This is a genomic window from Streptomyces longhuiensis (assembly GCF_020616555.1).
GTDB lineage: Bacteria > Actinomycetota > Actinomycetes > Streptomycetales > Streptomycetaceae > Streptomyces > Streptomyces longhuiensis.
Map to the genome: position 1 here is coordinate 109691 of NZ_CP085174.1, position 56164 is coordinate 165854.

Here is a 56164-nt window from a genome sequence, read left to right on the forward strand (position 1 = left end):
CTGGCTGTACGGCTCCTAAGAACTGGATGGACGTTGCTGAGAACTGGGTGCCAGATCGTCAGATCGTGATGCGAGATACTGTTTCTGCAGGTCAGGATGCAGATTGCGGCGGCGTCCTCTTTAGCAGTAGGACACGCTGTCTGCTCCGGACTCAGCGCTTTCGCATCGTGCCTTGATTTCTGGCGCGCGATACTGCCGGCAGGTGCTACTGGGCCGCGTAGCTGCCTTGGCCCGTCTCCGCTGGTCGCCAAGGTCCCTCACAACCACGTCGTGCTCAGCCCACGAAAGCACGCCAGCATGCTCCTGCAGTCGACCAAGTAGCCGCCATGTATGTCTCCATCAGCCCGCTCTAGCACCTGCCACGCTTACGGAAGCGCCGGTCCGGGATGTAGTCGCTCGACTACATATCCGCCCCCGCAGGGGCACCGCAAGGCCCGCAGGGGCCGAGGATGCCCCGGCCAGTAGGCGTGCAGAGCCGAACCGTGGCGGCCAGGCCAGATGGGGTCAACTGCACCCGGGAACGCGACCTCGTAGGCACCGGGCAGCACATCGGTGGCAATCACGCTGCGGTTGGCGGGCTCGTGATCGGTCTCCAGGCGCGGCGGGCATCCCTCAAGGCGAGGTAAGCAGTCAGTGCCGCAGCTCCAAGGGGCAGCAGCGGATAGAGAACTGCCGTCCCCCACGACGTAAAACTCGTGTCGATCACCTCAAGGCCCCACGGCGCCCTGGCAGCGGACACCACCTCTCCCGACCTGCCGTCGTAGGACACCTTCACAATGTCCGTGCTCTTGGCACCCACAGGTCGGACAGAGCACTCGACGTAGCCTCCCCCTCGGCCCCCGCCTTCGAAATGGCACTGTGAAAGGCGGACCCGGACTTCGTCACCCGCCAGTCCCAGCCGGACGACACCCAGAGCCACAGACCAGGCGGTTGCCCCCAAAAGCAGCAAGGCGATCACGCTCCAGGCCGCAGCTGCTACACCCCACCCCTTGCGCGTCATCCAGTCAGCATCGCGCATAACCCTTACGAGTTGCGGTAGTTGACCTGATACCAGGCCGCGGCGATCAGTATCCGGGCCAGGTGCTCCTCTTCGGCGTAGGCCCGGTCCATGGTCAGCTCGCGGTTGTCGAGCTGCAGGCCAAGGACCGTTTCCTCCAGGCGCGAGGCGAGTTCCTCGCACACTTCCCGCATCTGCTGGCCCGCGCCGGAGTTGGAGGTGCCGGTGAGCAGGATGCCGGTGCGCGCGACGTCATCGACGGGCTCGGCAGTGGTGAACGCCAGGCGCAGCCGGTAGTCGATCGCGGTGCCGACGTTCCCGGCCTCGGTGCCGACACGGGGCCCGGCAGCAGGATCTGGTCGCTCTGGTCCCGGGCGCGGAAGCTCTTGCGCAATGGGTGGGCACCGGCCGACAGTTCACGGTCCAGGAACCGGCGCAGCGGGGTGCGCGGACAGTGAATTCCGGAGGTCAGGCTCATGAGGTCACCGCCTTGGGCAACGAACGCCGCCGGGGCGCGATGGAGTTGTCACAAGTCGGACGCTAGGCATCGGGACTGACAATCCGTCACCCGCATGGAGTAGCTGCGGGGATGGGCGGGCGCGGGATTCACCCGCACGAGGGGCGGCGTGGCGTTCATCGCGACGCGGGACTCGGCGGTGGGGCGGGGCGGGACCCAGCAGTGTCATGCGGACCCTCACACCCTCACAGGACGGCGCGTCTGCCTGGGGAAACGGGGTGTGAGCCTCACAGCCCTCACAGGCCGGGGCGCGAGCGGGGCGGGGTTACGTGTCCTTGAAGCGGTCGTCGGTGGCCATCGGCTGCTCGATCTCCCGGGCCGTCCTCATCAGTTCGAGGGCCTCGCGGCGCAGGTCGCTGGAGCGCTCCCGCAGCTGCCGGACGCGCCGGCGTTGCTGCTGCCCTCCGAGCAGCCGTCTGGCCGGAACACGGCGGGCCGCACCGGATGCGAGCCAGCGGTTCGTGCGAGTACTGCCGCCGCAGTCCGCCGACTCACTACGGTCAGCACATGACCAGTGAAGGTGTAGTCGTGGACGAAGTAGTCCGTGCGGCATGGGACTCGTACCGGATCTTAGAAAAGCGCACGTCCAGGAAGGAACGTCAGCAGGCGCAGCAGCGTGTCCAGGCCGCGATGGACACCTACGGCCGGGAGGAAGTGTCCCGGGGCGCGGTCTTCCTGGTGGGAGTGCTGACCGCGCACATCATCGGCCAGCAGGACGGCGCAGAGGAGGACCGCCTCGATCCGCTCAGCGATCTGATTCCGGCCGTGATCCGCAAGCTCCCCGGCTTCGAACTGGCCGACCCCGCCCAGGTACCGATGGTCACCGGCGTCCTCATGGCCGCGGCCATGAGCATGGACACGGTGGCCTGGCGCGACCAGTTCGGGACGATCCCGCCGCCGGAGGCCCTGGTACACAACTTCGTGCTCTGGCTGCTCGCCGACCTCTTCGACAGCCTGGTCGAACAGCCCGGCGCCACCGACCAGCTCATGCGGGAGACCTTCAACTCCATGGCTGCCGACGCCGGTTGATAGGACCCGGCGGAGCGCCTTGCCACACTCAAACTCGCCCAGGCGGCCGTGAGGCCCGACGCCCACGACGGCTTCTAGGAGAAGTGCGATGTCCAAGAAGACTGGCACCGAGAACCCGTACGGCTACGACCCGGAGACCAGCACCATCCGGGTCGGGAAGCACGACCTGGAGCGGCTGCTGCTGACGTTCCGCTCGCTGGTCCGCAAGCAGGAGCCTGGCGACTGGGACCACATGAGGGACTACGACCTGTCCTTCGAACGACTGGCAGATGCCGTCGACGCTGCTGATCAGGCCCGGCAGGGTTGTTCCCGCTGGGAGGGCCCTGACCTCCGGCTGCGCTGCACCACCACTGAGCCCGTCTACAACTGGCCGGACGGCGCTCCCTACGACGGCGGGACGCCGGTTACATGGAACGTTCCGGGCTACGGCTCCCATGCCACCGCCGATGACTCCAGAAGCCTGCCTAAATCGCTGTGCGGCTTCACCTGGTCGACGGAGGAAGGCCGACGCGTGAGCGGCTTGCCGGACTGCCGCGAATGCCTCCGCGAGGTCCAGCTCGGTGCCGAACGGCCCCGCGGCAGCTGGTAAGCCGCTTGTCAGTCATTGTCGCCCGGGTGGCAACCGGTGGATACGGCGGTGGCTACGATGCGGAACGCCCCGACCCCGGCAGTTGCGATGCCGGGGTCGGGGCGTTGTTGTCGCGGCTGGCTATCCGAGCCAGGTGATGGTCAGGACGGACAGGCGGCGCAGCGGCCGGTTGATCCAGTAGGTGAGGGACAGCTGGCCGACGGAGGCGTAGCGCACGTCCTCGCCGTCAGCGTCGGCGTTCCACTGGCGGAAGCCCCAGGGGTCGGCCGCGGCGGCGTCCAGGACGTCCCAGACGGTGTCTTCGGCGTGCTCGGGCAGGGTGTCGAGAACCTTGGCGGCCGGGGCGGAGAAGCGGACCGCGTACGGCTGCTGTCCGGTCACCGTCGCCTTCCCCTCAGCTCCGCCATGTCGATGAACTCGCTGTCGTCGTAGCCGGAGGCGACGAACGCGTCGACCGCCGGGGCGGCCGCGATGCGGCCCTGCCAGTCCTGGACGACCTCATACAGCGCGGCGAGGGAGAAGGTGCGGCGCGACTCCTCCAGCGCACTCGCCCACTCCTGCTCGAAGGCCGGCACCCAGGTGTCGGCGCGCCGGTCGGCGCGCAGCTGGGCGAGGAGTTCGGCCGGCGCCCCGGGGGCGAGGGCGTAGGTGGTGACGGGTGCGTGGTCGGGCTGCGCGCTCATCTGGTCCTCCCGGCGGGTCGTCACTTCACGGTACGCGCGCCAGGCGGTGGTGGATGCGGGCATGGGCAGATCCCTTCTGCCGGGTCAGGGAACGGGCGAGAGCTCGGGCGTCTGGCTGGATGACTGCTTGAGGAACTGGCCGTACGCGGTCTCCGCGAACCATCAGGCCGCGGAGGTGGGGGTGTGCCGCCGTATCGGCCTCCACGGGCGCGGCTCCACGAGCGTCTCCAGCTCTCCGTTGTCGTGCTGGAGGTACACGCCGACCCCGTAGAACCCGAAATCCAGCAGCGTCTCGGGATTCAGCAGGCGGTTCAGGGGCCTGGTGATGATCACCCGACGGGCGCAGAACGGTGCGAACTGCGCTGCCGCGTCCAGCTCCATCTTGGAGGGGCTCGTGGCCCGCACCGTGGCCACCGTCACCCGGCCGGGCCAGGTGACATGCCGGGTGACGTTCTGGCCGTCGATCGTGCAGATCCCGGCCGGGGCCCGCGTCACGTACGCGCGCTGGTGGTCGGTGAGGTCCGCGACGGGGAGGGGGAGGCCGTGCGGGAGCGCCATCAGGACGTCCAGGCCGCCGAAGCCGTGGCCGGTGGCGACGCCCAGGCCGGCGGCACGACGGCGCTCGTGCTCGGCATCATCGATGTCGATCTGCAGCTCGGCCTTCCCGAACCCGGCGGAAGCGGGAACGGTGACTATCACCCCTAGCTCCGCTGCTGGAGCAGGGCGCGGGCGATGGCTTGGGCATGCTCGCGCAGCGGGTGGTCCTGCTTGTCCCAGTTGGCCGCCACGTAGTTGAGGAGTTCGGCCGTAACCCGCTCTGAGTCGCTCGGGTCGCTGGCGAGCAGCCGGTCGGGGACGAAGGCGACGTCGATGGCCGGGGTGGACAGGTCTTCCTGGGCGATCACGCCGCCGTCGCGAGGTCAGCGTGTAGTTGATGCCGTCCTCGGTGGTGAACCACACCGTGTCGCCGCCAGCGTCGGCGTCCGCAGTGGCGAAGTGCGGGCTGCGGCGCAGCGCGACGGCGATGCGGACCAGGTCGTGGTCGGCGTCGAACAGCGGGCTCTTGCTGTGGTCGATGGGCGTGAGCCGAAGAACGGAAGTTGTCGCCAGGGGAGCCAGAAGAACCGGTGTACAGGACCGGTCGAAGCGGCCTGGTTGTCGCCAGCGAAGCACGCGGCTTGTCTCACATGCTCACTCGGCAGCCCTTCTGTCACCACAAGCGAAGATCGACAGCCTCTGGCTCCCCGAGGCGGTTCCATGCGGCGACACTTCACCACAACCGCGTCCTGTTCCTGCGCGTCCTATTACTGAGCGCCGACAGGAGTCGGCTACCCCGGGGGATCAGGACGCGAGTCATGCAGAAGTACGCGATCGGCCAGCACATCCCACCGTTCTTTTGGCTCCCGCGTGGTGCGAGGCGACAGCCACCCACGTCCGTCCGGCGACTGGTGGGGTTCTGGCTGTTCGTGCTTGCCTTCGGGGCCGGGCTCACCGCGCTCGACTGGGACGATGATTTCGGCGGCAGCCACCTCATGGCGCTGCTGCTCCTCTTTCATATCGTCGACGACATCAGCGACGGGGTACGGCACCGCTGGCCGGCCGCACTGGCCGCGGTAGCAGTCTTGTGGGGCGCCACCCGGCTCACCAGCGCCGTCCTGCCCGGCTCCCTCGACGACGCTTGGGCGCAGAGTGCCGCCGCCGCTGTCGGTGTCACGCTCGGGCTGGCAGTGAGCGCCGCGATCACACGGCTTCCGGAGCGCCGACTACATCGGCCCGCTGGGGGACACGACTCCGGGGTCGGCGGACAAGACTCTCGGTAAAGGACATGGCCGCCGACCCCGGTGACAACACACCTGCCTTTGTGACACCTATCGCGCTTCAGCTCAGGGCGGTAATTTAGCGGGCACGCTTTTCGCTCCAGGTTAGTAGTCCAGATCCAAATAGTCGATGTCGTTGATTTCCACGTCCGACAGTCCCATAGCGCGCCCGCCGCCGTCCTGGAAATACACTTTCTTAAATCCTTCGGCGATGATTCCGCGCATCTGCTGGTCGCTGGCCCCTGCTTCGCGGGCGTCGAACAGGCGCTGCGCGTACGCCGGGGGAAGGTGCACGGTGAGTCGCCGGAACCGGCCGTCGTCGGTCGTGCCGACGGGCGCGGTGTACCCGAACCGGGCCCTCGTCTCCACCGTGACCCCGCCAGTAGCGGCGGCCTGCTTGCGCCGGCGCTTGCGCACCTGCGGCTGCCAGCGTGACCGTACGGCCTCGTCGATCTTCGCAGCGATGTCCTTCGGCGGGTGCTTGCGTTCGCCCTTGCGGTAGCGCTCCACCGACCGCTGGCTCACCCCGAGTTCCGCTGCGACGGCTCTCGTCGTCTTGAGCTGCTTCATCAGGAAGTTGATGCGGCCCTGGAGGGTCTTGGGCGGCTCCTTGGTGAACGCTTCCCGGTCGGCGCGCGTGATCGCGTCCTCGATCTCCCCCACGGCTCTACTCCCCTTCGTCCAGGACGGCGTCGCCGCCCTTGATGTGGCGGGCTGGGTTGAAGCCCTTCTCCATCAGGTCGACCGCCCACAGCATCGACTGGACGCCTTCCAGCTTCGCCAGGCCCGGTGTGGGCCCGAGGCGGAAGGCGCCGGGCTGTGGCTTGCCGGACGCGGCGTACGGGAGGAAGTCGAGCGGGCTCTCCCCCGGCGAGGGGTACACGACGCAGTCGGACAGCACGGCGAGTGGGAACAGCCCGGTCATCTTCGCCATGTTGTTGAGCTTGCGGTGCATGTTGACCCGGGCCTTGGAGATGACGGCGGCGCGGATGTCGGGGCGCCAGGTCGGGCGCTGAAGGGCCGGCCACCGCCCGCCCTCCTTGTAGTGGCGACCCTGCGGGCGCTCACGGAGCTTGCCGACGCCGCCCTTAACCGTCGCCTTGATCGCGGAGAGCACGGCGGCCAGGGCAGGGTCGACCTGCTTGTGCTGCTCCATCGCGGCGAGGAACTGGCGGTCGTCCAGGTCCCGGGTGACGCCGAGGTCGGCGAGGGTGTCGACGTATGCCGTCTTGAGGCGGTCGTGCCACGGGTCCAGGTACGCGCCGGTCTCGCGGCGCAGGTACGCCTCGATCGGGTGGACGTCGTGCCCGAGCTCCTGGGCGTAGGCGAGGGTGTGCGTCTGGTACCAGGCAGGTCCCGTCGGCCGGGTGCCTTCCGGGGTGAACGGGCTGGGCAGACGCGGGTCCAACTCGATGTGGGACAGGTCGACCAGCCAGCTCCCGGGGATCTTCGGGTTGAACTTCGGGGCGTTGAAGTGATCAGGCGCGCTCAGGCCGACGACCAGGCGGGCCGCCGCGGCGAGGAACGCCGTGTTGAGGTCCAGGCCGACCGCGAAGGGCAGCGTGCACTCCTCATCGCTGAGCGAGTCCACCGACCGCACCCACTGGTACGCCTCTTCATTGAGGAACCCGCCGGTCCAGCCGGAGTTCACGACGACAGGGTGCTCCGGGGTGGCCTCCGGCGGCGCCGGGTCCATCGGCTCTGTCCCCAGCGAGCCCGCGTTGTAGCCGGATACCCAGTTCCCGGTCTGCGGGTCCTGCACAGCCTTTGTCGGCGGGCGCAGCGCGGTCATTAGCTCCAGGCCGGAGACGGCGGTGGAGCCGCGCGGGGTGATGACCCGCTGGGCGTAGACGCCGAGGACGCGGGCGACGTCGGCCGGCTCCATCTCGCAGACGCCGGGCCAGGACCGCTCATCGAGGGCGTCCCACGACAGGACCGCGAGTTGCACGCACTGCCGCTCGCGCCCCTGGGCCTTGCGGTAAATGCGGGCCCACGGGCCGAACCCGCGCTGCGTGAGCTGCCACTTCGCCTTCGCCACCTGCTTGACCACCGGGTGGTCCTCCGGGAGGCGGAGGGAGCGGCGCTGCTCGTGGCCCTCCAGGCGCTCCGGCAGTCCGAGCTTCACGGCGGCCGCGGCGGTGAGCACGATCAGTGGGTCGCTGTCCTTGCCGTACCGGTTGAGCTTCGCGGCACCAAGGCCGGACTCGCGCAGCGTCCACTCCACCAGCTCCGGGATGGTGGTCGCCGGGCAGTCGAGCACGATGCCGTCCACGCCGTACGCGGATCCGTCGCCGTCCAGTACGGCGAGCGGGCCATGCAGGAACCGCGGGTCACTCGCGGGCTTGGCCGCCTTCTTCGTCGCCGGGCGGCGCGACTTCTCGGCCGGACGGGCGGGACGCTCGGGCGCGGCCTGGACGACCGGGGCCTGAACCGGTACTGCGGTCTTCGGCTCGGTGGCCTCGGGCGCGGCCGGGCCGGTGAACGCCTGCGGCACCTGCGGGGCGGGGACTGGGGTGAAGGGTGCGGCATGGGCGGGGAACTTCGCCGCCCATCCGTTCAGTAGTCGCTGGTACGCCTCTAGGCGCGGCGACTTCGGCTCCGAGCGGCCGTTCTCGTAGTTCTTCACCGTCTGCGTCGTGGTCTTCAGCGCGGTCGCGAGGCGGGCCTGGGTGATGCCGGCGGCCTCTCGCAGCCGGGCGCGCTCCGCCGGGGGCGGGAGCTGCGGCTCCTCTTCCAGCAGTGCGTCGATGTTCGCGAACAGCTCTTCCTCGGATGCCATGTGTCTCTACCTCCACCCCGAACACTAGCAGCCTTTACCCTTGCTTTTAACCCATTTCTTTAACCCGATCGGATTGATTCGTTGGTGGAGGGTGGACATGCGTGCTCTACCGGTGGATGTCCTGTGCCACTGAACCTTGACCGCGTGCCATCGAAGTTTGAGCGCCCCCGGAAAGCAGGTCAGCGCTGCCTCATCAACAGATGCATCAGCGTCACCACACCGACGCCCACCATGAGGGCAGTGCCGAACGAGGGGTGCTCGAAGGCGACGTACACGGTGCCGCATCCGACGAGTGCGAGTAGTACCGTCCGCTGATCCAGCTGTCCGTTCATCAGTGGCCCTCCTATGTCTGTGCTGCGCGCCGCGGCACCTGCCAGCACAGGTCGGAACCCACCCCGGGGCGATGAAGAAGCCGCTGCCCCAACTGATCGCGCACCATGGTTCACCGAAGCCAAGGGGGTGCCTCAGCTTCCCCACGCCCCCTCGGAGCGTGCCGAGCCTTGACCATGAGGCGATCTGCGCTGGTCGGGATCGCCAGACAGGCAGTGCGCAGGGTCGCCCAAGACGGCTTCGGGCCGACTAGGCGGCCGCCTCCACGTGGAGTGACCTGGCCTCCGACGCGGCCTCCCTCGCCAAGCTGTTCGGCGCCCCCCCCCGTGCCGGAGCCCACCCGGAAGCGCACCGACGAGGACCGGCTGGACGAAGAAGCGCCGCAGCGGGCGCGATCACCGGCTGGGAAGATGCTGACGGCGCTGCAGAATTCACCGAAGGGACGTCAAACGGAACGGGCAGCCGCGCGACCACGACTCGATTCGACAGCCCCTAATCAGCCGAGGGGCGAAATCGCTTGCTGCACAAGGCTATTGATGGGATCCCGGTGCTCGCTGCCCAAAGAGGCCCTGGAGACGGCTAAGAGGTACCCGTGCGGCTGACGCGGTCTGGCGACGCCTCGGGATCCTCTCTAGGTGTGCTGCCCGGGCACGGCCGCGTGGTGTGTGGCCGAGCCGTGGTCGCCGATGGAGAACGTGGACGAGTCGACCCTGTTGATGTGGACGCCCGGCTTCGGCTCGGGCCGGGTGAGGAAGTCCCGCAGGGCACGTCCGGCCGGTGCCAGATGCGGGACGATGCTGAGCAGGAGGGCCGTGCCGAGGACCACGGCGATGATTCGTCCGAGGTCGCCGAGGAGCGCGGCCAGTGGGGGCGCGGAGAACAGCAGAAAAGTCAGGGCGAAGAGAGTCGGGACATGCTCCTGGTCGGCTTGGCGTCGGGCGGCCGCACGCTCGTGGAACTCGACATCGCCTTCATCGTTGTGGGCGACGACCCGCCAGTTGCCGAGGTCACGCACTGACACGGAGAGCCGGAGCGAGACGGCTTGTCCGCGCTCGAGGTGCCCGATGGCGAACACGGCCTCGCCCGGGCCTTGTTCACGGTCCTGGCACCTGACCACGCCCATCTCGCGCTCGGGTCCCGAGGTGATAGCGGCTTCGACGAGCTGCCCGACGGGGAAGTCGAAGCGCAGATACTGGTCCTTGACCACGCGGTTGCCGGTGTTCTCCACGCGGAAGTCAACCGAGCTCAGGCCCGCGATCGGGTGGCCGTTGAAGTTCAACTGCAGCTGTCGGCGCAGGTTTTCGTCCGTGGACAGCATGGCGTTGTGGATCTCGGCGTCCCACGAGAGCCGCTTGGTCGGCTCGCGCCGCAGCTTGAACCGCTCGACGGCGATCGTGCCGAGGACACCGCCGATGATGCCGACGAAGGCGACGACGAGGTTCTGCTGAAACTCGCTCAGCTCGACGGCTGCCGCCACGACCACGATGGACACCGGCTCCATGGACATGTGGAAATCCCCCGTCTCTCCTGTCCCGCACGCGGACGATGGTCACTTTAACCAGCGCACCGTTGCCCCGTCTGCCGGTGGCCAACGGTGGCCTGTGGCTGCGCGTAACACGGTGAGATCCTCGCTCGCTCTCACCCTGAAGAGACTGTGCGTGACCCGGCAGACCATGCTGCCGGCGGTGGCGGTGGCGGTGGCGGTGGCTGCGGTTGCGCGGCTCATGCGCTGGGCGCCGGTGGGGGTGCTGCTGCGGGAGTAGTCGAGTACCGCGCCGCAGGCCATCAAGGGCGGGTCATCGGGATCGGCTGGGGCGCCAGGCCAGTCGGGCAAAGCCTGGGCGTGCTCAATGCACAGGAACAGCAGCCAGGCCGGCGCTCCGCTCGGCTGTGTAGCCGGGCCTTGGCACACGAGGGTCGATGTCGATTTGCAGGTCAACGGGGTGCGCAGCGAGGTGAGGTTCCGGGCTCCGCAGAGATGGGTGATCGTCGGCACGAGGCCTCCTTGGGCGTCTAGGGCCTGTATCAGCGCTCAGGCGGAAGCATGTCGCGTCGTGCCGTTGCCACGCCCGTTGAGCGGGATCAGCGTCTCCAGAGGGGCGCCCTTGACCCACGCCCCCAGCAGGTCCCGGTGTACAGCAACGATGTTCTGCCGCAGTGCCAGGCCCTGCGCGTCCCTGGTGAACGCGCGGCAGGTGGTGACAAACAGGGCCACATCCGCGCCGTGTTCGGGGCGGGCGGTGCCGACGAACTTCTGCATGTCGTGCGAGGACACGCTGCGCTGCGGCGCGTACTTCTTGCACTGGATCACCAGTTTGCGGCCATCGGCGAGGTAGCCGACGACATCGGCGCCCAGGTCACCGCTCTTCCCGCTGACAACGACTCCTGAGCATCCGTCCCGCCGGCACAGATCGGCGACGTAGCGCTCGAAGTCCTGCCACGAGAGTGCGTCGACCTCCGTCATCGACAACTCCCGTGCCTTCGCCTCCTCCTGCGCGCGCCACTGCTGGTCCTCGCCGACCGCACGGCGATGCGCCTGCCACAGTCCCCAGCCGGCGCCGCCCACCACAGCCACTGCCAGCCCCAGCAGGAGGACAGGCCACACACTCGCCCAGTTCCCGGCCACCCACACCGCGACCACCACCGCGGCCGCCATGCCCCACAGCTGAATCTGCCTACGTGTCCGCTTCCGTAAGCGTCGGCGCCGTCGTCGTGCTGCCATCACTCCCCCATCTCCCCGCTCCTGTGATCCGCAGTGTGAAAGCCCTGCGCAGGCCCGGCAAGAGGGCCTACCCTGCCGCGCCAACTGGGTCGCAGTAGTCACCGCCGGTCGAACGGGATCGGGTACGAGACCGTCGGCCGCGGCGCCGGCTTCGGGTTCTCCCAGCCCGGAAAGCGCACCGGATACACCGCCGTCGACATCGGCCGCGGCCTGCTCCCGCTACCGCTGTCCTGAGCCGCCGTGCCAGACCCGCTGCCGCTGTAGCCCGCGACCGCGAGTCCCAGCAGAGCCAGAATCGCCAGATCACGCCGCGCCCTTGGCGCCCACCGGAAGTACCGCCGCACCTTCCTGCCGCCGCGCACGTGCTCTTCCACCCAGGGCATCTCCGCCTCCTTGAGCCATCAGCCGTGTCAGTTGTCTGCTTCTGACGAGGTCACCACCCAGCACTGACAAAGAGTCAGGAAGTCAGTCGCGGCAGCGACACAATCCAGACGCAAGCTGGCCCTTTGCGCTCCCACGCGACATCCGCGGCCTGCCGATCCCTCTGTCGGGCCGAGCGGTTCAAGCCGTTTCTCGAGGTGATGCCGAAGGTGGTGATGCCGGTCAGAGGTAGTGCTGCACCCAGTAGGCGAGCAGGCCGGTGACGGCGGTTCCAGCCCCGTAGGCCAGTCCCCGCACGAGGTGGGCCAGCACGACGCGGATAGCGCGGCGCCGGGCCGCGGGGCTGGTGACGGTTCGGAGGGGGCGATCGACTCGGACATGAGGGCTCCTCAGGCTGGTTCGGCTCTAGTTGAAGGCTGTGCTGAAGGGACTCACATCTCGATCAGACGGGGGTTGTCGATGAAGGTGCGCAGGACCTGGGGCCAGGGGTAGTTGGTGGCCAGGTCTGCGGCGATCTGTTCGCGGGGGCGTTCGCTGTCCTGGATGAGATGGGGCAGATGGCGGCGGCTTCGGTAGCCGAGTAGTCGTGAGTACCAGCGCCACACTCTGGCCTTTTGGAGGCTGGTGTTGTTGATGGCGTAGTGGGTGGCCAGCAGGTGTGCGGCGAGCGGGTCGTCGGCGCCGGCGGCGAACCCCCACCAGAAGACGGCACTGTGGCGTCGGCCGAGGAGGTAGAGCATGCAGGCGAAGGTGCGGGCGCCGTCGCTTTCGTAGAGTTCGAAGTGTTCCTCGTCCGCGGTGCACAGCACGGTTTCGCAGACCTTCAGCAGGTAGGCGCGGGTCACTCGGGGATCTGAGAGAGGGTTGCGGCGTACGACCGGGGTGGGGCGCCGTCGTCGGGTGCGCCTGCTGCGGGGGCGGACCATGTCGTGTCGGGCGGTGGATGGCTCACGGGCCCGGTCGCCGTCGGCGGGAGCGGCGGCGCGACGCACGCGCGGGGGCAGGGCGGCCTGGTCGGCGATGCCGTGGGCCAGGCGTCGCATGAAGTCGTCGGTGTCGTGGGTGAACACCATGTCGTCGACGGCGCGGGCCTCGGCGCGCAGCATCTCTTCGACGTCTGTCTCGTCGCGCGCATCTGCTGTGGGACCGGGCGCGTCCAGGGGGTGGTGGCTGGTCATCGGTCTCCTTCTTTCCTGGTCGGCCGGAGCAGGCGGCGCAGGTGCTGGCGCCCTTTGCTGAGGTTGGTGCGCACTGCGGAAGGGGTGCTGCCGGTGCGCTCGGCGATCTCCGAGGGCGTCAGGTCCTCGAGGTAGTGCAGCCGGATGCAGCGCGCCTGGGTCGGGGCGGTGCGCTCGAGGGTGGCCATGGCCTGGTCGAGTTCCTCGTAGCCGCGCAGTTTGAGGAGCTCGTCGACGGTGCCGCCGTCCGAGATGAAGGGCTGCACGTCGTCGGCGAGGATCTCCCGGCCGGCGTGACGGGCCTGGTGGCGGTAGTGGTCGACCCAGTAGTCGTGCACGATCTTGCGGACCAGACCCAGCGCGTCGGCGCTCGCCTCGATGTAGGCCCACCTCTGGTAGATGCGTATGGCGGCGGTCATGAGGATCTCGTCGGCATCGAAGAGGTTGCGGGTGCGCGCCACGAGGTAGCGCAGCAGGGTGTCCTTGTGCTGCCGGAAGAACCGGTCGAAGGAGGCGTCGTGCGTGGGCTGCGCGACGGGTCCCTCCTGGTCGTACGCGTCCGCTTCGCTCACCATTCCCCCTCGGCCCGAAGGGATCCGGCGCCGACGCAGTGGTGCGCGCGGCGGCAGGCCGGCAGGCGGGCGGGGCCGCCGCACCGGAGGGCATGGCGCGTCGTTGCGCCGATGCCGGTCGCTGCACGGTAGGAGCGCGGGGTGCGGTAGTCGTCCCGGCGCCCGAGGCGGTTCGGCCTCACGGGGGTCTCCTTGGGTGAAGCGCAGGGTCCGCTCATTACGGATGCGCCTGCGAACGCGTCTTCGCGTTGTGCCAATAGAACCGATCGCGAGGAGCCCAGAGTTAACCGATTGGCGAAGCAAAATTCGGAAGGTGATCATCAACTCAGTTACACAGTGTGTGACCTGCGGCTCACGCTCCGCGCAAATTCCTGGTGTGAGACATGCCACGCCGAGGACACGCCAACTCCCTTTGTTCCGCCGCCGATTCGCCACCCCGCGCCGGGGCACAACCCCCCTGACAAGCCACGGCAGGCAGTTCAGCCAGCCGCGGCGGCGAAATCAGCCACCGCGCACCACGCCTGATGCATGTATCTGAGGCGTGCATGCGCCCGCACCTGCTGAGCCGAGCCTTCACCAGACATGTTGCGCTCAGTAATGACAGAATTTGATCGAAAACATTCGCGATCCTGAAGTCTGCATCCCGTGCCGGGGGGTTTGCTGATTCAACGACGGGGCGTGGGCGGCGCCGACCGCAGCTCCGGTGCCCCACGCCGGATCAGCACCCCGGCCACCGTGCGAAGAGCCTCGTTGTCAGTGCCGCCGGTTACGGTCAGCACCATGACTTCGTCCTCCCGTAAGGCCTCACCCCGGTGGCTGCTGGAGGCCACCTGCCGTGCCACACACGACAACGGATCCGCCTGGCACGCACAGCTCGAACTCCTGCGCTTCGTCGGCTTCTTCGACCCGTCCCGAGACGTGTAGGTGGTGCGCATCGGCGCCCTCAACGCCGACGCACTGACCGCGCTGAACACCCTGTACGAGGCCGCGTCCCGCTACCGCACCCAGATCAGCTTCACTCCCGTCGCAGCCCCTCCCGGCTGGCAGGCTCCCACCTTCGAAGACGGCGAACTGGCCCAACTCGTAGCAGCTGCCACCGACCAGGGGCGCCGCCTGGGCCAGTTGCCCGCCGCCTGATCCGGTCATGCCGCAGAGGTCCAAGGTCGAGCTGTACGCGGCTATCCGACGGGATCAGCGGGCTGGCACCATCGTCGAGACGGGTAGACAAGCACGGGCACCTCTGATGCTCTTGACCGCTCCGGCGTCCGGAGGGTCCCGGAACGAGCCAGACGGCCAGAGTCCGGGGGCGAGGGGCTCCGGCGAGGCAGCCGTGCGATAGGAGGTGCGGCACCGCCAGAACGCCATCCAGTTGGTCCTTGCGTCACCCGGCTACAGGGGCCGACGCTTCCGCGTTCGGGTCCGCGATGGATTTGGCCAGCGCGTTGATCCTCTGCTGGAGTTGCTTGATGCTTTCGCGGACGTCATCGTCGATCACCGTTGCCAGTTGCTGGGGGTCGATTGATTCGATGCCCTTCGCGGTGGACTTCAGTGCCTTGAGGTACTGGGTGCGCTGTTCAATTGTCTGGAGGTCCCGATCGGACTCCACCGTCTCCTCGATGGCTTCCCGTACGGTTTCGTATGCATCGGTGACGCTCTCAGGGGTCGCCTCTGAGTCTTCGACGGCTGCCAGGCACGCGGAAACTTTCTGGCGGGCCTGGCTGGTGAGCTCGATGATCTGGCCGGCGGGGGTCTTGGCTTTCCCATCTGTGGCGACTTGCCGTACGAACTCGATGCGTTCTGCCTTGCGTGTCTGGGCCGCGGCTTCTTTGCGGATCGCCGGGTCAGACATCGCCTGCGCAACCACTGTGGCTCTGAGTTCCGGGCGTCCCATCAAGGCATCGCGAGCGGCTTCGGCTGTCTTGGGGTCGCCCAGGATCGCGGTGCGCATCGCGGCCGGATTCTTAGCCACCTTCATGGCTTCGGTATAGCTGGTGCCTGCGGCTTTGGCTTCCTCCGCGATGTGCTCGCGCCGGTCGGTGCTCTGTTCGTAGACGGTGAAGTAGTCGCCCCAAAGGTGCGCGTCGGGCAGGTCAATCTCTTGGCCCGGGGTCAGCTTGTCGAAACTGGGGACTTTGCTGTCTGCCGCTGCACGTTCCCATGCACGGTAAAAGCGCATCACCCGCGCAGCAGAGGTGCCGGCCATCTCGGCGAACCTGCTGGCGGATACCTTCTCGACATCCCCATCGTCGACACCCCACGTCTCGCTCGGTCGGCGCTCGACTGTGCCGGGCTGGACGTTGCGGGCGACCAAGAGCCCGAAGACCCATCCACCGCTTCGGTCATAGGCGCCGAAGACCCGGGCATCGCGGGCGACGGGGTCGCGTTCGGGGTCGGGCCCGAGGAGCCGGGTGACCTCCGCGCGCATGGTGTCCATCTGCTCTCGGATGCGTGGCACGCCTTCGTGTGGATGCCGCAACTGAAGCAGTATGCGGACGTTCTCCACGCTGGCGCCAAGCCCGAAGGGGGGGTTCGCTTCGATGAACTCGGAGAAGCTGTTGAACGGTTTCTCCTGGTTGACGCCGGAGGGGACCTTCTTCCAGGTTCCTTCCGCCATGACGGCTGCCAGCAGCTCCAGGAAGCCGATCGGCGTGCCACCGTTGCGTTCCAGGGAGTCTCGGAGCTGGTAGACCTGATGCTGCTCCTCAGTGAGATAGCTGTTTGATTCGACTCGGACGGTCATGGAGCTCTCCTACTTGAGGGCCAGTGCAGCGCGGAACCTCCTGCTGGCCTTCTCTACGGTATTGGCGTTCGCTGCCGTGCAGTCGGCAGCCTCGTTCACGCGTGCCGTCGCTTTCATCGCAGCGTCCCGGTAGCCGGCGTCTCCCGGCTTCACACCGCCGCGGTACAGATACTGCCTGATCGTCTCTGAAGTTTTGGAGTTGAAATCGGCGATCTGCTGACGTTCGGTCTTCGGGGCCTCTGTGGGCGGCTCCGGTTCCGGTTCGGTGCGCGGCTGGGGGACCGGGGTCGGCTGCTTGAGCATCATCCCGGCCATCGCGATGATTTGCTTCAGCTTGGTGACGTCTTCTGCAGCGTCGACAGCTCGCTTCAGCGTCTCGACCATCAGCGTCTCGTCCGCGTCCATGTCGAGTTCGTTGCTTGAGGCCCTGGTGGTCGTGGCGACCGCGGAGTCGATGTAGGAGAACTCTTCCTGGACGGCGTCTCCGGGCTCTTCGCGCTCCTCTTGTTCCCGTTCCTCCAGGACCTTCAGTCCCCGGTCGTTCTCCTCGCGCAGGAGGTCGAGGAAGCCCTGCATCTTCGGGTCGTCCGGGGCCACGATCAGGCAGGTCTGTTCACGGGCCGGTGTGCCGTCCCATACGCGCAGGCCGCGGCCGATCAACTGCATCAGGTGGCCGCCGTCGCGGTAGTGGGTCAGGATGCCGACGACGGTGATGGTCTTGCAGTCGTAGCCGATGAACGCCATGCGCACGGTCACTAGCAGGTCCATCGGCTTGACCTTGAAGTCCTGCAGGACCTGTGAGGCGCCGGTGTCGGATGACACGGCGAGCGCCACGCGCAGGTCGGGGTAGCGCTGTTGGAGGTACTTGTAGACCTTCTTGGCGTCCTGCTGCTGCATGCAGGAGATCAGGCCGCGGTAGGAGGCGTGAAACTTCTGTTTGTCCCAGATGGCCCTCACGACGTCGTCGACGAGGGGCTGCCAGGTCTTCTCGTCCCTGAGCACGGGTACGAGTTCGCTGCCGTCGTCGGACAGGTTGTACTCGAGGACGCTGTCCCCGCGGCCGGCATCGTCGGCGAGCGTGCGCTTGGAGACGCGTGCATTGGTGAGGCGCATCTCGAACTTGCGCAGGTAGCCCTCCGCGATGCCGTTGGAGTACTTGGCTTCCGCGTGGTGGACCAGGACCTCACGCTTGGGGTCGGTCGGGTGGGGCTCGTAGTCAGCCAGCACCAGCCGCTGGTTGTCTGCGCGGTTCGGCGTTCCGGTCAGAAGCAGGGTGTGCCGGGCGTACTCGTGCATCTGCTTGATCAATGCGCCAGCGCGGGTACCGCCCTCGCCGGCGTCGGGGTCGGTCGTGTCGCCGCAGAACTGCGCCTCGTCAGCCACGAGCAGGAACCGGCCCCGATGCTTGGCCGCCCATTCCAGAAAGACCGACTCGTTGGTGACCAGCGCGCTGTAGGTGGAGATGAAGCCGCTTCCCGGTTCGGTGACTGGCGTGAGCGGCTTTTCTTTGATTTTGTGCCGAATCATCCCGATGCGCTTGGTGCTGTCGAACCGCAGGCAGTCCCCCTTCGTCACAGAACCTTGGCTGTCCCGCTGCATCCAGTCGGTCTCGCACTGCGCGGCAAGGGCGACCCGAGGGGCGAAGACTGCCACGTGGTCGATCAGGCCGGCCCTGAAGAGCCTGGTGGCTGTTGCCTGGTAGGTGAGCGTCTTTCCCGACCCGGGAGAGGCGAGGACGGCCGTCAGGCGCTCACCCGCATGGATACGGTCAAAGACTTGGTCGATGACCTCCCGCTGGAAGGGCCGCGGCGAGAATTCGTCGGTGTACTGCACCCCACGTCCCTTTCCTTTGTTGCACCGCGCACACAGTGCTTGCCCGTTCTCGATCACTGTCCGGCCGCCCTGCACCCAGGGCACCATGTGGTCGGCCTCCCAGCCGTCCAGCAGCGGTGCACTGCACGTCTCGCACCGTCCTTCGGCGAGGTCGTACAGGATGTTGCGCTGGTTCTGGGTGAAGAACCGCTGAGGATCCCGATCCGCCACTACAGCTCCCTAAGTCCCCCGATATGCACCTCAGTTGCCGGTTCGCAGGCTACAGGCGGGGTCTGACAACGAGCCGTGTACTGAACGGGATTGACCGATCATCACTTCTTTCTGATCGGCTGACGGGCCGAAGGACAGGTCGGCAGGCGCACAACGCACTGAGCGCCTGGAGAAGCCGTCGACGGTCCGCGAGATCCTAGGGGCGCGCCGGCCCCCGGCTGGGTCCTGCAGAAGCTGGGCAGCGGCCGCGGCCCCAGCCAGGGCGTCATCCACGCCGTCGACTGCGGGGAAGCACCCGCCGGGGCGCCGCCGCTCACCCTGGACCAGGCATTGGACGCGGCGGAGCACCCGGGCGTCCGGCTGTGTTCCCTGTGCGGCGCTGCCCTCGAACTCGATCCCGTGCTCCGGGGCTTCGACCACGGCGGCAACTGACGGACGTACGAGGATCCGGGCGCTGCCTCAGTTACCGGACTGGCCCAAGAAGGCATCGAACATGGCGCGGGCGCGCTCCGGCCCGTACAGGGTCATCTGCTGCTGGACGAGGGCCTCGATGCGTTCCTTGACTTTGGTGAGCTCCTCCGGCGTGTCCAGGTGTGTGGGATCGAACGGCTCCTCGACACCGACCACCGCCGGGAACGGCTGGTCTGCCGTCCCGATGTCGTAGGAGCGCACCTCTGGGACGAGCGGCAGCACGATCAGGCGGGAGCCCTCCGTCAGGTTGAGCGCGGCAGCGGAGGGCGCGTACAGGTTGCCGACCTTCTCCCGCAGGAAGAACGCGGCCATCTCCGCCGGGGAGACGATGAACCCCCACCTCTCGTACATGTGCGCCAGATCGTCGTCCCATACGTAGCCGGTCAGCAGCCGGCGGCCGCGCCGACGCTCGATGTCGGCGGCTGCACGGACCAGCTGCCGGCCGATGCCCTGCCCGCGGGAGGAGGGTGCCACAGCCATAAAGGCCAAGTGCGCGCTGACCGCGTTGACCCGGTCGAACATCTTGCGCTGCATGCCAACCTGCTGGGCATACAGGTTCTGATGCGCTTTCAGGTCGGCCAAGTCGTCGCCCGGCTTCGAACCGAGGTTGCCGCCCTGGACCAGCACGGCGCCCAGCAGTGTGCGGCGCCGCTCGAAGACCAGGAGGCGGAACGGCTCGGCGTACCGGGCCGTGTCGACCCCGCTGTCGAGGAGATGACAGGACGCCGCCAGCTGCATCCGGTCCTGTTCATCCCGGGCCACCTCCGCGAGCAGGGTCCGGACGGCGTCGCCTTCTCCGACACGAGCCGGGCGTACGCCCGACGTCTCCCCCTTGCGTGCCTTGACCCGCCCCATGTGCGTCTCCCTCGGTGTCGGTGGTGCGCAGCGTTCTGGAGAAGCAGCTCACCGTCGTTGCTCCCGTCCAGAATCTCCCCCGAGAACGTGCAGGCCGCTGGCGAGCGATAGGTCGCGCTGCGATGGCCCTGTCCCATGTGCCGCACAGACAGCCGAAGTCCTCCTGATCTGGCCGTGCTGCTCCCTGCGCGCGGAAGTCGGGGACAGACAGGATGAGATCCCGGTGCGCGATAGCAGGTCCGGTGCGGGACGTTCGATGCGGTGCGTGGTCGCCGCCAGCCTGGCCGGAGCCTCGAAGGGGCGTTCCGTACCTGCGGCCACCCTTGTTGACGTCTCGCTCAAACTAGAACACGCGTTGCGTTCGAACGTGTACCGTCTGATCACAGCTGAGCCGAACATGCCATGAACTGACGGATAAGCGTATTCGCAGGCTGGAGTGTCATGAACTGCAGCCCATGGGTGGGTCACATGCCACGGGCCTGGCGCCGGCGCTGAGGGGTCAGCGCGGACGGTGCGCCCAGCACCGCAACGTCTAATCAGGGCCTGAAGTCGAGCGCGCGGACGCAGCGGTGCGCACATTCTCCGCAGCGTGATCGGACAGTTGCAGCTGCTCGCGCGAGGCGGGCATTGGGGGGAAGAGTCTGTGTTGAAAGGTCGCGGCACTGTAGGAGTGCTGTCTGCACTCGCACTCGTATCCACGTTCCTGCTATCCGGCGGGGCCACGGCCTCCGCTGCGGGGGCGGCGTGTTCGCTTCCCGACGGGACACTCACGCGCGCAGATCTACCAGAAGGAACGTCGGTCGTTGAGTGCGATGCCGTAGGCAGGGTTGTGCGCTCTGGCGAAGTGCAACTGGAGGTACCTGAGCCGGGAAATGGTGTCACCCTCACGGCGCTGGGCGCGACAGGGAACGAGGCGAGCTTCCAGCTGTTTGTCTCCGACGACGGACGCATCCAGTACCCGGAACCTGAGGAGTTCAACACCGGGGATGCGGAGGCCAGCACCAGTGCTGTTCCGTCCGCCTGCGACGACAGTGCCTACGCGCTGCTGACCTATGAATGGTTCGGCCACCCGTATAAGTGGTACCTGGGGGATGGCGGCAACCCCGGCGGGATGAACGACGACGATACGGCATTGGCATTCGCCGACGCCATCAACAACATCACCCGCAGCACCAACGACTGCGGACTGGCCGACGAGGTCAGCGCCGAAAGGGACTACCAGGGCCTGACCACTACCGAGGCTGACATATCTCCGACCGAGGCGAAATGTTTGCCCCGTGACGGCACGAGTACCTGGGACGGGGGCGACCTCATCTCCGACTGGGTGGCAGTCACTTGTACATTCTCTGAGCCGTCCGGGTCGGCCAGGTGGCTCAGCGTCGAATCCGACGTGCGCTACAACACGACCGACTATGACTTCACCAATGAGGGCGGCAGCGCCACTTGTAGCTACAAAATCGATCTGCGAGAGACGGGAACGCACGAGGCCGGTCACGTCTTTGGGCTGGACCATCCCGGTGCCGGTCACGACAATCTCACCATGCACGCCAACTCGTTCTGGTGCAGCACGTCGAAGCGGACCCTCGGCCGTGGTGACGTTCTCGGCCTTCGCGCGCTGTACTGATCCATCACCCCCCGGCCTGCCGATTGACTTCATTCCTTGGCCTCGACCGGCGGGCCGGGTGCTTGACCGATGCAACCCGGCCGGAACGTGGCTGTGGAAACGTTCCTCGGCCCACGCGAAAGGGAAGGTGCGTGTGACTGGAAGCCCGCAGCCCGTGTTCCATCGGAGGAAGCTGACATGCGCAGCGGTGCTGGCCTTCCTGGCCCTAGCCGCGGGCTGCTCCGACGCCGATTCCGCTGATGCGCAGGGAACCTGCATGGGGATGATCAAGTTTGCTGGTCGCACCTACATGGGCACCTACAAAGACCTCCCCCTCAAAACAGGGGACCGACTCGGCTCGACGCGGCCAGAGCCGTGCAACGACACCGGAAGCAGCCGCCCCGTGTCGAAAGAACCGACCCTCAAGGTGTACCGCGTCATTGGCATTGACGCCAAGCTCGCAGTCGGCGTAGGTGACACGGTGCAGGACGTTCGCCTCTACGCCGTCCGGGATGGCAAGAAGGTGCCGCGTGACGTGGAAGTGTTCATCGAACATGCACGGCGCACGAAGGACGGTTGACGGCCAGGGTGTGAATCGGCACACCGGAGCATCCTCTCGCGGGAACAGTAAGCCCCCGGCCAGAGCTGGCCAGCGCACTGAACCCTTCTCGGTATCTCCTCGTGACGGTGTGTGATCAACTTTCATACGATGCGGCCGTGTTCGAGTTGGAGCAGGACGTCGCGAGGCGGGTCCGGCCGAGCCGCCGCAGTCCGGCTGGGGTTTGATAGCCCGTCAACAGCACCAGGGCGGCCTTGGAGGTTGCGTAGTCGAAGGCCCGCTCGAGCGCGGGGAAGTACTCCAGCATCTGGGCCCGGAGCCGATTGATCGCGCGGGTGCGGTCCGCAGACGAGTCCAGGCGGCGGGCGGTAAGGATCTTCAGGTCGACCGCGATCTCGCCGGCAGGCCGGCGAACCTGAACCTCAGTGGCGTCCAAACGCAGCTGAACACCTTCGGCCTGGGCGTAGGCGAACACATCCTCCAAAGTGCGAAGCCGCAGGCCGGGCCGGTCCGGCACGGCGAACCCCGAACGGCCAGCAGCCGCCGCACTTCGCCCACGGCCCGGGTGATGGTGGAGCGGTCCACGTCATACAACAGGGCCAGGACCGCGTGTGACAGGTCATGCCTCAAGTGGATCAGCGTCGCTACCAGTCGGTCCACGAAGACGAGTCGGTGCCGGGCACCGGCTCCGGGAGCACGCTTTCGCTCCCCGCCCCTCGCCTGGAACCGGCGGCCCTCAACTTCGACCACCCACGGCCTGGCCAACTCCACGACCAGCGACGACAGATGAGCTGTCAAGATACCGGTGAACAACGGATTCATCAGCACCGAACGGTCAACCATGCCTCTCACTCACAGAGCATGCCCACCCGCTATCACGCACCAACTCGTTAGCCCGAGGGGCCTTACGACCCGTTTACAGGCAGTGCAGGCAGGATGGTGGCCAAGTCAGGCATACGAAGGGGTGGGCACTGCTGTGCGCGTAGCCAAGCACAAGGGCAAGCGCCAGCTTGCCCTTGTCTCCGATTGGTCATCTAAGGGGCCCAAAAGACGTGTTTGTTCGTGCCCGACGTCAAGGGTGACCTCCTCTGCTTGCAGCTCCAGCAGGGAGGTGTGAGTCGTGGTCAGTACCTCCCATGGGGGGCGTGAGTCGTCGGTTCCGCCGCGGCCGAAGCAATCACCGCACATGAATCACGACCTGTCGCCTGTTCGGTCTTGGCAACGCCCCGAGCCGCCCAGGCGCCGCCCCACCATTCGGATGAGGCTGACGTTGTTGTACGGCGGCATGTTCCTGATAGCCGGAATCGTCCTGCTTACGATCATCTATCTCCTCGCTGCGGAGGCACTCCGAAACAGCGGCGCGGCTCTCAGCGTCTCCGGCGGCTACGACCTGAGGTTTTCCAGTGATGTCTGCCCGGCGATTGGCGAGGCCCAGAGTGTTAGTGAGTTCAACAGCATTCTGGCCACCTGCCTGAACGACCAGCGCGCTGCCGCACTCAACTCGCTCTTCAACCGTTCATTGATGGCCCTGATGGCCCTCACGGTGCTGGCCTTCGCGTTCGGCTACGCACTGGCTGGCCGCGTACTGGCGCCGCTCGGCCGCATCACGCGCGCAGCCCGCCAAGTGGCCGGCACCGACCTCTCGCGCCGCATCGAACTGGAGGGCCCCGAGGATGAGCTTAAGGAACTCGCCGACACCTTTGACGACATGCTCGACCGCCTGGAGCGAGCCTTCACCGCGCAGCAGCGGTTCGTCGGCAACGCCTCGCACGAGCTGCGCACGCCGCTCGCGATCAACCGCACGCTCGTAGAGGTCCACCTCTCCGACCCCGGCGCCCCCATGGAACTCCAGCAGCTCGGCAAGACGCTGCTCGCCACGAACGAGCGCAGCGAACAGCTCGTAGAGGGCCTGCTGCTACTCGCCCGCAGCGACAACCAGCTCGTGGAACGTAAGCCGGTCGACCTGGCGGAGGTCGCCTCGCAAGCCATCGACCAGGCCAGGTCAGAGGCCGAGGAGAGGGGTATCGAGATCCGCGGAGAGCGAGCTGCGGCGGTCGTCCAAGGCAGCGGCGTCCTGTTGGAGCGCATCGCCTTGAACCTCGTCCAGAACGCCATTCGGTACAACGTCCCCGAAGGCGGCTGGGTCGAGGTGACCACCGAGGCGCAGCACGGCCAGGCGGTCTTGGTCGTCTCGAACACGGGCCCAGTGGTCCCCGCCTACGAGATCGAGAATCTTTTCGAGCCCTTCCGAAGGCTGCGCACGGAGCGCACCGGCAGCGATAAGGGCGTGGGCCTCGGCCTGTCGATCGTCCGGTCTGTCGCGCGCGCACACGGCGGCACTGTCATTGCCACACCACGCGATGGCGGCGGACTGGATGTTCAAGTCAAGCTATCGATGCAGTGATCGTTCGGCAGTTGAGGCCGATCTCGCAGAGCACTGGTGATCAAACCGGGCGCCGCACCTACGGCTTCGCCAAGCAGGGAACCGGCTACGGACCGACCATGGGGGCTTCCCCACCACTCCGCCACTAAGGGGCGATGGTCAGAAGCCCCCAAGTAGCGCGAAGGTCGAGTGACACCTACGAGACCGGGATCGGCGTACCCGTCACCAGCAGCGGTTCACGTCGGAGACCGGGGCGACGTTCGGTGCGTATATCCAGCCCTTTGTTTCGGTGCCGGCGACACGTCCGTATATCCACATGTTTCCGTAGTCGTTGTAGATGTAGCACCAGTAGTAGATCTTCGTACCCGCGGTGAAGGTGCCGTGCGAGCCGCACGACTCGTAGGGCTTCGGCCTGATGGCACTGTCCCACCGCAAGGTGCCAGAGCCGCTCGAATTGTTCGGCGGCACGTAGACCGTGTCGCAGACGCCCGCGGCACTGGCACTGGCGCTGGTTGCGCCGAGCCCAACAAGAACCCCCCCTAGGAGCGCGGTAGTTGACAGTAGTGATACAACACGAGCCTTGAGCTTCATGAAGTTTCCCCTCCCAGAAAATGTCATGACTTGTGCATGACAGAAGGCAATCTGTCACTGGCAATCAGACGTTGCGGCAACTTTATGGTTTCGTTACGTTGTCGAAGCGCTGGACAGTGGCACTCCATGGGGCAGATCCACGCTGATCGTCGAGTGCGGAGAGCGCAGGGATCGCGTGGGTCGCGAAGCGGCGGCTTGGGACGGCACGCTGATCTCGGTTCGTGAGCGCGTCATAAGGTAGCGACATGAATGAGAAGCGCCGCAACGATGATGACGAGACCATGACCGGCATACCTGCCGATGACGTTGAGACGTCCGATGATGAGCCGGAGGACGAGCCAGTCGACGCATGGCTGGCAGTCGATGGCGATGCAGGCGGAGGCTGGTAGTTCAGCCTGGTTTCGAGTACGGAACCGGCTTTGGCTCAACTTCTGTGACCTTGCCCCGGAGGACTCAGAGATGTTCCACCTCAAAGCCCAGACACGTCAGGTGCGGACCGGACGGCTGCGGATCGGTCGCGGTGCTGGCGGCGTCGTTCATGGGGCTGGTGAGACCCGCTCCTGGCGGGTGCGAGGCATGCGAAAGGGGCCCGTTCATACCGGGCCCCCGGGTGGTGCTGTCAGCGGTGCGTATAGAGCCACACCTCATGTGCCGCGCTGCTGCCACGCTGCGCCTCGGCCTTGATCCGCTCCAGAATGGGCTGCGCCTGCTCCGATTTCACGCCGTGATGCGCCAGTTCGACGTAGGCCTGAATCGCGTCAAACGACGTGCGAACCTCGCGGAGGGCGTCTTCCAGGCCCGGTGAGCTCATAGCCACACTATGTGTGCCAAAACTGTGAGGTTCCCGTGAGGTGTTGCTGTCGGCTCAGCTTGGTCATGCGACCACCGTCCCGGTGGCGTCGTCGTCCAGCGGACGCGCTCGGGCAGCCGGTCCGTCCACAGCGCTGCCGCGGCCGGCTCGGTCGAGGCGGCGGCCTGCTCCCGGAGCTACTGCCGCAGCGCCACCAGCAGGTACTGCGAAGTTGGTAGTGACGGTTAGTGGTGGATGAGGCAGTCCGCGCAGCAGGGACTCGTACCGGCGCACACAGGGCGGGCCGACCGGAGCGATCTTCGGTGTGGGAACGCCTTCCCTATCCCGGTACCGGTCGGCAGACTGAGCCCGTCACAGAAGTATCCCGGGGGGACACATGGAGTTAGACGGAACTGAGCTGTCCGAAGCGATCAAGGCGGTTCGCGCCGGACTGGTGGCTGCCCAACGGGACGGGGACGGCTCTCCAGTGCGCTTTACCGTCAAGGACGTCACTCTCGATCTGGGGATCGAGCTGCGTCATGCGGCGTCAGCTGGCGGCGGGGTCAAGGCGTTCGTCGTCTCGGCCGACGCCCGCGGGGAGCGTGCCCGTACCGCGACGCACCGTATGACCGTCACGTTGGAAGTCGAGTCCTCACCGAACGGCCGCCGAACGCTCATCGGTGACGAACGGGGCCTGGACCCGGTCCCCGCTCCTCCTGCTGGCATGTAACGGCGTACCGGTGGAGCAGCGGACCGTCGAAGTCATCAATCCGCGTGTCCCGATGTTCGGGTCGGGCTGCCTGGTCGCACCCGGAGTCGTGCTGACCGCACACCATGTGGCCTGCCCGGGTGGGGACATGCTGCCTGTCACGGTCCGGGACAAGGTCGGCCGCACAGCGGAGGCCGAGGTGGTCTGGGCGGATGCTGCGCTGGACGTCGTCCTGCTGTCCACTGACCGGTCCTTGCTGGGGACGGACCTTGCCGTCGCCCGTTGGGGAGAGCTGACCTGCGATTACCCGGCCGCGCGGCCGGTGTGCACGATGACCGGCTTCCCGAGGGCCATGCGCCTGGCGCTACCCGACGACCCGGAGAAGTTCGTCCCCGATCTGAAGAGCGTCGACGGGCACGTCAAGCCCGAAACGGGCTCGCGGGGTGGGCACTACGGCTTCGAACTGAACGATGCCTCCACCGGCTCAGCCGAATTGTGGCGGGGCATGTCCGGGGCCGGCGCCTTCTGCCACGACATGCTCGTGGGCGTGGCGACCTTCGCCTCGGATCACTGGCAGGGGAGCCTGCTGTACGTGGTGCCGGCCGCCCGGCTGTTCGCCTCGCCCGGCTTCACCGACGCGGTCACCTCTGTGACAGGAATGGCGCCGCAATTGCAGCCCGCCGACCTGAGCGTGCTGTTCACCGACGTGCCCGACCCGCAACTTTCCTCCTCCTGCCTGCTCCATGCACGCTCGGCCGTCGTCCCCATGTCCGGCATGACCGGACAGCTCGACACGCTCGACGCCTGGTGCCGCACCAGCCGTTCCACGGACATCACTGCCGTCACCGGCATGGGTGGCATCGGCAAGACCCGCCTGATAACCGAGTTACTCCACCGCCTGGCCCAGCCCCGCCCGGAACAGCCCACGGCACGGGGATGGACCGGCGGTTTCCTCGCCGACACGCCGCCCCAGCAACCGCCGCCCTACGGCATGCTCGCCACCAGCAAATACCCGCTGCTGATCGCCGTCGACTACGCCGAGACCCGCCGCGCCCAGATAGACCAGGTCCTCGACATCCTCGCCGCACGCCGCGGGGGCCAACCGGTGCGCGTGCTTCTCCTGGCCCGCGGTCACGACAACTGGTGGCCCTCCCTTCGCCTCGCCCGGCAGGGCACGAGCGTGATCAGTACCGGCACCCCGGTTGCCATCGATTCTGCTGATGCGCTCAGCAACACCAGCACGGAGGCAGCTTTCGATGACGCGAAACGGGCCTTCAGCGAGCGCATCCGTGCCCTGCGAAACGCCGGTCACGAGTGGGCCACCTCTCCGTTGACCTCGGACACCGAAGCGGACGGCGCCTTCGCGGGCACCGTGAAACCGGACGATGACAGGGTCATTTCCCTGCACATGGCGGCGCTCGCCGAAGTCCTCAGCACGCTGAATGACTCCTTTGCCCGCCATGAGAACCCCATGGACGTCCTCATCGCCCACGAGATGAGCTACTGGCGCAGGATCGTGGAGGCCCGCGGGCTGTTCTTCGACGAGGACCTGATGCGCACTCTCGTCTCCGTCCAGACCGTGACCGGCGCAAGCCGACGGTCCGACGCTCGGGCCGCCGTCGCGGCCGGCTTCGACGTGCACTACAGCGGCTTCCCTAACACGGCGCCACACGACGGGGCCCGGCTTGCCGCGTACGAAGACATCCTCACCGCCGCTTACCCCTCCGGCGACGGAGCCCGCTGGGGCACGATGGGCCCCGACCTCCTCGCGGCCGCCCTGGTTGCCAAAGTCGAAGTAGCCAGCGACCAACAGTTCATCGAACAGCTCCTGCCTCACCCCAACCTCTCGCCGGAACAGCGCCATCGGGGCCTCACCGTCATCGCCCGGGCCACATCCGACCAGCCTGATCTCGCCGCCGGCGCGGCCCGCGCCGTGGCCGCCGCACCGCGGCAGCTGCTGTCCCTGGCGGCCAGGACCGTCGCCGCCGAGCTCGACCCCGAGGTTGCCCGCCCGTGGCTGCTCGGACTGCAAGATGCCATCACCGAACTGGCACAGCAGCCGGACGCCGACCAGCGGATCTCCGCCTGGGCCGCCGGCGTCGTCAGCGCTTCCCTCACACAACTGGAAACTGGGCTTGAGAACTACTTCAACTCTGTGGAAGCAATTCCACCGCCGCCCGAGTTTGGCCCCGCCCGACATGATGATGACGGCTTGGAGGAGGATGCCGACGACCCGGATGAAGCCGAAGCGGATTGGGGCACCTATGCCGAGGACGAGCAGACCGCGGAGCCAGACCCCCCGGCCCCGCTATCCCTCGCTCCCGCACCGCACCGCAGTGGCAGTGGCAGCCCAAAGACCGTCCACGTCCATGAGGTCACCAGCCCGGTCGCGCGGGCCGTCCTGACCTCTGTGGGGCTCGCCCACCTGACGCTCGTAGCCTTCGTGACCGGCAGCATCGCCTATTTTTCCGACGACTTCCCTGGAGCAACTTCCTGGCTCCTGCCCCCGATCATCGTTCTCTTCCATCTGGTGATCGGTCTGCTCTACGGCTACGGCAAAGTGCCGCTGTCCTTTGTAGCTGTGGTGCTGCCACCTGCGGTCATTGCGATGACTGTGCTGTGCGCCGTGAGCTTCAGCGCGATGCACGGCGTACACCTCAACCCCGTCGCCCTGGGTGCAGCATGGGCCAGCATCTTCTCGCCCGGTCTCATGGCCCTCACCTACGCCTTCCGGGCCTGGCTCGGCCAGGTCCGGTAGGGCGACACCAAGTAGCCGGCCCTCGCCAACCGGGTATCTCCCTCCATCTTCAGCGGCGCGTCTAGCGGCCCTTAGATGTACGAACCCAGGATCAGAGGCGAGGTCAACCCCGCTCAGCTCGCCGTTGCGCAGGATGGTTCCCTCGGACAGGTGCCGTCTCGCCGTAGGACTCGGAATGCTTGGTCAATTCCATTCATAAGCAGTCCAGTTAGACGCGGTTCAGCGTATCCGGCTTTTCAGCGTGCGGGGGCTCCGCGCTTGCCCTGAACCGGAGTCAGGTCTCCTAACTGGAAGGACCACCCGCCAGTTAGTCACCGCATGGGTGCATATGCCCCGCGCACAGCTATCGTCCTTATTGGTCCTGGTCTGCTCAAGGTGGTTCCTTCGAACCGGGACACCCCGGCGAGGCTCTCCATCGGCGCGGCCAAACCGTGCCCGTGAGCCGCGCGGCCAGTCAGTCGAGCGCGTAGACCGTTCCAAGGTCACTCATCTGACGCACAGGGATGTCATCCAGGGGCCGCACTGTGTAGGAGGTCGCGGACATGAATCGCGGGTCTATAGACAGTGCAGCCCACGCCTTTGTCGTGTCTGAAAGCTTGAGAGTCCATGAGATGCGAAAGCAGCCCTCGAGAACGACGAGATAGCAAGGGGCGAGCTCGGAGCGAACTCCGGGGCGAAGGAGTTCTGCGGCATCGTCTCGATTCGTGGAAACGACCCGGATATTCGACGGAGATACCTCTCCCCAGGTGCGGCTCCACTCGACCACCACACTACGGATCTGATCTAGCGTGGCTGGAGATATGTAGCTGTCACTGACATCGCTCATTGTTCCTCCGAGTGCTCATCGCGCGGGAACTCCTTGCCCAGCTGGTCGAGTCCGACTGGCTGCGCCTGCCCGCCTACAGGGCTGAGCCGGGTGGCGCTGCCCATCTTCTCCTCGCGCCAGCCGCGATGGACGCCTTCGGCGCCTCGGGGACGGCGGCCTCGACCTGGACCAGGTCGCATCTGCACTCTGACATCCCAACAGGTCGGCGAGCACGCCGAACTGCTCCTGGCCGCGGACTGGCTCACCGACAGCGCAGTCGACGCCGATCAAGGACGGCTTCGCGGGCAGCTCACCGAGCCCGGCACGGGCATCCCGCCCCCGCCGAGTCACTCCCTCTGCTCTGAGCTTGCCGGGTCAGGGGACGGACCCGGCGGGGAGGGAGGCGTCGGAGATCCAGGCATGAGGACAATTGCCTCGGTTCCGCCTCCTTCGGCAGGTCGCAGTGAGACAGTCCCCCCGGATCTCTGCACCACTCGCGCGACGATCGACAATCCCAACCCGCTACCGGGCAGACTCCGGGCCGTGGGCGAACGCCAGAATCGGTCGAATACATAGGGCAGATCGTCCGGCATCACCCCGGGTCCCTCGTCGCGCACTGTGAGCTGTCCGCCGGTGAGCGTTATTTTCACGGTCCCCTTTTCAGGGGAGAACTTGACAGCGTTATCCAGGAGGTTCACTACTGCGCGTTCCAAGGTTGCCGGGTCTGCGAGAACGAACCAGTCTTCCATGGCGCTCGTGAACGCGAGGTTCTTGCCGCGCAATTTGGCCCGTTCCAGAGCCCGACTCGCGACCTCGTGCATGGGTACCACGTGAAGGGAAGTCCCCCCTCCCGGTGCGTTGTCCGGGCGGGACAGCTCCTGGAGATCTCCGATAAGGCCAGCGAGTTCGCCGATCTGAGCAGTAACGGATGCAAGCAGATCAGCCCTCGCTCCCTTGGGTAGTTGTCGTCCCGACTTCTCGCTACGAATGAGGAGTTCAATGTTGGTGCGCAGCGAGGTGAGTGGTGTGCGTAGCTCGTGGCCAGCATCAGCGATCAGCTGCTGTTGGCGATCCCGGGAAGTGGCCAGGGCCTCGGTCATCGCGTTGAATGATTTTGCCAATCGCGCGATCTCATCGTCGCCGGCGGCCGGAATGCGCACCGTCAAGTCTTCGGTGCGAGCGATGTGTTCAGCGGTCGCGGTGAGCCGTTCGACTGGGCGCAGCCCCGCCCGAGCGATGCCGATGCCCGCGGTGGCCGACGCGATGACGCCGATTCCGGCCACGCCCAGAAGGAGCAGTGCGAGGCTGTTCAGCGGCGTGGTGACGGAACTCAGCGGCTGTGCGATGGATACGGCGTAGGCTCCGCCAAATGCCCGCGGGAGGTTCGGACGCGAGGTGGCAACCCGCATTTCCTGTCCGCCCTCGGACTGGGCATCGTGGAGTGACGAAGCCAAGACACCGCGAGCCACGGAGATGTCCGTGCCGACCACTTTGATAGCCGTGCTGCCCGGCGCAGAGCACACCGCCCCATCAGCAGTGATGACCTGCACCGTATAGGGCGTCGGCGTTCGATCTCGCTGGTCGGAGGCGGGCTGCTTGATCCCACAGGTGCTGAGCAGGTCCTGGACATAACCTGGTGGAGCTTCGACGCTGCGCAGATTTGAGTCAAGCTGGCTAGTCAGCTGCTCGCGGGTGACTAGCCACGCCGCAGTGGCCGCGGCACTCACTGCGATCGCCACAGCGAGAGCGGCAAGCAGGCCGAGCCGGGCGCGCAGGGTCAGTTGCCTCATGTAGGTGTTCAACGGCGATCGCCTTTCGGCAGGCTGGACATGATGCAGAGTTCCTGGGGGACGCGAGGGCCGGCGATGGTCGTCAATCTGATTGACGACAGCGGACCGCCCCAGAGTTGCGGCGCGTCACCTTCTGTCGGCTCTCCTCGCGGGACAGTGCTTCCTGCCTGCAGACCGCGCCGATCGGCGCGGTCACTGGTGACGTAGGCGTAGCACCCAAGGAGTATCGGCGGCGAAGATGAGAATGTGCTGAGGGAGTTGGACCGCCTCAACCACGCCGACTACCTCTGGTCTTACTCCGCCATCACCGCCTCATCGGGCCCATGACCCACTAAGTTGGTGTTTGAGATCTTGGGTGTTTGAGATCTATTGATGTGCTTTCAGTGGGATTGGTGCGCGTATAGCCACACCTCGTGCGTCGCGCTGCTGCCACGCTGGGCCTCGGCCTCGATCCGTTCCAGAATGGTCTGTATCTGCTCCGAGTTCACAGCGCGATGCGCCAGCTCGATATATGCGTGAATCGCGTCAAGAGACGCGCGAAGCTCACGGATGGCGTCCCCTAGGGCCTTCGGGCTCATGCACACATCATCTGTGCCATATCTGTGAGACACCTGTGAGACGCCTTGATCCCGGCGAGCCCCTGGCCTAACGGGTGCTACCGGGTGGTCGGACATTCGAGGGTGTCGCAGGGCGCGGTCGGCGGCTGCGTCGTCGGCTACGAGGCGGGCCACCGTGCCCGCCAGCTCGTACGGCGGATACACCGCAGTCCACCGCCGTGACTCGAACGGCACAAGCCGACCGGGACTGGCAACGGTCCGCCCGTGTGTAGTGGTCACCGTGGCGTCCCCTGCGCGGCCCGGGGGCATGTTGAGGAAGTCGCTGGAGCCAGTTGGTGAGCTGGCTGGCATAGGCGGAGGCGGGCCAGCGCTCAGGCGGAAGCCCGTCGCGTCGTGCCGTTGCCACGCCCGTTGAGCGGGATCAGCCTCTCCAGGTGAGCGCCCTTGGCCCGAGCCCCGAGCAGGTCCCTGTGCACAGCAACGATGTCCTGGCGCAGCGCCAGACCCTGCGCGTCCCTGGTGAACGCGCGGCAGGTGGTGACGAAGGAGGCACCGTCCGCGCCATGTTCGGGGCGGACGGTGCCGACGAACCTCCGCATGCCGTGCGAGGACACGCTGCGCTGCGTCTGCTCCGTCATCTCAACTGAAGTCTGAATTCGGCGAGTCGGTGTACCAAGGCCCCAACTCGCATAGACGGACGGGTCGGAGCCCCGGTTGGTTCCTGGGGCCCGCAGCCCCGAGGGCTGGGCGTCGGTCTCCCCCCTACAGCGTGCGCCTGACCGAAGCGTTCGCCCGCTGACCCGCACGTGTCACGGAACTTCGACGACGACGCGTCCCGCCGAATCCAGGACGTGAACGACCTGGTCTACGCCCGCAGGCGGAACGCCGAAGAACGGATCTACGTGGTGACTACCAACCTCCTCATCGACGCGCAGGAAAAGCTGGCCCGGCGCCGGCGGCTGGACCGCATCTGGCGCGCTGGAGGGGCGGTCAGCTGGCTGTCTTTACTCACCGCCATCATCGGCACGGGCATCGCCGCGCTCACCACGGGCGATCCAGCGCGGTTCGTCCTGGGTGATCTCATCTGCGGCGGGCTGCTCCTGCTGTCGCTGCTGGCGTTGGTCGGGGTGCACTTCGCCGGGCGGGGCCTGCCCACCCTCCAGCGTGTCGAGGCGCAGCTTGTCTCCGAGCAGGAGTCGCTATGGCAGCAGAAGGTCGAACGGCGCCCTGACATCCCTGAGCGGCGCCACCTTTACCGCGAGGAAGTCTTCACCGCGATCGAGCAGTACCAGGTTGTCAGTCGCAAGTACCGGCGGATCCATAACAGCCTGCAGTCCCTCATCATGATCGGCTCCGCCTCCACGACCACGATCGCGGCCCTGGACACGGGCAAGGAACTGACCTGGCAGAGCGTCACTCTGACCACCATCAGCTTCGCCATCACGGTGGCCGCCATGTTCACCGGCTACTACAAGTTCCGCGAGCGCAGCTACTTCCTTCAGCAGACCGCCGACGCCATCGAACAAGAGGCCAACGCCGTCACCCTCGGCATCGGCCCCTACAGCGAGTTCGGTGACGTCTGGGAAGTCGAGGCGCTGCAGCAGTTCACCCACCGTGTCGAGGGCCTCCGCAACGAACAGCGGCGCCGCCAGCAGCAACTGGACCAGCCCTCCGACCAGGCTGCTCCCTCCAGCCAGCCTCCGGCAATGTGAGCTAGACCGGGATCCACTCGCCGGTGTGCGGGCCCATCCGGCACTCCTCGGCGGGGGACCCAGTGGTGCGCAGCTGTGCCGAAGGCTCAGTGCCGAAGATGGTCAGTGGTTGAGGCTGGCGACGTAGGCGGGAGCCAGAGCGCGGATACGGCTCTCCGGGACGTCTCCGGCGAGGGCTGCGACGGCGAGCTCAGTGCCTGGGGTGGCGGCCGCGCCGAACAAAGTGCGCAGGAGTTCCAGGCCTTGGAGTGCGATGTCACCGACGCGTGGGTTGTTGCGCAGGATGGTGAATGATTGTGCGACGTCGGGGGCCGGAACCGTGGTCATGATGCGGTAGACGTCGCCGGCATCCTTATTGGAGAGCCGGTCTGGCCTTTTAGCTGCGTCGCGGATGCGTTCGTCGAGTTTGATGCTCTTGGCGACCAGCAGGGATGCAGGGCCGGCGACGTAGGCCTCAATGCGGCGGGTATCTCCCGGCGTGAGGGTGCCGACGGCCATGAGGGAGCGGTCGACAGCGGCGACTTCGAGTCCGGGCACCTTCTTCGTGGCCCAGGAGTCGTGGGGTGGCAGCTCGGTGCGCCGCCTCGTGTTGGGCTGCGGGGCGAGCTGGTGCGGGATCAGGAGGTCAACCTCGATGGGGATGTCGCGGTCGCCGATCCGCTGCTGACGTTCCCACAGGCCGGACTGGTTTTCTCTGAGGAGGAAGCCTGCCTCCTGCATGGCCCGTTCGATGAGCGGTTGGTCGCCCAGGTGCTGAGGGTCGATGCTGATGTCGCCGTCGGCGGTGTATGCGGCGCTGCGGATCGTGGAGTTCTGGGTGCGCAGGTAGACGGCCTGAGCTCCCACGATGGTCAGTGCCTCGCGGTGGTCTTCGAGGGCGATCAGCGCGTCCAACAGGGCTGTGCGGGCCGCCTCGTTGAGTGCCTCTGCGTCTGCGCCGACCGGTACTTGTGACACGTCGCCCCCTCGTTCGTGGAGCGATCTTAGAAGAGGCTTTGACCGTCTGCACCGGTTTGGAGGAGTCTCCGTTCCTCGGTCCCAGAAAGGCGCGAAAGATCCGGCACCCGCCACGTGTCTTCTTCGGCGGTCATGTACTCGAGGACCTTCTCCCCTTCGGCCGGCATGCGTCCTGGACCTGAGAGGCAGTCCAGCACCAGCTGACTGAGCCCGACCTGGCGGCAGCGGTCGTACCGGCTTGGCCGTTGCAGCACGCTGTAATCCGGAGCCTGGAGCAGGAGCACGTCGGCTGATTCCGGGACGGGGAGCAGCCCGAGCTCCTGGGCTACTCGGGTCTGTGTGGTGTCGCCAGGCAGGGTGTAGAGCATGAGCTGGCCGCCCACGGCGATGGGGGCGACGGAGTGGGCTGCGTATGAGCCGGTCACGAGCACTTCGCTTCCGGCGATCAAGCCGTCCCGGTCGGCGAGGTGGTCGATGACGGATTGAACGCCGTTGGGCGCGAGCATGCCGGAGGGGTCGGTCTGCCGCATCAAGTCCAGATGGCTTGCACGGGTGCGCAGCAGTTCCTGCCAGTTGACGTGAGCAATGGCTTTCCCGTCGCGTCCGACCAGCAGCTGGTCCTCGAGGGCGTCGAGCAGCCGGGAGACGTAGGCAAGGCTCAAGCCGGAGTGCCGGGCGAGGTCGGTGGCCCGGTAGGGCGGTTTGACGTCTGCGAGCAGGCGGACCAGGCGCCCCGCACGGGGACCGGTCAGCAGCGGCTTGGTACTGGGAGACCTGTGACTGTGAGGGGACCTGGTAGCACCTTGCGTGTGGATCACGATCGCCGGCCTGCTGATCCGGAGCGAGATGTTGCCGGTCAGATCCAGGTAGTCGATGCCGCGGCTGCGGAGTTCTTCCTGGGACTTAGAGCTGATCCACGGAGAGAAGACCATCAGCCGGGTGTTGCTGTTCACGCGTCGGACGAGCATGGCTGTTGAGCTGAGGTGACCGGCGACGTCCTTGGGCGTGACGCGGTCACGGACCTCGACGAACAGTTCCGTGTAGATGCCGTCACTGCGTGATGCGATGCGAAGAACGGCGTCCCACCCGTGATCTCCGCGGCTGAGGTCCTCAGGGCGAATGGCGACGTCCCAGTCCTCGCCCAGCAGACCCGCAAGAACCTCCCGCCCTTGCTGGAGGACGTGAGCTTCGGCGTTCGCGAGGTCTTCCACCTGACGGATCCTGTCACGACAAGTCTCGCCGACCAAACAAACTTGCCGATCTAGCGGACTTTACAGTTAGAGGAAAGTTAACAAAATCGGCAAGTTTGCTTGATCCTGATGCTTGCCTGTGCCAGGAAACTGGCGGAAGTCAGCAAGTCTGGCGGCGGTGTAGACGTGCGCCGCGTATCTACGAGCCCACGGTGTACGCCTTCTCCCTCACCATCCGCGGAGCGTCTGCGGGCCCTTTGATGTACGGGCCGCGCCAGGCGATGTTTCGCAACGGCATCACGCATGGCCAGGTTGCTGCGGAACTTCCGCGGCGATGGCCATGAGGTGGTCGGGGTCAGCGGCTATCCGTGCCGAAGGCGAGGAGGAGTACGACGAGCGTCACGATGCTCGCGGCCGCGGACAGCGGGCCGATGAGGCTCGGATGCTCGTGCATGACGTAGGCCGCGGCCCCGAAGAGTAGGCAGAGCACCATGACCAGCAGTAATCGTGCTTCGGGCGACCAGCGTCGTGGATCCTGCGGTGTCTGGCTCACGCGCTTGCCTTCGCCAGCTGGCGGGCGACGAGCGCCTCAACCTCGCGGACCGTCTCGCTGCCCAGCAGCTCGGTGAGCTGCCGCTGCTGCTCATCACGTTCCCGCTGCAGTCTCGCGATGTACTCGACGGTGGCAGCGAGCATCCCGCCTGTGCCGCAGGAGGGGTCGTACACGGTGAACTCCTTGCCCTGCTCAAGGTGCTCGCGAACGTTGCCGAGTGCGAGTTCAACCATCTTTTGAGTGAGGTCATGCGGGGTGTAGTGCTTCCCCGTGTCGGACGTGCGGTTCACGGTCCTCACCGTGACATCCGTGTGCGGCGGGACTTCGACCGTGACGCTTCCGTCCGGACCGACCCGCAGAACGGCGCCGCCCGCTGCGGCCCGCAACTCGGTGCCACCCACGCCCCGGACAGCCTCGACATCCGCGTAGAGGGATCGCAGATCCTCCAGGGCCTGCACCTTCACGGGGTTGCGCTCACCGCGAGCCCAGGTCACAGGGGAGGCCTGGCCCACCATGTGGCTGAACTCCCGGGATGGCTGACCGTAGAAGCGGACCCGGCGGCGGCCTGGCCGCGCTGCGTCGTCGACGAACTGCCATGTGCGGCCGTCCTCGCCGTGCTCCACGGTCTCGTAGACCCCGAGGACCCGGCCGTGCGCAGTCCCGACGACGAGCGCAACGCGGTCAGGGTCGAAGGTGGTGAACCTGGTGCCGTCCCCCCTGCCGGCCAGCCAGTCTCCGAGGATGCCGGCAGCCCGGACCTCAGGCGAATCCGACTTCGCGTGCTTGGAGTTGGAGATCAGAACAAGGTCACGTGTCACGAGGCCCCCCGAGGCTGGAGTGTGCCGACACCTTAGCGCAGCAATCACTAGTAATAGGCTCTATTGCTACTGATTTAAGGATCGCCCCTGGAACCCCGGCCTCGCAGGCGCTCCCGGCTCTGGCGACCGCATGGACATCGTCGTTTCCACGCGCCGGACAACGGCTCCTTGCATCGGATGGCCGAAATCAGTGGTCTTGCCGGATCTCTACAGAGTGCTTCACCATCTGTAATCGGGTGGGAACAACGAGCACGGGGGTGGGGATGTCCTCGGGGACTAGCGGCAGCTATTGGGCAGACAAAGCGCTGCCGAGCGTGTTCAAGCACGAGCTCCTCAAGGGCTACCTCGCACAGTTCGGCGGGATGACCGGTTCTCGCGCGCGGGACAAGCGCGTGGTTTATCTCGACGGATACGCGGGCGAAGGCCGCTACGAGAACGGTGAGCCGGCATCAGCCGAGATCGCTCTGCAGATCGCGGACCATCACCGTGCTCGCGGCCTGACGATGGAGTGCTTCTTCGCCGAGTCCGACGCCAAGTCGTACGCCCGGCTGCTGAATGTCCTGGAGCACTATGCCCGCCGCGGGGTCCTTGCCCACCACTACCACGGTGAGGTCAACGACGTGCTCGACAGTCTCGTGCACCGGGCCCAGCACGCACCGCTCTTCCTTTTCCTTGACCCGTGTGGCTTGACCCTGCCGCTGGACCGTCTGACTGATGTTCTCGCCTGTCAGCGGCCTCGCCACCAGAAGTGGCCGCCCACCGAGCTGCTGATGAATTTCAGCATGATGGCCGTCTGGCGTCTCGGAGGGCATGTCCGCTCTCCGAAAGGCAACATGAAGTCGCTGGAGCGCTTCGACGGCGTGTGCGGCGGCACCTGGTGGCGCGAGTACTTCGCAGACGCAGCCGCCAGACCGCACAAGGAAGACATCGCGCAGGACGCCATCGATGCCGTGGCCGCCGAATACGCGCACCGGCTCGAAGAGCGCACCGGCATGCTCGTGCAGTCCGTGCCCGTCTCCGACTCGCCGCGCCACCGAGCCGTCTACCGCCTCGTGTTCGCCACCCGGAGCCAGTACGGCCTGTGGGTCTTCGGCGACAACGCCGCCCATGCTCGTGACGCCTGGTGGAAGACCCTGGATGCGCAGGAGGAGAGCAACGGCCAGCTGGCTCTCGTGCCCAGCCGGCCTGACCCGGCTGATGTCACGGCCCAGGCGGTACCCAAGATCGCAGCCAACCTTGAACGGCTCCTTACTCGGACCCACCGCCCCGTCCGGTTGGTCGACCACACGCTCGAGATCTTCGGCGACTTCTACGGCCAGGTACCCGAGGCGGCCGCCCGCACCGCCGTCCAGCTGCTGCACCGCCACGGAAAGACACCGACCAGCCCTGTCGGCGCGCGCCGGATACGAGAGATCACGGTCCGCCCTGGCCCGATGGCAGCCTGACCACGCTTTCTGCGAGACCTGTGGTCCTACTCAAACCCGGGTCACGGCCCCCGGGTAGTCACGCACTTGCAGTTCGGTGGGGAACTGGACGATGTCCTTGTGGCCCTTGCCCCAGCAGGATCCGAGCTGTTTGACGAACACGGCCGTACCGCTGCGCCGCGCCTCGTCGACAACCGCCTCGGCCCAGGGCAGATGCATGGGCCGGGCCCCGGCCCCGGACTCACCGCCGACGATCACCCAGTCGATTCCCTCGAGGCCCAGCCCGGACAGCGGCCCGAGCAGCGGCTCGCAGGAAAGGAACTTCACCGCTGCGGGCACCTGCCTCAGGTCATCAACGCGGGGCAGCTCCTTCGCGCTCTCCACCGAAACGCCCATCCATAGATTCGCCGGCCACTCGAGACGCCCGGCGACCTGCCGCAGCCGCCGGGCCCGCTTGGTAAGCACCTGGTACGTGTGCTGTGGTGTATCGGCGATCACCTCGAAGACGCGGCGCACATAGTCGAGCGGCACCCTGGCGTGGAACAGGTCGCTCATCGAGTTCACGAACACGGTGCGCGGGCTCTTCCACCCGTACGGCACCGAAAGCGCCTCGGGGTGCACGCTCAGTCCGAAGCCCGGCCCGGACGTCCGCGGGTCGCCGTCCTGCTGGTACTTCGGCGAGCCCATCGCCTTCAGTCTCTTCGCCAGCGTCAACGCGTAGCAGTTGTCACAGCCCCTCGAGACGCGGTCGCACCCCGTCGTCGGGTTCCACGTCGCCTCGGTCCACTCGATCGCGCTGCGGTCACTCACCGGCGGGCCCTCCATCCCCGTTGCCGAGCCCCGTTGCCAATGGCACGGCTGCGGTCCGCTGACAGTCCAACGAGCCGTCATCCCACCGGATACCGGCATCCAACTATCCGGCTCGGAAGCCGACTTCACTGCCCAGCGATCCGAACATGCGCACCCACCCCACCGATAATCCACCTTCGTATTCCGGCCAGTCAGTACCAGGCGTAGCACCCCTCATCGCAACCCCCACGGCGTAGAACCGAGGCCCAGATGCTCGAGGCCGGACAGCCGCTGCACGGTCGCGACGAACGACCTCGTGAACAGACGCTGCGCCGAGACCTCGCCGTACCGGTCGATGTGGTCGAAGACGACCTGGTGGTCCTTGGCGGCACGGGTGCGCCAGTCGAGGACCTGCTCGCGGGTGAGTTCCTCGAGGACCAGCTTCTGACCGACGGCGTCGGCCTGCGGCTCCGGAGCCGCAGGCGTCGAGCGGGGAGCGGGCAGTACAACCCGGGCCGGAGGCGCGGCCAGCTCACCAGCGGAGGTCTTCGCGGCCGCGGCTTCAGCGCGGGCCTGGGCTGCGGCGGCCTGCTGCTCGCGGACCTGCGCCCACCGATGCTCGCGGATCCACGCCTGGGCGGTCACCGTCTCGTGCAGCTGCCGGTCAGTGGCCGCACGGCGCTCGCTCTCCGAAGCCCCGGGCATCGCGGCGTCGACGGCGGCCGCGACCGCGTGGCGCTGCGCACGGCGGTCGGCCTGCCGGTCCTCGCAGCGCGGGCAGTCCTGCCCGGAGTCGAGAAGCACCCGGTCGTCGCACCGTACGTCGCCGCACTGCTGACGCTGGGGCAGGGCACGGCTGATCAGCCAGCCCACAGGGTCCTTGATCGGCCCGGCCAGCCGCATCTGGTCCTCCAGACGCCGGGCGAGCCGGTCGGCGAGGACCTGGGGCGCGTCTGTTCGGCCGGCGAACCCGACCACTCGGGCCAGCTCGCTACGGGCGGCGGCTTCCACCAGCTTTCGGGCGGCCGGACGCTCCAGTCGCGCCCACACCAGGTCGACCGGAGCCAGGACGGTCCGCAGGTCTTCCGGCGGCAGGGCGCCGTCCACGACCCGCACCGGAGCGCAGGTCACCGGCCCGCGGCCGGACTTCATGCCTTTGACGACCGGGGACTTCTTCGGCTGTTCCCCGCGCAGCGGGTCGCCGTCCTCGCGCACGCATGCGCGCTCCGGCAGTGCACCGGAGCTCTTACGGCCTTCGCCGGAAAAGCCACCAGAGAGCGCGAGAGATCCACCAGGAGTAACCACAGAAGCGTGGAGAGCGTGGTGCTGTGCAGTTGCGGCGAGGTCTGCCGATGCGGCCATCTCGCCCTGCCCGGCGTCCTCCACCCCAGTCGGCACAAGGGTCTCGTCCGTCTCGCCGGACTCAAGATCTCCGGATGCAGTAACGGCGAGGTCTGAAAACACGGCGTTTGCTGCCCGGCGGGCCTCCCGTACGGCCACGCCGTGGGCCTCAGCCACCGGCACCAGGCGCACCCGCGACTTCGCGTGCAGACCCGAGCCGGTCTCCTGCCGCACCACGTCCGCGACGCCGTGCTCCTGGAGGCGCTTGAGGACCTTCGCCCCGGCCGCCGCCGTGCAGCCCAGTAGCCGCGCGACTGTCGCCGCCGGACGCCCACGGTCGGTGTCCACCGCCCCGGGACACAGCTGCAGCCAGCCCGCCGAACCCGTCGTCAGCACCATCAGAAGCAGCCCGAGCCGATCGGTCGCTGCACCCCGGCCCGTACGTCCGGCGAGCAGCCCGGCCGGGACCGGCGCCTTGTCCTTCGGCGCCCACCCCGGACCGAACAGCACCTCGATCAGGCTGAGCAGCACCGCCAGCTCCGACCGCGACAGCGCCAGTGCGTGCCGCCGGTCGCGGGCCTTCTGCGCCCGGTACATCGGCACTACCCAGCACTCCAGACCGGTCGCGTGCCCGAACGCGTTGGTCGCGACCTTCGACCCGAGCATCCCGGCACGACGCAGTTCGGGCAGCACGGTGTGCGCGACCGTCGACTGCGACACACCCAGCCACCGGCCCAGCTCAGCCGCCCAGATCGACGTCTCGTAATCGTCGCGGACCTTCGCCTTCGCCGTCAGCACGACCGACGCCAACCGGGCACCGTCCGACACCCCGGCCAGCGCCGGAGAGGCCACCAGCGCACGCACCGCAGCGAGCAGCCGCCCGCGCATTACGTTCGACAGCTGCAGCGGATTGCCCAGCTCCAGCTGAACCACCGGCCCGGCCTCACCTGGCACGGCCCGCCGGCTGCGCCGCCGATCCCACCCGGCCGAACTGCCCACGTACTCCGCGGCGTTCGCCGCCACGGCACTCACTGAAACACCTGACTCAGAGCGATAGCAAGATCCATCCGGGCACCTTGCAACGGATTGCCTGTGGATAGATTCCTGCCACCGACGGCCACTTTGAGCACGTTCGCGGACCGAGCACGGAGCGCGAACGCCGTACCGCCCGATGGGACGCCCGGCCCAGGAGCGCCCACCGGCTTCGGCGCCACAACGCCTCGCTGACACAGGCACTCTGTGATCAAGGCGTGATCATGATGATCTACGCGAAACACGCAAAACTGGCGTGTGACCTCTGTTGTGTACTGCGCATGACTCGGGCTAAGCGTCAGGAAACGGGCAAAACTCGGCTTTTCTTGCGCCGCTAGATCGGGCACTATGACGAAGACACCTTTCAGATTCACGGCCGCACCACTCCCGCCACACGGGACGGGCGGCCAACGGATCGACGGGTGAGCCCCCTCCGGGAGGAGCGGGCGACCAGATGAGCCAGGGGCGGACCTCCGTTCTCTCTTGGTTGCTTCTGGTGCAGAGCCCCTTGGTGGGGGCGCTGCGTGTGGCCCCGGTTAGGGGCCGTGCAACAGCGGGAGCTGCTGCGGCTGTGGTGGCCGTGGCTAGTGGCCGGTGTTGCGTCTGTTTGGAAATGCGGCTCGATGAGCCGCAGCTCAGGACCGGCGGCAACCGGGACTGAGCGGCCGACTGGGTGGTTCATCCGGTCGGAACGAAGGGCCGCGCGAGGCCAGCGGGTGGTTAATCCGCTACGTGGCGCGCGCGGCTGGTGGCGGCTACGTCACCCCGACCCCCTTGATTCCGAGGCTGGCGTCGGCATGCCCGCATCCGGGCCCGCCGCGTCGGGGTACCGCTCCGCGAGCCGCCTGAGCAGGTGCAGGTAGACCGCCCGGTGCGGCCGGCGCGGATGCGTCTGGCCCAACTCCCAGCGGGCCACCGCGAGTCGCTTCACGCCCACAGCGTCCGCGACCTCCTGCTGCGTCAGCCCGGCGGCACGACGCAACTGCTGCCGAATGTGCGGCGACGGCAGCATGTCGTCCAGCAGGGCGTCGACCCGCTGCATGGGATCCGCGTGCGACATGACCCCACCCTTCCATGATCAATGAATTCCTGAAAGATACACGATCGGATGGGTCTCGTGGATCAACTTCCGATACGCCGATAGGGTCTTGCCCATGCTGGCCCTCTTCGACCTGGACAACACCCTGGTCAACCGCGGCATCGCCTTCACTGAAGCCATCGCCGCCTTGTGTAACGACCACGGCTACAACTCGGTCATCCAGGAATGGCTGCACACCGAACTCGCCGACCGGGCCAACCCCGCCGACTTCCAACGGCTCATGGCCCGCTTCGACCTCCCCGACGACCCCGCCCGGCTGTGGCACGACTACGTCAACCGCATCGCGGCCGCTGTCCGCTGCGTCCCCGAGGTCCTCGAGGGCCTGGCTCAACTCCGCATCGGCGGCTGGACGATCGGGATCGCCACCAACGGCGCCAGCGACATCCAACGCGCCAAGCTCACCGCGACCGGACTCGCCGACCACGTCGACGGGATCGCCGTCTCCGGCGACATCGAGACCCGCAAACCCGACCGGCGGCTCTTTGAGCTCGCCGCGCGTCGCTGCGGAACCGACCTCACCGACGGTGGCTGGATGATCGGCGACAACCCTGGCAGCGACATCGGCGGCGGACATGCCGCAGGCCTGCGCACTATCTGGCTGCGCGGCCGCCCATGGCCCGACGGACTCGCGGCCGCGCAGCACGTCGTCGACGACGTCACCGACGCAATCACCATCCTGCTCAACGAGACGGAGTAGCACCGTGGACCAGCCGACCGTCGGCATCCTCCACCCCGGCAGCATGGGCGCCGCCGTCGCCGCCTGCGCCCAGGCGAACGCCGCTGAGGTCCTGTGGTGCGAGACCGGACGCAGCCCCGCAACCGCGAAGCGCGCCGCACAGTTCGGCCTGACGCCGGTGGCCACACTGGGCGAACTGCTGGATCGCAGCGACATCGTCATCAGCCTCTGCCCGCCCGCAGCCGCCGAAGACCTTGCCCACGACGTCGCTGAACTCGGCTTCACCGGCGTGTACGTGGAAGCTAACGCCATCAACCCCGAGCGATCCCAGCGGAGCGCCGCGCTGCTCGAACCCGCGGCGACCGTAGTCGACGGCGGGGTCGTCGGCTCCCCGCCGGTGCGGGGGAAGACCCCGACGCTGTACCTGTCCGGCCCGGCCGACGCGACCGCGCGGATCGAGGCACTGTTCGCCAGCACCGCCGTGCAGACGAAGACGCTGGGTGCGGAAGTCGGGAAGGCGTCCGCGTTGAAGCTGTCGTACGCGTCGTTCCAGAAGACGAGCCGCGTGCTTGCGGCGCTCGCGGTCGGGATGGCACGCGAGCACGGCGTCGACCAGGAACTCATCAAGGTCGCCTCCCGGCGGACCGACTCGTACCTCGCGGAGCCGGAGTATGTCGCCAAGACCGCGGCCCGCGCCTGGCGATGGGGTCCCGAGCTGGAGGAAGCCGCGGACACGCTCGCGGCCGCCGGTCTTCCGCCGGAGATGCTGCGCGCGGCCGCGTCCACGCTGGCACGGTGGACCGACCTCAAGGATGACAGCGAGCTCACGCTCACCGACGCCTTGGACCGACTCGCCCAGCCGTAGCCTGCGTTCATGCCGTCGCCGTGCCCGCCCGCTTCGTCAGCAGCTGGTCGATGAGCCGCGCCGCCTCCTGCGGGGATGCCACCGTGGTGTCCACGGTCAGATCCCAGGCCATGTCCGGGTGAGCGTCCAGGTCCTCACGGGTTGCATCCCACGCAGCCAGGCGCGCCGTGGTGTCTCTGTCGCCTCGCCCTGCGGACCGCTGCGCGGATACCTCGCGCGGGCACCACAGCAGCACCCTCGTCCAGTCGGCCGGGTAGCCATCGACCAGGGCCTGGATGCCGTCGACCTGCCCGAGGTGCACCACCGGCACCCCGGCCGCGAACGCCGCGTCGACGCCGGGCTGGTCGATCACGTACGTGTTGCCGTACCGCGCGTTTACGTAGACGACGTCGCCCGCGGCCTCCAGCTTGAGCAGCTGCTCCGCTGTGCCCATTCGGTAGCCGGCGGACTTGCCCGTCCCGACCTTGAGTCGCCTGAACTGCGCGTACTTCGAGCTCAGCTCGGTGAGCTCGGTGGTGACGGTGTCCTTGCCCGCCGCTGGCGGGCCGTACAGGATCACGCCCTGCTTCGAGTTCACGCGTACATCGCCCTCATCGCCTGCCGGGCCTGGTCCGCGAGCGTCACCGCGGTCCCCAGCCGGTTGTCGACGACCAGGTGCGGCACCGCCGGGCGCAGCTCCAGGTCGATCGTGGCCAGGTACTCCTCCCACCGCGCCAGCTTCCAGGCGTCCCGGGCCGCGGAGCGGAATCCGATGTACTCGCGCATCGACTCCTCATCGCAGCGAACCCAGACAGGGAAGACGTCGACACCCATCGATCCCGCGCGGTTGGCCAGGCGTTGCATCCAGGCCGGGTCTGCCATCTCCGCGATGAACGGTGCAGTCAGCACGGTGCTGATACCGCACTTGATGTTGGCCATGGCCGACTGCATCAAGCAGTCGTACTCCACCGGCCGGACCTTTTCCCGGTAGAGATCGGTGTGCCTGTCGTTAGCGTCGCCGCCCAGCGCGACCAGGAGTCGCTCCACGAGTGGGCGGGTGAGCGGGTCTTTGTCGAGCAGCGGCCAGCCGGTGAGCTGGACGAAGAAGCGGGCGAGCTCGGTCTTCCCGCTGCCGGCGAAACCGCCGACCAGGATGAGGACCGGGCGGTGCGGGTCACCGCCCGTGTGCCTGCGCTTCCACGCGTCGATGATGCGCTGCTGCAAGTCGAAGTGGTCGGCTTCGTCCGAGCCCGGCGCAATGCGGTGAATCGCCCGCTCAACAGCCAGGACGTGGGCGCCGTTGAGGCGGTCGTCCATCGGCGTGAGTTTGAAGGATGTCTCCTCACCCGGGAGGGCGGCACGAAAGCCGAGGTCGGGCTCGGTGGCCCGGTAGAGGAGGCAGTAAGCGCGCCGGTAGTGAGGGCCGGGGAAGACCTCGCCCTGCTCGTGCTGCCACAAGGTCTGAGGATTCGCGGCAGGGATGCCCTTGAGCTTGGCCCGCTCTGCAACCTCTCGGAGACGCTCACCGGCCTTCTCCAGAGTCAGGCCGTGGGCCTCCCGCTGCTCGCGCAACCGATCCGGCCTCCACCCTGCACGCTGCTTCCCCACCCTCTGCCCCTCCGTCATCGTCATGGGCGCGAGCCTAGGGCTCGGGCCCCAAATCCCATGTGTACGTGGATGTTGAAAACCCGTGAATGAGAGTGCGCACAGGCTTCGACAAGCCGCTGTGATGTTCCGGTCGGCTCAGCGCCAGTGTGATGGCCCCCACGCGACGAGCAGTCATGAGGGGGTAGCAGTGGCCAGGTTCGAGGGCTCAGGCATCGAACGCGTATTCCAAGATGTATGCCGCGCTGTCCATGGTCATCTCGTTCACTTCGACCGCTCGAAGGTCTGCGTCGTAGGCCGTTCGACACAGCTTGATGACGGGACGCTCCAGGGGCATCGCCAGCCCTTCGGCTTCCTCAGCGACGGGGAGCCTGCAGCGGATCTCCTCGCGGAAGTGCATGGGCCCGTGGCCAAGCTCAGCGAGCCGGGCGTACGTACCGCCCTCTCCGGTGTCGACGCGCATGATCGCGGTGCCTTCGGCCAGCTCAAGGGGCAGGTAGGAAGTCGCGAGCATGACTGGTCTGTTGTCCAGCACGAAGCGACGGGACCGAGCGCATACGGGCTCGTTTTCATCGAGCTCCAGCATTCGGGCGATGTGCGCCGGAACCGGAACGCTGGCGACTCGGACGTCGATCGTGACAGGACGCTCTTCGTCAGCGGACCAGATGGATTTACCGGCACCCCACTGCTCTCGTGCGAGCCGTTGGATGCCGTGGCGTCGGATCGGGCGGAACTCGATGACGCGGGCGCCGGCGCCCTTCTTCGTTTCCACCAGGCCCTCGATCCGCAGGATCTTGAGCGCCTGGCGCGCGGTGAGAACGGCAACTTCGTACTGAGCGGCGAGCGCGCTCTCGCCTGGCAGTCGATCGCCGGGCGCGTAGTCGCCGGACTCGATCGCCGCCTTCAGGTCGTCGGCAATCCGCTGGTACTTGGGCCGCTGCGCGCCCGTCTCACTCGCCATACATCTCCCTACCTCGTTAGCGATCCTACGGCCGCTGGCTATCGAGGAACCGGCAAGGGCATCCCGGTGTGTATGGCCGCCGCCGGGAGAGCGTACCTCGCTAACGTACTTCTTGACATCGTTAACGAGCGGCGCTGTACTGAAGAAGCGCCGAACCTCGCTAACGAGGTAAGGGCGGGGGCGCCGAAGAGGTGCGGCTTCGCCCTGCCCACTCGCCATCGGGACGCCTCCCGAGCTCAGCACGTCCGAGAGGATCACCACCCCATGAACGTCACCCGCCGCCCCGCCGCCAGCCTCGCCACCGAGCACTTCGACGCGGAGACGCTCGCGCTCCTGGAGGCGGTCGAGGTGCCGCTCCCCGACTTCGCCGACACGACCTGGACGTCGCCTTCGGCACGCCGCTTGAGATGTACGCCGCCGGCCCTTTGCCCCACGAGCAGCTGGACGGCCTGGACATCACCGCCGCCATCGCCGCGATCGAGGCCCGAGAGAGCCGACTGCTCGCCGCCCGCGACATCACCGTCACCGACCCGACCGTCACCGAGCTGGTGCGCGAGCGCCTGGTCGATGTGCTTATCCCGTACGCCGCGCAGCTGCGCATCGCGGCGCCGGCCACCGCCGCATCCCTGCCCCTCGCGGCCTAGCTCTGCCGGGTCCTCACGGACCCGGCTCCCTCACCCGGACGCCGTCTCGTACGCCGCCGGATGTGGGAGCCGGACCTTCGGTTCCCTGCTCCACCCGAAACACCGCAAGACCGTAGGAAGTCGTCCACCTCGCAAGAGGGGGCCGGGTTGATGGCAACACCAAATCCCCGGGGTCTCGACTCTCTACTGCACGTCGCAGCGCTATGCGCTGTCCGTCCGTCAGGACGCCGGGACCTCCCGCGCGGCCTGGCGGGCGGAGAGAGCACCGCGATGCATCCCCTCCCCTTCGCACATGAGGAGATCCACCATGGCCATCACCGCCGCGATGCCCACTGCCAAGGAACGTCCCCGCCGGACCCGCCGGAAGCGGGTCAGCGCCCTCCCTGCCCTCAAGCTCTCCCAGCTCCTGCCCTCGCACATCGACCTCCGCAACCCGCTCAAGGCCGTCCTGGTCTGCGAGGACTGCAAGACCTGGGTGCCCATCACCGGCATGCAGAGCAAGGTTCAGAAGCTGGTCCCGCACCACACCGGCAAGGCCGACGTCGACGCCGCGATCCACTGCCGGGGCAGCAACCGCCGCATCGAGTTCGACATGACGATCCCTGAATGGCGCCAGGCCCTGGCCGACGCCATCACGGAAGCCTCCAGCCGCCAGGCCACCGCAGTGCTACCCAAGGCGTTCAGTCCGCAGACCGACCGGACCCTGCGGGCTCGTGCGGAGCGCAGGCCGGCGGGACGCGCGGACGACTGGGACGCGGTGCTGCCCCGCGTGGCGGCCGCTGACAAGAACCGCCGGGCGGTGCCCGCCGGCGACGCCCCTACGGAGGGCCCGGCGGTCCCGCTTGAGACGCTCCACCCCCAGTGCCCCGCGCGCTGAACCCGCACGAACAACCACGGCCCCGGCCACCCCGAGCGATCGGGGCGGCCGGGGCCGTGGCTGCTCGTACGGCAGCCAGAACGACGACAGCCCCGGCGACTAGAGACCCCCGGGGCTGTCCAGGACCTGACTGGAGGACCTGTGCAGAACAGCATGACACGCACCACGGCGCGGCCGACCGCCGGGATCGTCGACGACATCGAGCGCGAGGACGACGCCAAGGGCTACGAGCCCGAGGACGCCGCCCGCATCGACGTCGCCCTGGTGCTCCTGTCCAACCTCACTCCGGCGCTGGCCGGTTGGGAGGTGGCGGCGTGATCACCAGCCTGACCGACGCGGAGCGCGAGGCGCTCTCGCAGAAGAACCGGGAGCAGAACAAGCGGTCGGAGGCCAACCGCCGATGAGTGCCCGTCCGGCAAATGACCTGTACGTCCGCTACATGAAGGCGTTCAGCGACTCCACCGCGCACACCGCCAACTGCCCTGCCTGCCAGGGCGAGACGCCGTGCGTGAACGGAGCACCGATCCACGAGCGGTTCGCCCGCCTCCAGGACGCCTACCGCGCCCGCCAGACCCAGCAGCAGCGCTGATCCACGGCATTGCCCGTCGTCCCCGCGCCTTTCCGGGGCGGGGACGACGGAGAGCGCTGGGAGCTCCCCCGCTCCGGCCGTCCGGCCGCCGACACGCAAACAGCCCCGGGGCTCGCATCCCCGGGGCCGCTTCGTACTACGGACCTTCTGGGAGGCCCTCATGCAGACCATCGTACGTACCTCCTCCTACGCCCCCGTCGCCACCACCGTTCCTGTTCGGCTTCGGCCGGCCTGTGCCGACGAAGATCCCGAACTGTTCTTCCCCGGCGAGAAGTCGGCCGCCGACCTGCTCCAGAAGGAGGAGGCCAAGGCCATCTGCCGTCGATGCCCGCTGATGGAGAGCTGCCTTCAGGGCGCGATGGAGCGGAACGAGGCCGCCGGAGTGTGGGGCGGCACGGACGAGAACGACCGGCGCCGGCTGAAGCGCCGCGCCGCTCGCGCTCAGGCCCGCCGCAACGCTTCTTGATCCGCTCTGACGGTTGCCTGATCCGCTCGCCCAGCCCCGGCCGGGACGGGCGGTGACGGGGAGCCGGACAGCCCGGACCGAAGTGATTCGAGGGAGGCCCCGATGGCCACGACCATGACTCCGCTTCAGGTCGACACGGAAGCCGCCGCAACCGAGTGCGCGTTCGCGATCTTCGGCAGCGACATCCCGCCGATCGACCCCGAGGACTGCGACGGCAGCTGGCGCACCACCCTCCACGAGATCGCGGAGGAGTGGATGAGCGAAGGCCGTGTCGAGCGGCACGCAGCCCGCACCGCGACCGCCATCAACGAGCTGCTCGCCGTCCAGGAGCAGTTCGGCGTCGGCTCCCGTCAGGCGCTAGCCGCGGGGACCGAGTTGAAGCCGCTGGTCGACAAGTGCCGGATCTTCGGCATCACGTCCGACGACCTCCGTCGGCACGGCGCACGACTCGAAGCGAGCTGAGTTTCGCTCCCACCACGCGGGAGGCGAAGGCAGTTTCGAGCCCGACCCGCAGCACTCCCCCAGACCGGCCGCCCGCCACCCGGGCCGCCGGCCTTTTCGTACGCCCCGAGCGGGTAGAGCCGGTGTCCGCTTCGCAAACAACGAGCCGCACCGAGGGCAGCAACCGCAGTCCTTCGGACTCACCGGCCACCTCTTCGGGAACGCGAGATCGCGTTTCGAGAGCAACGGCCACCGTTTCGACCCCGACCTGAACGACCCCTCCGGAGGCCAACATGACGATCACCGAAGTGCCTCAGAGCGCGACACCCGACACCCCCGTTTCGCGCCCGCCGACCGCCGTTTCGAGCGCGCCCGAGAACGCTTCGGGAACGACCCGAGTCGTTTCGCGGACGCAGAAGCGGAACCCGATCAAGCCCACCCGCGACCGCCTGATGACCGCACTGTCGCTCGTCGCCGCCGTCGGCGGAACGCTGGTCGGCATCATCGGCTTCGCAATGTCCTACAGCACCCTGGCCAAGGTGGCCCTGAGCTGGGGATTCAGCGAGGAACTGGCGCCCTGGTTCCCGGTCGGCGTGGACGCGAGCATCATCGCGTTCCTCGCGCTGGACCTGTACCTGATCCGCAAACGCACTCCGTGGCCGCTGCTGCGGATGGCCGCGCACGCCATGACCGGCGCGACGATCTGGTTCAACGCCAGCTCACAGGGCCACATCGCCGCCGACCCGGTCCAGGCTGCCAGCCACGGCGTCATGCCGGTCCTGTTCGTGATCGGTGTGGAGGCCGCCCGCCGCCTGATCATCCAAAAGGCCCGGCTGGAGGCAGGAACGGCGGCCGACCGGATCCCACTGCACCGCTGGATCCTCTCCCCCGTCGCCACACCGCGCTTCTACCGCCGGATGCGACTGCACGGCATCACCAGCTACCCGGAGATGATCCGGCGTCAGCAGGAACTCATCGCCTACGAACAGTGGCTCAAGCGCAAGCATCAGGGCGACTTGAGCAAGGCGAGTGAGGATGAGCGGCTGCCGATGAAGATGGCCGCCTACGGCTACACCGTCTCCGAAGCGCTCGCGATGCCTGAGCAGCAGGAACGCGAGGCGGAGCAGCGGGCGGAGGAAGCCGAGCGCCGCCGCCTGGACGCGGACACGCGCCGGGAGCTCGCGCAGAAGAAGGCCGAGGCCGACCGGCTGGAGGCAGAGGGCCAGCTCGAAGCCGTCCGCGCCCGTGTGGAAGGTGAGACCGGCCAGGCCCTCGCCCACGCCCGAGCCCAGGTCAGCGCCGCTGAGAGGGCCGCAGCACTGGAGGAGAAAGCGCTGGAGACGGCGGTCATCGCCGAAGCCCGCGCCCGCGAGGCTGAGGCGGAGCGCAAAGAAGCCCAGGAGCACGAGGCGAAGGCCGCCGCAGACGTCCGCGCAGCCGAGCTGGAGCGCCAGGCGGCAGAGAAGCGGAAGGACGCGGCGGAGGCCGACCGGGTCGCCGCGGCGGAGGCGCAGGCGATCGAGACGGCGGAGATCGCGGAAGCCCGGCAGCGTGCTGCCGAAGCTGACCGGCGTGCTGCCGAAACGGAGCGGGCTGCTGCCGAAACGCGCCGCCGCGCTGCCGAAGTTGACCGGCTCGCCGCGGAGGAAGCCGAGCGCCAGGCGGCCGCCGAGGCCAACGTTCAGGCGGCCCGGAAGCGTGAGGCCGAAACCGAGTTCGCTGCTGCCGAAGCTCGGCTCGCCGCCGCCGAAATCGAGCGGCGTGCGGTCGAAGTCGAGGACGCCGCGAAACTCAGCCCGCGCGAGCGCGCGGTCCGCAAGGTCGCCCGGATGATTCTCGCGGCCGGCGGCGACGCCGACCAGCTGTTGCTCGCCGACATCCAGCGCGAGCTGGCGGTGTCCTCCACGGACACTGCGTCGAAGTACCGCCAGGAGGCGGCCGACCTGATCGCCCAGGGCTACAGCCCGGAGCGGTGACCTGCATGAACCGGTTTCGACGGTTCCACCGGCCCCCGAGACGAAGCAAGCGCCTCGGGAGCGCGGTGAAGGCGCCGAAACGCCACGCACAGCCTTCCACCTGGCTGTTCCCCGCACACCCCCTCCCGACCCCGAGACCTGGAGGTCTTTCCGTATGACTGAGATCAACAGCGCAGCCCGGTGGACTTCGGACCACCTGATGAAGCCGGGCGGCACCGCCGTGTACGGCGCCCAGCAGCGCGAGCGGCTGCGGCAGATGGCCGACGAGGTCAGGGCGCTGCTGCGCGAGTACCGGGCCGACCTGGAGAACATCAAGTTCGAGGGTGACAAGCCTTTCGAGGCCCGTATCCGCGCATTTCTCGCGTCGCGTCCGCTGGCACAGCTCGAAAGCGACCTGCGCGACGCCGTCAATCACGCCGGAAAGCTGGACGCCGAATTCCAGCGCCGCTTCGTGAAGCTGCCGGAAAAGCGAAAGGAAAAGGCGCTCAAGCGAGAGGAGGAAAAAGCGCGCAAGCAGGGCCTGGAAGCCGCCCGGACGGTGAACACGGCCGGGCAGCTCAACGGTATTGCGCACACCCTCACCGGCCCCGGAAGCGATGAGAAGTCCGTCGCCAAGAAGAACGACACGGGAAGCGAGGGATCGACCTTCCTCGACTTCCTGGAGAAGAGGGCCTGACCGATGGCGGTGCAGCTCTCCAAGGGCCAGCTGGAGCGATGGCGCTCCCGGCTGGCCGGCACCGGAACGAACAAGGAGCGAGCCACCGCGCTGTGGGACCTGGCTCGCCTCTTGGCCGGCACCGACGACAGGGCATGGGCCGACCTGGTCCTGCTGCTCCAGCGATGGACCGCGGAGCAGCAGGGCCGGAGGAACTAGCCGTGACACTCCGCGCTCATCATCACTGGCTCACCCCGTGAATCCGGGGCCTCCACATGCGCGCCTATACGCGCGCGTGAGGGCCCCGGATTCGTGACGGTAAGTGACTGACCGAAGGAGACGGCCGATGGCCGACGACGACGCCGGGGGGATGGTCCTCGGCTTCCCCGGGCTGACAATCCCGGGACCGGTGGGCGGCAGCCCGCCGCCCGGGGCTGCCGCCCCGTCCCTCACACCGCTGCCCACGCTGGCGCCCCCGCCGTCTCTGCTGGCGGCGGGCGATCCCGGCCTGGGCGGCTCCGGCACCGTGACCGCACACCGCGACCCCGGGATTGCGGACACCAGCACCGGCGGCTCTCAAATCGCTGCCATGGGTGTGGTGATGATGGCCGGTATTACCGTCGCCGCGATGCGCGGTGCATGGAATGCATCCACCTATCTGAAAGCGCGCCACGAACACCATCGGGCTATTGCTGATCAGCAGCGTGCGGCGGCCGATAAAGCCGCTCTCGGCTTGGAGATGGTCCGGAATAAGGGTCGGGTTCAGTCCGGTCCGGAATTCGGCCGCAGTAGCCGCACGAATGGCCTTGGTGGCGGCCGCGCAACAGGTTTGGGAGGCGGCCGTGGAAATGCCGGACGGAATAACACTCCGGCGGCTTTCCGATCCGGCGGCGGGCCGAAGCCGACGCCCGGCTCCGGCGGCAAGTCGCCCGGCAAGGGCGCTGGTGGCGCCTCTGGCGGCCGCACAGGCACGCTAGGCACTGGCGGCCGTACAGGCGGCGGTGGAGGCCGCAGGAGCGGCCTGGAGTCGCCCGGAAATCGGGGCGGCGGAAAGGGCGGTTCGGGCGGTGGGAAATCCCCGTCGCTGGGCCGGAACAACGGCTCGCGCGCACTGCGTGCAGCTGCACGCGACCGTGCGGCGGACCGCATCCGCAACGGCCCCAAGCCCAAGCCGCTGACCCCGACGTCGACCACGAACCGCAACCCGGTGATCCGGGACGCGGCGCGCAACCGGATCGCCGACCGGATCCGCAACGGCCCCAAGCCGAAGACCCCGACACCGGCGACCGGTCCGACCGTCAAGCCCCACCGCAGCCCCCGCATCCGGGACGCCGCCCGGGCCCGCGTCGCCGACCGCATCACCACCGGCTCCTGGACGCCGACCGGCCGCAAGACGGCCAGCCTCACCACGGCCAAGGGATCCGGAACATCGGCGACGCCGACGACGATCCGCGGCGCACTGCGCAGCCGGGCCGTCGGCCGGATCCTCAACGGCAAGAAGAACAACGGCGGTACGGGCGGGACGGCTCCGAAGGTCAACCTGACCAAGAAGCCCAAGCCGACCACCAGCGCGGGCGGTACGGGCGGTACGGCTTCGAAGGTCAACTTGACCAAGAAGCCCCAGCCGACCACCGGCGCGGGCGCGGCTGCCACCGGCGGCGGCACCCGGCCCAAGGTCAACCTGCGAAAGAAGGTCAACCTCCGCAAGAAGACCCGCCGCTACGGCAGGCCCGGCACCGTCGGAGGCTGCTTCGGCGGTACGGGTCCGAACCCGGCCGGTACGGGTCCGAAGCCGGCCGGTACGGGTCCGAAGCCGGCCGGTACGGGTCCGAAGGCGAGCGGTACGGGTCCGAAGGCCGGTGGGCCCACCAGTTCGGGTCCCGCTCCTGGCGGCTCCCGCCGTGACAAATGGGAGCGGGCCGGCACCCGCCGCTCGGAGCGCGCCTCCAGCGGCCCGGGCGAATCCACCAAGCCCGGCCCCGGCGCCGCCCCCGGGGGCGGCGGGTTCGGCCCGCCGCCCGGATGGGGCCACACCGAGGGAGTCACGATCACGGTCGAACGGGCCGACGGCGGCCCCCGAGCACAGGGCCGCCGACCGGCCAGGTCCACCCCGCGCGGCCGCCCCCAACTTCCCGCAGGAGCAACCAGAGGAGGAAGCGCTGTGACCGTGCCTGTCCCGAGCAGGTCGCCCGACACTCAGTACGCCGACAGCGACCTGACGATCTACGACGTCATCGAGTCCGACGCCGACATGGCGGAGGAGATCCTGGAGGGCGTCGACGAGGCGAGGGCCGCCGCCGACGGCTGCGAAAAGATGATGACGCGGCTGGAGGCCCTCCACGCGAAGATCGTCGGACTCAAGGTTCCCGGCGTCCTGGAGGGCTGGGTCCTTCTCCTGGGGGAGAAGGCCATCAGCGTGAAAGCGAAGGCGGAGGCCCTGGCGGAGAAACTGCCCGCCGCCTCCGAGGCCATCCGTACCGCCGGCGAGAACGCCGCGGCCCGCCACAAGCCGCTCGCCGACGCCGTCAAGGACGCCGGGCACACCGCCCCTGCCGAGCGCGACTACCACGTCGAATAGGAGGACTCGTGTCCGATCTCGTTCCCGTCGTCGGCGGGGCACTCCAGAAAACCGGCTCCGTGATCATGGGGGCGGTGCGGTTCGGCATCGTCGTCGCGCAGCTGTCCGCCGCGAGCGTGACCATGGCAGGCCTGTCCAACTCGGTCCGTTCCACCTTCCGTTACGTGGAGGACTGCGCGAACACGGTCGACCAGCTCTCCGACCGGGCCGCCGCCCTCAACGTGGACGACCTCACGACCGGCGAGCACCGCGACGCGGCCACCGTGATGCGCTCGTGCCGCGACGAAGCCGAGGCCATGGCCGTGGAGTGCGAGGAGATGTCCACGCTCTTCCACACCACAGCCGATGAGCACATCGGCGACTACGGCTCGGTCGCGGAAGCCGCACAGAACATGCCCGACGGCATCGAGATGGCCGACCGGCAGTTCTACAGCAACCGCTAACCCCACCTCACCCCACTCCCCCGCACCGCACGAAGGGCGGCGAACCCCACCGGTTCGCCGCCCTTCCCTATGCCCTTCGAAGGAGAGCTCGCCGATGATCCGCCTCGGACTGATCCGCCTCGGACCCCTGCGCGGCCGTGTCGCCCTGGTCCGCAATACCGTCGGCCGCGTCGCCACCGTGGCCGGCACCGGTGCGCTCGCCACCGGCACCTTCACCCACGACCTCTACGGCCCCTCCGTGCTGGC

The 56164-nt window shown here is 67.6% G+C and carries 60 protein-coding genes and 2 pseudogenes (1 of these 62 only partly in view); 28 read left to right on the forward strand and 34 right to left on the reverse strand.

What is annotated here, in order from left to right:
• Positions 1-1023: 1023 nt before the first annotated feature.
• Entirely contained in the window at positions 1024-1191 is a 168-nt protein-coding gene (locus LGI35_RS45505; RefSeq protein WP_227300894.1) for a hypothetical protein, read from the reverse strand.
• Between the two features lie 830 nt (positions 1192-2021).
• Here LGI35_RS45505 and LGI35_RS45510 point away from each other — a divergent pair.
• Together LGI35_RS45510 and LGI35_RS45515 are read left to right on the forward strand one after the other, a co-directional pair.
• Positions 2022-2543 carry a hypothetical protein gene (locus LGI35_RS45510; RefSeq protein ID WP_227300895.1) on the forward strand — a complete coding sequence of 174 codons (522 nt, stop codon included), beginning with the start codon at positions 2022-2024 and terminating at the stop codon, positions 2541-2543.
• Positions 2544-2631: 88 nt separating this feature from the next.
• On the forward strand, positions 2632-3132 hold the full coding sequence (locus LGI35_RS45515) for a hypothetical protein (protein ID WP_227300896.1): 501 nt from the start codon (positions 2632-2634) through the stop codon (positions 3130-3132).
• A gap of 120 nt (positions 3133-3252) precedes the next feature.
• Here LGI35_RS45515 and LGI35_RS45520 read toward each other — a convergent pair whose 3' ends face one another.
• The 4 genes from LGI35_RS45520 to LGI35_RS45535 all read right to left on the reverse strand — a co-directional run bounded on the left by LGI35_RS45520 (position 3253) and on the right by LGI35_RS45535 (position 4720).
• Complete coding sequence (locus tag LGI35_RS45520; protein WP_227300897.1) at positions 3253-3513, reverse strand: hypothetical protein; 261 nt, start codon at positions 3511-3513, stop codon at positions 3253-3255.
• The gene (locus tag LGI35_RS45525; protein ID WP_227300992.1) at positions 3510-3815 is read right to left on the reverse strand and encodes a DUF6247 family protein; all 306 of its coding nucleotides are present in this window, start codon (positions 3813-3815) and stop codon (positions 3510-3512) included. The genes LGI35_RS45520 and LGI35_RS45525 overlap by 4 nt, the downstream gene beginning before the upstream one ends.
• A gap of 162 nt (positions 3816-3977) precedes the next feature.
• The gene (locus tag LGI35_RS45530) at positions 3978-4514 is read right to left on the reverse strand and encodes a hypothetical protein (protein WP_227300898.1); all 537 of its coding nucleotides are present in this window, start codon (positions 4512-4514) and stop codon (positions 3978-3980) included.
• Positions 4515-4516: 2 nt separating this feature from the next.
• Entirely contained in the window at positions 4517-4720 is a 204-nt protein-coding gene (locus LGI35_RS45535; RefSeq protein ID WP_227300899.1) for a hypothetical protein, read from the reverse strand.
• 450 nt (positions 4721-5170) lie between these two features.
• On the opposite strand from LGI35_RS45535, the gene LGI35_RS45540 reads away from it, so the two are divergent.
• Complete coding sequence (locus tag LGI35_RS45540) at positions 5171-5635, forward strand: hypothetical protein (protein ID WP_227300900.1); 465 nt, start codon at positions 5171-5173, stop codon at positions 5633-5635.
• Between the two features lie 102 nt (positions 5636-5737).
• Here the strand turns inward: LGI35_RS45540 and tpg are convergent, their stop codons facing one another.
• From tpg to LGI35_RS45590, 10 genes are all read right to left on the reverse strand, one after another.
• Positions 5738-6295: a telomere-protecting terminal protein Tpg gene (gene tpg / locus LGI35_RS45545; protein ID WP_227300901.1), complete on the reverse strand. Its 558-nt coding sequence runs from the start codon at positions 6293-6295 to the stop codon at positions 5738-5740.
• 4 nt (positions 6296-6299) lie between these two features.
• Positions 6300-8411, reverse strand: a complete 2112-nt coding sequence (gene tap, locus LGI35_RS45550) for a telomere-associated protein Tap (protein WP_227300902.1) — start codon at positions 8409-8411, stop codon at positions 6300-6302.
• Between the two features lie 179 nt (positions 8412-8590).
• Positions 8591-8743 (reverse strand): hypothetical protein, encoded by a 153-nt coding sequence (locus LGI35_RS45555; protein ID WP_227300903.1) that lies wholly within the window; start codon positions 8741-8743, stop codon positions 8591-8593.
• Positions 8744-9372: 629 nt separating this feature from the next.
• Positions 9373-10248, reverse strand: coding sequence for a hypothetical protein (locus tag LGI35_RS45560; RefSeq protein WP_227300904.1), 876 nt, complete (start codon positions 10246-10248; stop codon positions 9373-9375).
• A gap of 42 nt (positions 10249-10290) precedes the next feature.
• A complete protein-coding gene (locus LGI35_RS45565; RefSeq protein ID WP_227300905.1) occupies positions 10291-10737 on the reverse strand; it encodes a hypothetical protein in 447 nt (148 codons plus the stop codon).
• A 36-nt stretch (positions 10738-10773) separates the two neighbouring features.
• On the reverse strand, positions 10774-11397 hold the full coding sequence (locus tag LGI35_RS45570) for a restriction endonuclease (protein ID WP_227300906.1): 624 nt from the start codon (positions 11395-11397) through the stop codon (positions 10774-10776).
• 164 nt (positions 11398-11561) lie between these two features.
• A complete protein-coding gene (locus tag LGI35_RS45575) occupies positions 11562-11846 on the reverse strand; it encodes a hypothetical protein (RefSeq protein ID WP_227300907.1) in 285 nt (94 codons plus the stop codon).
• Positions 11847-12275: 429 nt separating this feature from the next.
• Positions 12276-13022, reverse strand: coding sequence for a hypothetical protein (locus LGI35_RS45580; protein ID WP_227300908.1), 747 nt, complete (start codon positions 13020-13022; stop codon positions 12276-12278).
• The gene (locus LGI35_RS45585) at positions 13019-13594 is read right to left on the reverse strand and encodes an RNA polymerase sigma factor (RefSeq protein ID WP_227300909.1); all 576 of its coding nucleotides are present in this window, start codon (positions 13592-13594) and stop codon (positions 13019-13021) included. The genes LGI35_RS45580 and LGI35_RS45585 overlap by 4 nt, the downstream gene beginning before the upstream one ends.
• Positions 13591-13776 (reverse strand): hypothetical protein, encoded by a 186-nt coding sequence (locus LGI35_RS45590; RefSeq protein WP_227300910.1) that lies wholly within the window; start codon positions 13774-13776, stop codon positions 13591-13593. Before LGI35_RS45590 ends, LGI35_RS45585 begins: the two co-directional genes overlap by 4 nt.
• Before the next feature lie 598 nt (positions 13777-14374).
• On the opposite strand from LGI35_RS45590, the gene LGI35_RS45595 reads away from it, so the two are divergent.
• Entirely contained in the window at positions 14375-14518 is a 144-nt protein-coding gene (locus LGI35_RS45595; protein ID WP_227300911.1) for a hypothetical protein, read from the forward strand.
• Positions 14519-14731 carry a hypothetical protein gene (locus LGI35_RS45600; protein ID WP_227300912.1) on the forward strand — a complete coding sequence of 71 codons (213 nt, stop codon included), beginning with the start codon at positions 14519-14521 and terminating at the stop codon, positions 14729-14731.
• A 244-nt stretch (positions 14732-14975) separates the two neighbouring features.
• On the opposite strand, the gene LGI35_RS45605 is transcribed toward LGI35_RS45600, so the two are convergent.
• The gene (locus LGI35_RS45605; protein WP_227300913.1) at positions 14976-16334 is read right to left on the reverse strand and encodes a hypothetical protein; all 1359 of its coding nucleotides are present in this window, start codon (positions 16332-16334) and stop codon (positions 14976-14978) included.
• 9 nt (positions 16335-16343) lie between these two features.
• The gene (locus LGI35_RS45610) at positions 16344-18377 is read right to left on the reverse strand and encodes an HNH endonuclease (protein ID WP_227300914.1); all 2034 of its coding nucleotides are present in this window, start codon (positions 18375-18377) and stop codon (positions 16344-16346) included.
• A gap of 157 nt (positions 18378-18534) precedes the next feature.
• On the opposite strand from LGI35_RS45610, the pseudogene LGI35_RS45615 reads away from it, so the two are divergent.
• Positions 18535-18809, forward strand: a pseudogene (locus tag LGI35_RS45615) (DUF6233 domain-containing protein); the annotation flags it as partial.
• A gap of 27 nt (positions 18810-18836) precedes the next feature.
• Here LGI35_RS45615 and LGI35_RS45620 read toward each other — a convergent pair.
• The gene (locus LGI35_RS45620; protein WP_227300915.1) at positions 18837-19703 is read right to left on the reverse strand and encodes a GNAT family N-acetyltransferase; all 867 of its coding nucleotides are present in this window, start codon (positions 19701-19703) and stop codon (positions 18837-18839) included.
• Positions 19704-20547: 844 nt separating this feature from the next.
• Here LGI35_RS45620 and LGI35_RS45625 point away from each other — a divergent pair.
• Both LGI35_RS45625 and LGI35_RS45630 read left to right on the forward strand, forming a co-directional pair.
• Complete coding sequence (locus LGI35_RS45625; RefSeq protein ID WP_227300916.1) at positions 20548-21327, forward strand: zinc metalloprotease; 780 nt, start codon at positions 20548-20550, stop codon at positions 21325-21327.
• A 187-nt stretch (positions 21328-21514) separates the two neighbouring features.
• Positions 21515-21886: a DUF6281 family protein gene (locus tag LGI35_RS45630; RefSeq protein WP_227300917.1), complete on the forward strand. Its 372-nt coding sequence runs from the start codon at positions 21515-21517 to the stop codon at positions 21884-21886.
• A 382-nt stretch (positions 21887-22268) separates the two neighbouring features.
• Here the strand turns inward: LGI35_RS45630 and LGI35_RS45635 are convergent.
• A pseudogene (locus LGI35_RS45635) lies at positions 22269-22708 on the reverse strand (helix-turn-helix domain-containing protein); the annotation flags it as partial.
• 343 nt (positions 22709-23051) lie between these two features.
• Here LGI35_RS45635 and LGI35_RS45640 point away from each other — a divergent pair.
• Positions 23052-24269 (forward strand): sensor histidine kinase, encoded by a 1218-nt coding sequence (locus LGI35_RS45640; protein ID WP_227300918.1) that lies wholly within the window; start codon positions 23052-23054, stop codon positions 24267-24269.
• A 201-nt stretch (positions 24270-24470) separates the two neighbouring features.
• Here LGI35_RS45640 and LGI35_RS45645 read toward each other — a convergent pair whose 3' ends face one another.
• Positions 24471-24683, reverse strand: a complete 213-nt coding sequence (locus LGI35_RS45645; RefSeq protein WP_227300919.1) for a hypothetical protein — start codon at positions 24681-24683, stop codon at positions 24471-24473.
• 401 nt (positions 24684-25084) lie between these two features.
• Between LGI35_RS45645 and LGI35_RS45650 the strand changes: the two genes are divergently transcribed.
• A complete protein-coding gene (locus tag LGI35_RS45650; protein WP_227300920.1) occupies positions 25085-25228 on the forward strand; it encodes a hypothetical protein in 144 nt (47 codons plus the stop codon).
• 230 nt (positions 25229-25458) lie between these two features.
• On the opposite strand, the gene LGI35_RS45655 is transcribed toward LGI35_RS45650, so the two are convergent.
• Entirely contained in the window at positions 25459-25650 is a 192-nt protein-coding gene (locus LGI35_RS45655; RefSeq protein WP_227300921.1) for a hypothetical protein, read from the reverse strand.
• Positions 25651-26026: 376 nt separating this feature from the next.
• On the opposite strand from LGI35_RS45655, the gene LGI35_RS45660 reads away from it, so the two are divergent.
• Positions 26027-26359: a trypco2 family protein gene (locus LGI35_RS45660; protein WP_227300922.1), complete on the forward strand. Its 333-nt coding sequence runs from the start codon at positions 26027-26029 to the stop codon at positions 26357-26359.
• Between the two features lie 10 nt (positions 26360-26369).
• Positions 26370-29096: a S1 family peptidase gene (locus LGI35_RS45665; protein ID WP_227300923.1), complete on the forward strand. Its 2727-nt coding sequence runs from the start codon at positions 26370-26372 to the stop codon at positions 29094-29096.
• A 1152-nt stretch (positions 29097-30248) separates the two neighbouring features.
• Here LGI35_RS45665 and LGI35_RS45670 read toward each other — a convergent pair.
• From LGI35_RS45670 to LGI35_RS45680, 3 genes are all read right to left on the reverse strand, one after another.
• Complete coding sequence (locus tag LGI35_RS45670) at positions 30249-31703, reverse strand: sensor histidine kinase (protein ID WP_341483518.1); 1455 nt, start codon at positions 31701-31703, stop codon at positions 30249-30251.
• A gap of 368 nt (positions 31704-32071) precedes the next feature.
• On the reverse strand, positions 32072-32269 hold the full coding sequence (locus tag LGI35_RS45675) for a hypothetical protein (protein WP_227300924.1): 198 nt from the start codon (positions 32267-32269) through the stop codon (positions 32072-32074).
• Positions 32270-32619: 350 nt separating this feature from the next.
• Positions 32620-32886: a restriction endonuclease gene (locus LGI35_RS45680; RefSeq protein ID WP_227300925.1), complete on the reverse strand. Its 267-nt coding sequence runs from the start codon at positions 32884-32886 to the stop codon at positions 32620-32622.
• Positions 32887-33099: 213 nt separating this feature from the next.
• On the opposite strand from LGI35_RS45680, the gene LGI35_RS45685 reads away from it, so the two are divergent.
• On the forward strand, positions 33100-33960 hold the full coding sequence (locus tag LGI35_RS45685) for a DUF4231 domain-containing protein (protein WP_227300926.1): 861 nt from the start codon (positions 33100-33102) through the stop codon (positions 33958-33960).
• A 102-nt stretch (positions 33961-34062) separates the two neighbouring features.
• On the opposite strand, the gene LGI35_RS45690 is transcribed toward LGI35_RS45685, so the two are convergent.
• The 4 genes from LGI35_RS45690 to LGI35_RS45705 form a co-directional block, all read right to left on the reverse strand.
• Positions 34063-34917, reverse strand: coding sequence for a hypothetical protein (locus tag LGI35_RS45690; protein WP_227300927.1), 855 nt, complete (start codon positions 34915-34917; stop codon positions 34063-34065).
• Positions 34918-34943: 26 nt separating this feature from the next.
• A complete protein-coding gene (locus LGI35_RS45695) occupies positions 34944-36128 on the reverse strand; it encodes a helix-turn-helix domain-containing protein (RefSeq protein WP_227300928.1) in 1185 nt (394 codons plus the stop codon).
• Positions 36129-36462: 334 nt separating this feature from the next.
• Complete coding sequence (locus LGI35_RS45700; RefSeq protein WP_227300929.1) at positions 36463-36660, reverse strand: hypothetical protein; 198 nt, start codon at positions 36658-36660, stop codon at positions 36463-36465.
• Positions 36657-37478 (reverse strand): N-6 DNA methylase, encoded by an 822-nt coding sequence (locus LGI35_RS45705; protein WP_227300930.1) that lies wholly within the window; start codon positions 37476-37478, stop codon positions 36657-36659. The genes LGI35_RS45700 and LGI35_RS45705 overlap by 4 nt, the downstream gene beginning before the upstream one ends.
• 263 nt (positions 37479-37741) lie before the next feature.
• Here LGI35_RS45705 and tcmP point away from each other — a divergent pair, with 263 nt between their 5' ends.
• Complete coding sequence (tcmP, locus tag LGI35_RS45710; RefSeq protein WP_227300994.1) at positions 37742-38923, forward strand: three-Cys-motif partner protein TcmP; 1182 nt, start codon at positions 37742-37744, stop codon at positions 38921-38923.
• A gap of 30 nt (positions 38924-38953) precedes the next feature.
• On the opposite strand, the gene LGI35_RS45715 is transcribed toward tcmP, so the two are convergent.
• The 3 genes from LGI35_RS45715 to LGI35_RS45725 form a co-directional block, all read right to left on the reverse strand.
• Entirely contained in the window at positions 38954-39712 is a 759-nt protein-coding gene (locus LGI35_RS45715) for a DUF5131 family protein (RefSeq protein ID WP_227300931.1), read from the reverse strand.
• A gap of 213 nt (positions 39713-39925) precedes the next feature.
• Complete coding sequence (locus LGI35_RS45720; RefSeq protein WP_227300932.1) at positions 39926-42064, reverse strand: hypothetical protein; 2139 nt, start codon at positions 42062-42064, stop codon at positions 39926-39928.
• A gap of 760 nt (positions 42065-42824) precedes the next feature.
• Positions 42825-43124, reverse strand: a complete 300-nt coding sequence (locus LGI35_RS45725; protein WP_227300933.1) for a helix-turn-helix transcriptional regulator — start codon at positions 43122-43124, stop codon at positions 42825-42827.
• A 94-nt stretch (positions 43125-43218) separates the two neighbouring features.
• Here LGI35_RS45725 and LGI35_RS45730 point away from each other — a divergent pair, with 94 nt between their 5' ends.
• Both LGI35_RS45730 and LGI35_RS45735 read left to right on the forward strand, forming a co-directional pair.
• Entirely contained in the window at positions 43219-43860 is a 642-nt protein-coding gene (locus LGI35_RS45730; RefSeq protein ID WP_227300934.1) for an HAD family hydrolase, read from the forward strand.
• 4 nt (positions 43861-43864) lie between these two features.
• Positions 43865-44704 (forward strand): NAD(P)-dependent oxidoreductase, encoded by an 840-nt coding sequence (locus tag LGI35_RS45735; RefSeq protein WP_227300935.1) that lies wholly within the window; start codon positions 43865-43867, stop codon positions 44702-44704.
• Positions 44705-44711: 7 nt separating this feature from the next.
• Here LGI35_RS45735 and LGI35_RS45740 read toward each other — a convergent pair whose 3' ends face one another.
• From LGI35_RS45740 to LGI35_RS45750, 3 genes are all read right to left on the reverse strand, one after another.
• The gene (locus tag LGI35_RS45740) at positions 44712-45281 is read right to left on the reverse strand and encodes a phosphotransferase-like protein (RefSeq protein ID WP_227300936.1); all 570 of its coding nucleotides are present in this window, start codon (positions 45279-45281) and stop codon (positions 44712-44714) included.
• A complete protein-coding gene (locus tag LGI35_RS45745) occupies positions 45278-46315 on the reverse strand; it encodes an AAA family ATPase (RefSeq protein WP_227300937.1) in 1038 nt (345 codons plus the stop codon). The genes LGI35_RS45740 and LGI35_RS45745 overlap by 4 nt, the downstream gene beginning before the upstream one ends.
• A 181-nt stretch (positions 46316-46496) precedes the next feature.
• Positions 46497-47249 (reverse strand): GntR family transcriptional regulator, encoded by a 753-nt coding sequence (locus LGI35_RS45750; RefSeq protein WP_227300938.1) that lies wholly within the window; start codon positions 47247-47249, stop codon positions 46497-46499.
• A 407-nt stretch (positions 47250-47656) separates the two neighbouring features.
• On the opposite strand from LGI35_RS45750, the gene LGI35_RS45755 reads away from it, so the two are divergent.
• The 12 genes from LGI35_RS45755 to LGI35_RS45810 all read left to right on the forward strand — a co-directional run.
• Positions 47657-47893, forward strand: coding sequence for a hypothetical protein (locus LGI35_RS45755; RefSeq protein WP_227300939.1), 237 nt, complete (start codon positions 47657-47659; stop codon positions 47891-47893).
• A 307-nt stretch (positions 47894-48200) separates the two neighbouring features.
• Positions 48201-48770 (forward strand): hypothetical protein, encoded by a 570-nt coding sequence (locus LGI35_RS45760; protein ID WP_227300940.1) that lies wholly within the window; start codon positions 48201-48203, stop codon positions 48768-48770.
• Positions 48771-48923: 153 nt separating this feature from the next.
• A complete protein-coding gene (locus LGI35_RS45765) occupies positions 48924-49088 on the forward strand; it encodes a hypothetical protein (protein ID WP_227300941.1) in 165 nt (54 codons plus the stop codon).
• Between the two features lie 82 nt (positions 49089-49170).
• Positions 49171-49359 (forward strand): hypothetical protein, encoded by a 189-nt coding sequence (locus tag LGI35_RS45770; RefSeq protein WP_227300942.1) that lies wholly within the window; start codon positions 49171-49173, stop codon positions 49357-49359.
• 160 nt (positions 49360-49519) lie between these two features.
• Positions 49520-49825 carry a WhiB family transcriptional regulator gene (locus LGI35_RS45775; protein WP_227300943.1) on the forward strand — a complete coding sequence of 102 codons (306 nt, stop codon included), beginning with the start codon at positions 49520-49522 and terminating at the stop codon, positions 49823-49825.
• A gap of 102 nt (positions 49826-49927) precedes the next feature.
• The gene (locus LGI35_RS45780) at positions 49928-50287 is read left to right on the forward strand and encodes a hypothetical protein (RefSeq protein ID WP_227300944.1); all 360 of its coding nucleotides are present in this window, start codon (positions 49928-49930) and stop codon (positions 50285-50287) included.
• A gap of 272 nt (positions 50288-50559) precedes the next feature.
• Positions 50560-52242, forward strand: coding sequence for a DUF2637 domain-containing protein (locus tag LGI35_RS45785; RefSeq protein ID WP_227300945.1), 1683 nt, complete (start codon positions 50560-50562; stop codon positions 52240-52242).
• A gap of 154 nt (positions 52243-52396) precedes the next feature.
• The gene (locus tag LGI35_RS45790) at positions 52397-52918 is read left to right on the forward strand and encodes a hypothetical protein (protein WP_227300946.1); all 522 of its coding nucleotides are present in this window, start codon (positions 52397-52399) and stop codon (positions 52916-52918) included.
• A 3-nt stretch (positions 52919-52921) separates the two neighbouring features.
• A complete protein-coding gene (locus LGI35_RS45795) occupies positions 52922-53116 on the forward strand; it encodes a hypothetical protein (RefSeq protein WP_227300947.1) in 195 nt (64 codons plus the stop codon).
• 988 nt (positions 53117-54104) lie between these two features.
• Positions 54105-55475 carry a hypothetical protein gene (locus LGI35_RS45800; protein ID WP_227300948.1) on the forward strand — a complete coding sequence of 457 codons (1371 nt, stop codon included), beginning with the start codon at positions 54105-54107 and terminating at the stop codon, positions 55473-55475.
• A gap of 8 nt (positions 55476-55483) precedes the next feature.
• The gene (locus tag LGI35_RS45805; RefSeq protein ID WP_227300949.1) at positions 55484-55918 is read left to right on the forward strand and encodes a hypothetical protein; all 435 of its coding nucleotides are present in this window, start codon (positions 55484-55486) and stop codon (positions 55916-55918) included.
• A 94-nt stretch (positions 55919-56012) separates the two neighbouring features.
• On the forward strand, positions 56013-56164 hold the 5' portion of the coding sequence (locus tag LGI35_RS45810; protein ID WP_227300950.1) for a hypothetical protein. 706 nt of this gene lie beyond the right edge of the window; the window shows 152 of its 858 coding nt (coding positions 1-152); its start codon is at positions 56013-56015; its stop codon lies off the right edge, out of view.

Coding starts and splice junctions, on each gene's coding strand:
- LGI35_RS45580 (WP_227300908.1), bottom strand. CDS start 13,022: ATGACCAGCCACCACCCCCTGGACGCGCCCGGTCCCACAGCAGATGCG.
- LGI35_RS45795 (WP_227300947.1), top strand. CDS start 52,922: ATGGCGGTGCAGCTCTCCAAGGGCCAGCTGGAGCGATGGCGCTCCCGG.
- LGI35_RS45730 (WP_227300934.1), top strand. CDS start 43,219: ATGCTGGCCCTCTTCGACCTGGACAACACCCTGGTCAACCGCGGCATC.
- LGI35_RS45560 (WP_227300904.1), bottom strand. CDS start 10,248: ATGTCCATGGAGCCGGTGTCCATCGTGGTCGTGGCGGCAGCCGTCGAG.
- LGI35_RS45775 (WP_227300943.1), top strand. CDS start 49,520: ATGCAGACCATCGTACGTACCTCCTCCTACGCCCCCGTCGCCACCACC.
- LGI35_RS45770 (WP_227300942.1), top strand. CDS start 49,171: ATGAGTGCCCGTCCGGCAAATGACCTGTACGTCCGCTACATGAAGGCG.
- LGI35_RS45540 (WP_227300900.1), top strand. CDS start 5,171: ATGCAGAAGTACGCGATCGGCCAGCACATCCCACCGTTCTTTTGGCTC.
- LGI35_RS45785 (WP_227300945.1), top strand. CDS start 50,560: ATGACGATCACCGAAGTGCCTCAGAGCGCGACACCCGACACCCCCGTT.
- LGI35_RS45505 (WP_227300894.1), bottom strand. CDS start 1,191: ATGCGGGAAGTGTGCGAGGAACTCGCCTCGCGCCTGGAGGAAACGGTC.
- LGI35_RS45555 (WP_227300903.1), bottom strand. CDS start 8,743: ATGAACGGACAGCTGGATCAGCGGACGGTACTACTCGCACTCGTCGGA.
- LGI35_RS45675 (WP_227300924.1), bottom strand. CDS start 32,269: ATGAGCCCGAAGGCCCTAGGGGACGCCATCCGTGAGCTTCGCGCGTCT.
- LGI35_RS45765 (WP_227300941.1), top strand. CDS start 48,924: ATGACACGCACCACGGCGCGGCCGACCGCCGGGATCGTCGACGACATC.
- LGI35_RS45595 (WP_227300911.1), top strand. CDS start 14,375: ATGACTTCGTCCTCCCGTAAGGCCTCACCCCGGTGGCTGCTGGAGGCC.
- LGI35_RS45650 (WP_227300920.1), top strand. CDS start 25,085: ATGAATGAGAAGCGCCGCAACGATGATGACGAGACCATGACCGGCATA.
- LGI35_RS45680 (WP_227300925.1), bottom strand. CDS start 32,886: ATGACGGAGCAGACGCAGCGCAGCGTGTCCTCGCACGGCATGCGGAGG.
- LGI35_RS45790 (WP_227300946.1), top strand. CDS start 52,397: ATGACTGAGATCAACAGCGCAGCCCGGTGGACTTCGGACCACCTGATG.
- LGI35_RS45750 (WP_227300938.1), bottom strand. CDS start 47,249: ATGGCGAGTGAGACGGGCGCGCAGCGGCCCAAGTACCAGCGGATTGCC.
- LGI35_RS45640 (WP_227300918.1), top strand. CDS start 23,052: ATGAATCACGACCTGTCGCCTGTTCGGTCTTGGCAACGCCCCGAGCCG.
- LGI35_RS45515 (WP_227300896.1), top strand. CDS start 2,632: ATGTCCAAGAAGACTGGCACCGAGAACCCGTACGGCTACGACCCGGAG.
- LGI35_RS45725 (WP_227300933.1), bottom strand. CDS start 43,124: ATGTCGCACGCGGATCCCATGCAGCGGGTCGACGCCCTGCTGGACGAC.
- LGI35_RS45575 (WP_227300907.1), bottom strand. CDS start 11,846: ATGCCCTGGGTGGAAGAGCACGTGCGCGGCGGCAGGAAGGTGCGGCGG.
- LGI35_RS45570 (WP_227300906.1), bottom strand. CDS start 11,397: ATGGCGGCCGCGGTGGTGGTCGCGGTGTGGGTGGCCGGGAACTGGGCG.
- LGI35_RS45780 (WP_227300944.1), top strand. CDS start 49,928: ATGGCCACGACCATGACTCCGCTTCAGGTCGACACGGAAGCCGCCGCA.
- LGI35_RS45655 (WP_227300921.1), bottom strand. CDS start 25,650: ATGAGCTCACCGGGCCTGGAAGACGCCCTCCGCGAGGTTCGCACGTCG.
- LGI35_RS45755 (WP_227300939.1), top strand. CDS start 47,657: ATGTACGCCGCCGGCCCTTTGCCCCACGAGCAGCTGGACGGCCTGGAC.
- LGI35_RS45605 (WP_227300913.1), bottom strand. CDS start 16,334: ATGACCGTCCGAGTCGAATCAAACAGCTATCTCACTGAGGAGCAGCAT.
- LGI35_RS45660 (WP_227300922.1), top strand. CDS start 26,027: ATGGAGTTAGACGGAACTGAGCTGTCCGAAGCGATCAAGGCGGTTCGC.
- LGI35_RS45525 (WP_227300992.1), bottom strand. CDS start 3,815: ATGAGCGCGCAGCCCGACCACGCACCCGTCACCACCTACGCCCTCGCC.
- LGI35_RS45620 (WP_227300915.1), bottom strand. CDS start 19,703: ATGGGGCGGGTCAAGGCACGCAAGGGGGAGACGTCGGGCGTACGCCCG.
- LGI35_RS45510 (WP_227300895.1), top strand. CDS start 2,022: ATGACCAGTGAAGGTGTAGTCGTGGACGAAGTAGTCCGTGCGGCATGG.
- LGI35_RS45745 (WP_227300937.1), bottom strand. CDS start 46,315: ATGACGATGACGGAGGGGCAGAGGGTGGGGAAGCAGCGTGCAGGGTGG.
- tcmP (WP_227300994.1), top strand. CDS start 37,742: ATGTCCTCGGGGACTAGCGGCAGCTATTGGGCAGACAAAGCGCTGCCG.
- LGI35_RS45760 (WP_227300940.1), top strand. CDS start 48,201: ATGGCCATCACCGCCGCGATGCCCACTGCCAAGGAACGTCCCCGCCGG.
- tap (WP_227300902.1), bottom strand. CDS start 8,411: ATGGCATCCGAGGAAGAGCTGTTCGCGAACATCGACGCACTGCTGGAA.